The 57,671-nt window shown below is 55.6% G+C and carries 50 protein-coding genes, 4 tRNA genes and 1 other RNA gene (1 of these 55 cut by a window edge); 15 read left to right on the top strand and 40 right to left on the bottom strand.

Translation table 11 applies throughout. The features are described 5' to 3' along the window. Window positions 1-137: 137 nt before the first annotated feature. The 13 genes from gshA to pncC form a co-directional block, all read right to left on the bottom strand. Entirely contained in the window at window positions 138-1,700 is a 1,563-nt protein-coding gene (gene gshA, locus NR114_RS19750; RefSeq protein WP_041414227.1) for a glutamate--cysteine ligase, read from the bottom strand. An 82-nt stretch (window positions 1,701-1,782) separates the two neighbouring features. Continuing rightward, entirely contained in the window at window positions 1,783-2,211 is a 429-nt protein-coding gene (locus NR114_RS19745) for a YqaA family protein (RefSeq protein ID WP_041414225.1), read from the bottom strand. After that, on the bottom strand, window positions 2,208-2,774 hold the full coding sequence (gene yqaB / locus NR114_RS19740; protein WP_020825284.1) for a fructose-1-phosphate/6-phosphogluconate phosphatase: 567 nt from the start codon (window positions 2,772-2,774) through the stop codon (window positions 2,208-2,210). Before yqaB ends, NR114_RS19745 begins: the two co-directional genes overlap by 4 nt. 172 nt (window positions 2,775-2,946) lie before the next feature. Beyond that, a non-coding RNA gene (locus NR114_RS19735) (RtT sRNA) lies at window positions 2,947-3,066 on the bottom strand. 28 nt (window positions 3,067-3,094) lie between these two features. Next, a tRNA-Arg gene (locus tag NR114_RS19730) sits at window positions 3,095-3,171 on the bottom strand. A gap of 52 nt (window positions 3,172-3,223) precedes the next feature. Continuing rightward, a tRNA-Arg gene (locus NR114_RS19725) sits at window positions 3,224-3,300 on the bottom strand. Window positions 3,301-3,352: 52 nt separating this feature from the next. Next, window positions 3,353-3,429 (bottom strand) — tRNA-Arg (locus tag NR114_RS19720). Between the two features lie 3 nt (window positions 3,430-3,432). After that, window positions 3,433-3,525, bottom strand: a tRNA-Ser gene (locus tag NR114_RS19715). Between the two features lie 310 nt (window positions 3,526-3,835). Continuing rightward, window positions 3,836-4,021 (bottom strand): carbon storage regulator CsrA, encoded by a 186-nt coding sequence (gene csrA, locus NR114_RS19710; RefSeq protein ID WP_004091602.1) that lies wholly within the window; start codon window positions 4,019-4,021, stop codon window positions 3,836-3,838. A 252-nt stretch (window positions 4,022-4,273) separates the two neighbouring features. After that, on the bottom strand, window positions 4,274-6,901 hold the full coding sequence (alaS, locus tag NR114_RS19705; protein ID WP_020825283.1) for an alanine--tRNA ligase: 2,628 nt from the start codon (window positions 6,899-6,901) through the stop codon (window positions 4,274-4,276). A gap of 133 nt (window positions 6,902-7,034) precedes the next feature. After that, on the bottom strand, window positions 7,035-7,547 hold the full coding sequence (recX, locus tag NR114_RS19700) for a recombination regulator RecX (RefSeq protein WP_115060052.1): 513 nt from the start codon (window positions 7,545-7,547) through the stop codon (window positions 7,035-7,037). 64 nt (window positions 7,548-7,611) lie between these two features. Then, window positions 7,612-8,673, bottom strand: coding sequence for a recombinase RecA (recA, locus tag NR114_RS19695; protein ID WP_020825281.1), 1,062 nt, complete (start codon window positions 8,671-8,673; stop codon window positions 7,612-7,614). Between the two features lie 112 nt (window positions 8,674-8,785). Continuing rightward, window positions 8,786-9,274: a nicotinamide-nucleotide amidase gene (gene pncC, locus NR114_RS19690; protein WP_020825280.1), complete on the bottom strand. Its 489-nt coding sequence runs from the start codon at window positions 9,272-9,274 to the stop codon at window positions 8,786-8,788. Between the two features lie 250 nt (window positions 9,275-9,524). Between pncC and NR114_RS19685 the strand changes: the two genes are divergently transcribed. Then, entirely contained in the window at window positions 9,525-10,919 is a 1,395-nt protein-coding gene (locus tag NR114_RS19685) for an MFS transporter (protein ID WP_046374476.1), read from the top strand. A gap of 28 nt (window positions 10,920-10,947) precedes the next feature. Here NR114_RS19685 and chbG read toward each other — a convergent pair whose 3' ends face one another. From chbG to NR114_RS19660, 5 genes are all read right to left on the bottom strand, one after another. After that, entirely contained in the window at window positions 10,948-11,709 is a 762-nt protein-coding gene (chbG, locus tag NR114_RS19680) for a chitin disaccharide deacetylase (RefSeq protein WP_048762535.1), read from the bottom strand. 153 nt (window positions 11,710-11,862) lie between these two features. Further along, the gene (gene chbR / locus NR114_RS19675; protein WP_046374478.1) at window positions 11,863-12,711 is read right to left on the bottom strand and encodes a transcriptional regulator ChbR; all 849 of its coding nucleotides are present in this window, start codon (window positions 12,709-12,711) and stop codon (window positions 11,863-11,865) included. 14 nt (window positions 12,712-12,725) lie between these two features. Beyond that, window positions 12,726-14,111, bottom strand: a complete 1,386-nt coding sequence (locus NR114_RS19670) for a glycoside hydrolase family 1 protein (RefSeq protein WP_234529156.1) — start codon at window positions 14,109-14,111, stop codon at window positions 12,726-12,728. A 48-nt stretch (window positions 14,112-14,159) separates the two neighbouring features. Beyond that, window positions 14,160-15,521, bottom strand: coding sequence for a PTS N,N'-diacetylchitobiose transporter subunit IIC (gene chbC, locus NR114_RS19665; RefSeq protein ID WP_048762531.1), 1,362 nt, complete (start codon window positions 15,519-15,521; stop codon window positions 14,160-14,162). An 11-nt stretch (window positions 15,522-15,532) separates the two neighbouring features. Continuing rightward, window positions 15,533-15,850 carry a PTS sugar transporter subunit IIB gene (locus NR114_RS19660; RefSeq protein ID WP_020825274.1) on the bottom strand — a complete coding sequence of 106 codons (318 nt, stop codon included), beginning with the start codon at window positions 15,848-15,850 and terminating at the stop codon, window positions 15,533-15,535. Window positions 15,851-16,631: 781 nt separating this feature from the next. Between NR114_RS19660 and mutS the strand changes: the two genes are divergently transcribed. Continuing rightward, a complete protein-coding gene (gene mutS, locus NR114_RS19655) occupies window positions 16,632-19,187 on the top strand; it encodes a DNA mismatch repair protein MutS (protein ID WP_234529155.1) in 2,556 nt (851 codons plus the stop codon). 82 nt (window positions 19,188-19,269) lie between these two features. On the opposite strand, the gene rpoS is transcribed toward mutS, so the two are convergent. The 8 genes from rpoS to ftsB all read right to left on the bottom strand — a co-directional run bounded on the left by rpoS (window position 19,270) and on the right by ftsB (window position 25,814). Beyond that, a complete protein-coding gene (rpoS, locus tag NR114_RS19650; RefSeq protein WP_044554227.1) occupies window positions 19,270-20,268 on the bottom strand; it encodes an RNA polymerase sigma factor RpoS in 999 nt (332 codons plus the stop codon). A 54-nt stretch (window positions 20,269-20,322) separates the two neighbouring features. Next, window positions 20,323-21,315 (bottom strand): murein hydrolase activator NlpD, encoded by a 993-nt coding sequence (gene nlpD, locus NR114_RS19645; RefSeq protein ID WP_046374484.1) that lies wholly within the window; start codon window positions 21,313-21,315, stop codon window positions 20,323-20,325. Between the two features lie 325 nt (window positions 21,316-21,640). After that, complete coding sequence (locus NR114_RS19640; protein ID WP_020825270.1) at window positions 21,641-22,267, bottom strand: protein-L-isoaspartate(D-aspartate) O-methyltransferase; 627 nt, start codon at window positions 22,265-22,267, stop codon at window positions 21,641-21,643. Further along, entirely contained in the window at window positions 22,261-23,022 is a 762-nt protein-coding gene (surE, locus tag NR114_RS19635; RefSeq protein WP_046374485.1) for a 5'/3'-nucleotidase SurE, read from the bottom strand. The genes NR114_RS19640 and surE overlap by 7 nt, the downstream gene beginning before the upstream one ends. A 225-nt stretch (window positions 23,023-23,247) precedes the next feature. After that, a complete protein-coding gene (gene truD / locus NR114_RS19630) occupies window positions 23,248-24,294 on the bottom strand; it encodes a tRNA pseudouridine(13) synthase TruD (protein ID WP_048762528.1) in 1,047 nt (348 codons plus the stop codon). 4 nt (window positions 24,295-24,298) lie between these two features. Further along, window positions 24,299-24,772, bottom strand: coding sequence for a 2-C-methyl-D-erythritol 2,4-cyclodiphosphate synthase (gene ispF / locus NR114_RS19625; RefSeq protein ID WP_004950274.1), 474 nt, complete (start codon window positions 24,770-24,772; stop codon window positions 24,299-24,301). Window positions 24,773-24,782: 10 nt separating this feature from the next. Then, window positions 24,783-25,490, bottom strand: a complete 708-nt coding sequence (gene ispD, locus NR114_RS19620; protein ID WP_046374487.1) for a 2-C-methyl-D-erythritol 4-phosphate cytidylyltransferase — start codon at window positions 25,488-25,490, stop codon at window positions 24,783-24,785. Between the two features lie 3 nt (window positions 25,491-25,493). Next, entirely contained in the window at window positions 25,494-25,814 is a 321-nt protein-coding gene (gene ftsB / locus NR114_RS19615; protein WP_020825266.1) for a cell division protein FtsB, read from the bottom strand. Between the two features lie 405 nt (window positions 25,815-26,219). Between ftsB and NR114_RS19610 the strand changes: the two genes are divergently transcribed. From NR114_RS19610 to NR114_RS19600, 3 genes are all read left to right on the top strand, one after another. Next, window positions 26,220-26,990: a basic amino acid ABC transporter substrate-binding protein gene (locus NR114_RS19610; protein WP_048762527.1), complete on the top strand. Its 771-nt coding sequence runs from the start codon at window positions 26,220-26,222 to the stop codon at window positions 26,988-26,990. Window positions 26,991-27,090: 100 nt separating this feature from the next. Continuing rightward, on the top strand, window positions 27,091-27,810 hold the full coding sequence (locus tag NR114_RS19605) for an amino acid ABC transporter permease (RefSeq protein ID WP_044554269.1): 720 nt from the start codon (window positions 27,091-27,093) through the stop codon (window positions 27,808-27,810). After that, window positions 27,794-28,516: an amino acid ABC transporter ATP-binding protein gene (locus tag NR114_RS19600; RefSeq protein ID WP_046374489.1), complete on the top strand. Its 723-nt coding sequence runs from the start codon at window positions 27,794-27,796 to the stop codon at window positions 28,514-28,516. The genes NR114_RS19605 and NR114_RS19600 overlap by 17 nt, the downstream gene beginning before the upstream one ends. Window positions 28,517-28,568: 52 nt before the next feature. Here NR114_RS19600 and NR114_RS19595 read toward each other — a convergent pair whose 3' ends face one another. The 5 genes from NR114_RS19595 to cysG all read right to left on the bottom strand — a co-directional run bounded on the left by NR114_RS19595 (window position 28,569) and on the right by cysG (window position 33,390). Continuing rightward, entirely contained in the window at window positions 28,569-28,886 is a 318-nt protein-coding gene (locus NR114_RS19595) for a DUF3561 family protein (protein WP_020825263.1), read from the bottom strand. Window positions 28,887-28,971: 85 nt separating this feature from the next. Continuing rightward, complete coding sequence (gene cysC, locus NR114_RS19590) at window positions 28,972-29,601, bottom strand: adenylyl-sulfate kinase (protein WP_041414213.1); 630 nt, start codon at window positions 29,599-29,601, stop codon at window positions 28,972-28,974. Between the two features lies 1 nt (window position 29,602). After that, complete coding sequence (gene cysN / locus NR114_RS19585; protein WP_234529154.1) at window positions 29,603-31,030, bottom strand: sulfate adenylyltransferase subunit CysN; 1,428 nt, start codon at window positions 31,028-31,030, stop codon at window positions 29,603-29,605. 11 nt (window positions 31,031-31,041) lie between these two features. Next, window positions 31,042-31,950 carry a sulfate adenylyltransferase subunit CysD gene (gene cysD, locus NR114_RS19580; RefSeq protein WP_020825260.1) on the bottom strand — a complete coding sequence of 303 codons (909 nt, stop codon included), beginning with the start codon at window positions 31,948-31,950 and terminating at the stop codon, window positions 31,042-31,044. A 9-nt stretch (window positions 31,951-31,959) separates the two neighbouring features. Continuing rightward, window positions 31,960-33,390: a siroheme synthase CysG gene (gene cysG, locus NR114_RS19575; protein WP_046374491.1), complete on the bottom strand. Its 1,431-nt coding sequence runs from the start codon at window positions 33,388-33,390 to the stop codon at window positions 31,960-31,962. Between the two features lie 260 nt (window positions 33,391-33,650). Between cysG and NR114_RS19570 the strand changes: the two genes are divergently transcribed. Further along, window positions 33,651-34,727, top strand: a complete 1,077-nt coding sequence (locus NR114_RS19570; protein WP_115060062.1) for an aminopeptidase — start codon at window positions 33,651-33,653, stop codon at window positions 34,725-34,727. 61 nt (window positions 34,728-34,788) lie between these two features. Here the strand turns inward: NR114_RS19570 and NR114_RS19565 are convergent, their stop codons facing one another. The 3 genes from NR114_RS19565 to cysJ form a co-directional block, all read right to left on the bottom strand. Beyond that, window positions 34,789-35,523 (bottom strand): phosphoadenylyl-sulfate reductase, encoded by a 735-nt coding sequence (locus NR114_RS19565; protein ID WP_020825257.1) that lies wholly within the window; start codon window positions 35,521-35,523, stop codon window positions 34,789-34,791. 70 nt (window positions 35,524-35,593) lie between these two features. Next, on the bottom strand, window positions 35,594-37,309 hold the full coding sequence (gene cysI, locus NR114_RS19560) for an assimilatory sulfite reductase (NADPH) hemoprotein subunit (protein WP_174573751.1): 1,716 nt from the start codon (window positions 37,307-37,309) through the stop codon (window positions 35,594-35,596). Beyond that, window positions 37,309-39,108, bottom strand: a complete 1,800-nt coding sequence (gene cysJ / locus NR114_RS19555; RefSeq protein ID WP_234529153.1) for an NADPH-dependent assimilatory sulfite reductase flavoprotein subunit — start codon at window positions 39,106-39,108, stop codon at window positions 37,309-37,311. The genes cysI and cysJ overlap by 1 nt, the downstream gene beginning before the upstream one ends. Before the next feature lie 437 nt (window positions 39,109-39,545). Between cysJ and queD the strand changes: the two genes are divergently transcribed. Then, window positions 39,546-39,905: a 6-carboxytetrahydropterin synthase QueD gene (gene queD / locus NR114_RS19550; protein WP_020825254.1), complete on the top strand. Its 360-nt coding sequence runs from the start codon at window positions 39,546-39,548 to the stop codon at window positions 39,903-39,905. Between the two features lie 29 nt (window positions 39,906-39,934). Here the strand turns inward: queD and queE are convergent, their stop codons facing one another. Further along, complete coding sequence (queE, locus tag NR114_RS19545; RefSeq protein WP_234529152.1) at window positions 39,935-40,606, bottom strand: 7-carboxy-7-deazaguanine synthase QueE; 672 nt, start codon at window positions 40,604-40,606, stop codon at window positions 39,935-39,937. A 321-nt stretch (window positions 40,607-40,927) separates the two neighbouring features. Between queE and NR114_RS19540 the strand changes: the two genes are divergently transcribed. From NR114_RS19540 to hutH (NR114_RS19505), 8 genes are all read left to right on the top strand, one after another. Then, on the top strand, window positions 40,928-42,274 hold the full coding sequence (locus NR114_RS19540; protein WP_046374496.1) for an aromatic acid/H+ symport family MFS transporter: 1,347 nt from the start codon (window positions 40,928-40,930) through the stop codon (window positions 42,272-42,274). A 463-nt stretch (window positions 42,275-42,737) separates the two neighbouring features. Continuing rightward, window positions 42,738-44,429: a urocanate hydratase gene (gene hutU / locus NR114_RS19535; protein ID WP_234529151.1), complete on the top strand. Its 1,692-nt coding sequence runs from the start codon at window positions 42,738-42,740 to the stop codon at window positions 44,427-44,429. Further along, window positions 44,426-45,961, top strand: a complete 1,536-nt coding sequence (gene hutH, locus NR114_RS19530; RefSeq protein WP_116691277.1) for a histidine ammonia-lyase — start codon at window positions 44,426-44,428, stop codon at window positions 45,959-45,961. The genes hutU and hutH (NR114_RS19530) overlap by 4 nt, the downstream gene beginning before the upstream one ends. A gap of 100 nt (window positions 45,962-46,061) precedes the next feature. Further along, a complete protein-coding gene (locus NR114_RS19525; RefSeq protein WP_041414208.1) occupies window positions 46,062-47,453 on the top strand; it encodes an amino acid permease in 1,392 nt (463 codons plus the stop codon). A 52-nt stretch (window positions 47,454-47,505) separates the two neighbouring features. Then, window positions 47,506-48,471: an ABC transporter substrate-binding protein gene (locus NR114_RS19520; protein WP_048762946.1), complete on the top strand. Its 966-nt coding sequence runs from the start codon at window positions 47,506-47,508 to the stop codon at window positions 48,469-48,471. A gap of 67 nt (window positions 48,472-48,538) precedes the next feature. Beyond that, window positions 48,539-49,384 carry a proline/glycine betaine ABC transporter permease gene (locus tag NR114_RS19515; protein WP_048762945.1) on the top strand — a complete coding sequence of 282 codons (846 nt, stop codon included), beginning with the start codon at window positions 48,539-48,541 and terminating at the stop codon, window positions 49,382-49,384. A 5-nt stretch (window positions 49,385-49,389) separates the two neighbouring features. Next, a complete protein-coding gene (locus tag NR114_RS19510) occupies window positions 49,390-50,247 on the top strand; it encodes a glycine betaine/L-proline ABC transporter ATP-binding protein (protein ID WP_053090385.1) in 858 nt (285 codons plus the stop codon). 10 nt (window positions 50,248-50,257) lie between these two features. Continuing rightward, on the top strand, window positions 50,258-51,781 hold the full coding sequence (gene hutH / locus NR114_RS19505) for a histidine ammonia-lyase (protein WP_234529158.1): 1,524 nt from the start codon (window positions 50,258-50,260) through the stop codon (window positions 51,779-51,781). A gap of 35 nt (window positions 51,782-51,816) precedes the next feature. Here the strand turns inward: hutH (NR114_RS19505) and NR114_RS19500 are convergent, their stop codons facing one another. The 5 genes from NR114_RS19500 to pyrG form a co-directional block, all read right to left on the bottom strand. Beyond that, on the bottom strand, window positions 51,817-53,007 hold the full coding sequence (locus NR114_RS19500) for a methionine gamma-lyase (RefSeq protein WP_020825245.1): 1,191 nt from the start codon (window positions 53,005-53,007) through the stop codon (window positions 51,817-51,819). A 46-nt stretch (window positions 53,008-53,053) separates the two neighbouring features. Continuing rightward, window positions 53,054-53,425, bottom strand: a complete 372-nt coding sequence (locus tag NR114_RS19495; protein WP_020825244.1) for a hypothetical protein — start codon at window positions 53,423-53,425, stop codon at window positions 53,054-53,056. A gap of 10 nt (window positions 53,426-53,435) precedes the next feature. After that, entirely contained in the window at window positions 53,436-54,626 is a 1,191-nt protein-coding gene (locus tag NR114_RS19490; RefSeq protein ID WP_048762943.1) for an FAD/NAD(P)-binding oxidoreductase, read from the bottom strand. A gap of 297 nt (window positions 54,627-54,923) precedes the next feature. Further along, window positions 54,924-56,219, bottom strand: coding sequence for a phosphopyruvate hydratase (eno, locus tag NR114_RS19485; RefSeq protein ID WP_020825242.1), 1,296 nt, complete (start codon window positions 56,217-56,219; stop codon window positions 54,924-54,926). An 81-nt stretch (window positions 56,220-56,300) separates the two neighbouring features. Continuing rightward, window positions 56,301-57,671 carry the 3' portion of a glutamine hydrolyzing CTP synthase gene (gene pyrG / locus NR114_RS19480; protein ID WP_020825241.1) on the bottom strand. The gene runs 267 nt beyond the window's last position, so only the last 1,371 of its 1,638 coding nucleotides appear in the window; its start codon lies beyond the right edge, outside the window; it ends in the stop codon at window positions 56,301-56,303.

The following is a 57,671-nucleotide window of genomic DNA, read 5'->3' as shown; positions in this document are numbered from 1 at the left end:
ATTTCGAAACTTTTTTATCTAACCAGGAAACCTTTTCCAACCCAGCGAGTCTGAGTATGTGAAAGACGCGCATTTGTTATCATCATCCCTGTCATCAGAGATGCATATTTGGCCACATTGATGTGGCCTTTTCTTTTTTAGCCCCCGCCGTGTTGCTTCAGGAACTCTTCAAAGCTTAGCGTATCACTGGCTTCTATGTTGCGTTGACGCTGCCACGAGGCTTTCTGCTCTTGTGCCAACTCAGCCTCCGTCAAAATCTCTAACGGCTCTTCCGTCAGCATCTGACGATACTGCTCGGCCAGCTGCAGGCCCACACGCCCCGTCCCTTCTTCCTTCATCGCCTTCAGGATACGAGCGGAAAACGTCAAATCAGGATCGTCAAACGCCGCGACCAGTTCGTCACACACCTGCTGATACTGGCGATCGCCGGCTTCGCTATCCAACACTTCAGCCACGCGACGCAGATCGTCAAACAGTGCTTTACCTACTTTTGCCAGCGGTTCACGGCTGTCATCACACCCGATGCCGATGGTTTGGCCCGGCTTACGCCCTTCCAGGATCACCCGATTCCAGTTCTTGCGCGTACACAGCAATTCATCGCTGCTCATCTCCGGCGCATCGGCCAGCACGCACCACACCAGGAACAGGTCCAGGAAACGCGCCTGAACCGCATCCACGCCGATAGGCGAGAATGGGTTGATGTCCAGCGAGCGAACTTCAATGTATTCGATACCGCCGCGCAAAAGCGCATCTGACGGCGTCTCGCCACTTTTGGTCACACGCTTCGGCCGGATTGGCGCATAGAGTTCGTTTTCGATCTGAAGCACGTTACTGTTCAGTTGCAGATAACGATCGCCATCCTTCACGCCCAGTTTGGCAAACTCTTCGGAAGGCGTGGCAATTGCTCGCTTCAGGCCTTCGACATAGCTTTGCAGATCGTTGAAGGTGATACCCAAATTGCTCTGAGATTTATTGGTGTAGCCCAGGTCACTCAACCGCAGCGAGGTGGCATACGGCAGATAACACATGCCCTGCTCGGTTCGCTCAAACGGCAACGAGGTTTCACGCCCTTTCAGGAACGAGGAACAGATTGCCGGCGATGCACCGAACAGATACGGGATCACCCAGCCAAAACGGTAATAGTTACGGATCAGGCGGAAATAGCCCGCAGAAATCTGCTCTTTACCGCTTTCGGCATCTTTGACGCCAGCCCATGCCTGCCAGAACTCCAGCGGCAATGAGAAATTGTAGTGCACGCCTGAAATGGTCTGCATCAGCGCACCGTAGCGGTTCTTCAACCCTTCACGGTACAGCGTTTTCATGCGGCCAATGTTCGACGAACCGAACTGTGCCAGCTCAATGTCCTGCTCGGCTTCAATAAAGCACGGCATGCTGAGTGGCCACATACGCTCATCACCCAGATTGCGCGCTACGTAACGGTGAATATCACGCAAGAACGTCAGCATGTGATCGAGGTTATCGTCAACCGGCGTAATAAACTCTAACAGCGCCTCAGCAAAGTCTGTGGTTATCCAGTGGTGCGTTAATGCCGCCCCCAGTTTCTCCGGATGTCCGGTTGTTGCCAGCGTTCCGTTTTCGGTGACACGCAGCGTTTCGCGCTCAATGCCACGACGGATGCCTTTTAATGCATGGGGATGGGCTTCCAACCAAGAAAGCGCCTGGGATACGTCCGGGATCAAATTGACCTCCCGCTTCTAAAAACAATAACTCGTAAGCATACTGAATCTGCACCCGAGAGAATATTGAGTTATATTCACGTCGTTAATGCCACCAGGCCATTCCCTGTAACGTTATCATAGTCAAAATGATGTAACGCAGCGCCTTTCCGATACACAGAAACAGCGCGACAGGGCCCCAGGGCATGCGCAGCCAGCCTGCCAACACGCACAACAAATCGCCCACTACTGGTACCCAACTGAGCAACAGCGCAGCCGGGCCAAAGCGTTGCATCCACCCGAGCGCTGTATCCAGCCCTCGCTGCGGTTTCAACGCCGGTAACAGACGCCCAATAATGACATTGGTCAGCCCGCCAAGGGTATTCCCCAACGTCGCGGCCAACACCAGCAACTCTGGTGAGACACGGCTGTTGGTCAGCAAGGCAACCAAAACAATTTCTGAATTTCCCGGCAGCAACGTCGCACTGAGAAAGCTGCTACCGAATAACGACATGACGGCCAGCGTACTACTCACAGCGTACGGACGTCTACCACGGCCATATTGGCGCTTTTCGCTGCCTGAATACCGAAGTCTGCGTCTTCAAACACCACGCATTTCTCCGGCGGCACACCTATCAGTTCGGCGCAGCGCAGGAAGGTATCCGGTTCCGGCTTGTGGCGTTGCACGTCATCGGCACCCACAATCGCATCGAAGCAGTGGAACAGGCCCAGATGGCGCAGCAGGGTTTCTGCCATGCGATGCTCACTGCCGGTGCCCACCGCCATTGGACGGCGACCATGATAAGCTTTGACCACCTCGATTAACGGCAATGGGCGCACGCTGTCCAACAACATCGCTTCGACCGCGCGGGTTTTCTCTGCAGCCAACTGATGGGGATCGAGATCGGCTTGATGACTGGCAAGGATCGCCTGGGCAATGCGCCAGGTCGGAGAACCGCTCAATGCCACCATCGCCGCCTCATCAAACGTCATACCGTAACGGGACAGCACCTCGTGCCACGCCTTGCGATGCGTCGGCTCGGTATCGAGAATAGTGCCGTCCATGTCGAAAATAAGACCCTGATAGCGGTCGTACATCGTTACTCCATGATCGTTGAGGAAAGAAAACTACTTTAGCGTAAAGCCGGAAGGTTGTCGCTGATCGCGTAATAGCGGAATGTGCTGTGCGTGAGAGTGAAGGACCGGGGGTTCAATAATCTATGTTCGGGGCCAGAAAGCGAAAAACCCGCCGAAGCGGGTTTTTCTTAGATGGTGCATCCAGGAGGATGATTCGGCTGCGCCTCTCCCTGCGGGCCGTTGCTGAAGCAACGTTGTCTCGCTACGCTCGGCTCGAACCTCCAACCGCTCTCCTCGCGGTCGGAAAAGCGAAAAACCCGCCGAAGCGGGTTTTTCTTAGATGGTGCATCCAGGAGGATTCGAACCTCCGACCGCTCGGTTCGTAGCCGAGTACTCTATCCAGCTGAGCTATGGATGCATTACTAATTTTTTGGTTTGTCTGCTTGAAGAAACAAGTTCGACAGAAAGAATGGTGCATCCAGGAGGATTCGAACCTCCGACCGCTCGGTTCGTAGCCGAGTACTCTATCCAGCTGAGCTATGGATGCATTACTAATTTTTTGGTTTGTCTGCTTGAAGAAACAAGTTCGACAGAAAGAATGGTGCATCCAGGAGGATTCGAACCTCCGACCGCTCGGTTCGTAGCCGAGTACTCTATCCAGCTGAGCTATGGATGCAAATGGCGGTGAGGCGGGGATTCGAACCCCGGATGCAGCTTTTGACCGCATACTCCCTTAGCAGGGGAGCGCCTTCAGCCTCTCGGCCACCTCACCATACGCTTCTTTCGAATTGTGCCTAACTTGCTTTGGAGAAGCTCATCGGCACTGCGTGGCGCACATATTACTTTCTCCGACTTTTAAGTCAAACAATTTTTCCCAACTCATGCGCGTTTGCACAATTCACACTCAACATGGGCGATTTCACGGCAAAAAGAGTGTTTTATCAACAGGCAACCATAGCGAAATAGCAAACAAAGTCAGGGAGGCAGCAAAAAGATTTAATCGGAGAAGTCAGGAAAGGAACGGTGATAGGCACAAAAAAGCGCAGTAGCGTCTCGCTGAGCAACGAGACGCTGCTTCGAAATCAGTAAGTCGTCTGTTGAGACTTCTCTGCCTGAATGCGCTGATAGATTTCTTCGCGGTGAACTGACACCTCTTTGGGGGCATTCACACCAATACGAACCTGGTTGCCCTTGACCCCTAGCACTGTGACCGTGACCTCATCGCCAATCATGAGGGTTTCACCAACTCGACGAGTCAGAATTAACATTCTTTGCTCCTTGAAAGATTAAAAGAGTCGGGTCTCTCAGTTTCCCCGTCATTATCCATCATATGCTGTGAAAACGTAAGTCATGTAACCCACAATAAGTGTAAGCAGACTTGGTCTCACCTCAGATAATGATAAGTTTAGCCGACCTGAAAAACTTTGTTCCCGTAATTGTAACCAAATTGTGTTAGCACAGTTTAAAAACGCCATAATCAACAATGAGTTATGGCGTTTGTAAGTGCTATTTATTTATATTCACAGTTTCGAGGCCACCCAGGCTTCTACGCTGTCTAATGCCGCCGGCAGGGCACTGACGTCTGTCCCGCCTGCCTGCGCCATATCAGGGCGTCCGCCCCCTTTGCCGCCAACCTGCTGCGCCACGTTGCCGATCAACTCGCCGGCTTTAACCCGGTCGGTCAGATCTTTGGTCACGCCGGCAATCAGGCTCACCTTATCATCGGCCGTGGTAGCCAGCACGATAATTGCGGAACCCAGTTGATTTTTCAGATCATCAACCATGGTACGCAACATTTTTGGCTCGACGTTATCAAGCTTGCTGACCAACAGCGGGACGCCGTTAACCATTTTGGCCTTGCTGGATAATGAAGCGCTCTCCTGCGCCGCCTGCTGATCCTTCAACTGTTGCAGTTCTTTTTCCAACGCGCGAGTGCGATCGAGTACCGCACGCACTTTGTCCGTCAGATTGTTGCTATCCCCTTTCACCAGGTGCGCAACGTCCTGCAACAAATCATTTTGCTGATGCAGGGTAGCAATCGCACCTTCGCCGGTGACGGCTTCAATACGACGAATACCCGCAGCGGTACCTGACTCGCTCAGAATGCGGAACAGACCGATGTCACCGGTACGGCTGGCATGGGTGCCGCCGCACAGTTCGGTCGAGAAGTCGCCCATGGTCAGTACGCGCACGTTATCGTCGTACTTCTCACCGAACAGCGCCATAGCGCCCTTCTCTTTGGCATCATCCAGCGCCATGACTTCGGTTTGTACCGGCAGGTTGCGACGTATCTGCTGGTTCACCAAGTCTTCTACTATGCGGATCTGCTCCGGCTTCATCGCTTCGAAATGCGAGAAATCGAAACGCAGGTATTTATCGTTAACCAACGATCCCTTCTGCGCCACATGCTCACCCAGCGTCTGACGCAGTGCAGCGTGCAGCAGGTGGGTAGCGGAGTGATTCAGACGGATGCGATTGCGGCGAACGGTATCGATCTGCGCATCAACGCGATCGTTCACTTTCAAGGAACCTTGAGACAGCTTGCCCTGATGACCGATGGCCTGGCCGTATTTCTGGGTATCGCTCACTTCAAAATCGGCGCCAGCGGCTTTCAGCACGCCTTTATCGCCAACCTGGCCACCGGATTCACCGTAGAACGGAGTTTCATCCAGTACCACTACGGCTTCTTCACCGGCGTGGATCTCATTGACCGACTGACCGTCGCGGAACAGCGCGATCACGGTTGATTGCTGCTGCTCGTGGTCATAGCCGCAGAACTGGCTGGCGCCATCAACGCGGATCATGCTGTTGTAGTCTGCGCCGAAACCGCTGGACTCACGTGCACGACGACGCTGCGCTTCCATCGCCAGTTCAAAACCGGCTTCATCCACTTTCAGGCCACGTTCACGGCACACGTCCGCCGTCAGATCGACCGGGAAACCGTAGGTGTCGTAAAGACGGAAGGCTGTTTCGCCATCCAGGGTATCGCCCTGCAGGTTAGCCAGTTCTTCGTCCAGCAGCGTCAAACCACGCTCCAGGGTGCGAGCAAACTGATCTTCTTCAGTTTTCAGTACCTGTTCAACCAAAGACTGTTGACGCTTCAGTTCGTCAGCGGCCGGCCCCATCACTTCGATCAACGGAGCAACCAGCTTGTAGAAGAAGCTGTCTTTCGCGCCCAGCATATTGCCGTGGCGAACAGCGCGGCGAATGATGCGGCGCAGCACGTAACCACGGCCTTCGTTTGACGGCGTCACGCCATCGGACACCAGGAAAGCACAGGAGCGGATGTGGTCAGCGATAACACGCAAAGATTTGTTATTCAAATCTGCCGCGCCTGTCACCTTGGCCACTGCAGCGATCAGCGTGCTGAACAAGTCGATTTCATAGTTGGAGTTCACGTGTTGCAGGACTGCCGCAATACGCTCCAGACCCATACCGGTATCTACCGAAGGTTTTGGCAGCGGCAGCATGGTGCCGTCGGATTGACGGTTAAACTGCATGAAAACGATGTTCCAGATCTCAATGTAACGATCGCCGTCTTCTTCCGGACTGCCTGGAGGGCCACCCCAGATATGATCGCCATGATCGTAGAAAATCTCGGTGCACGGACCGCACGGACCGGTATCGCCCATCTGCCAGAAGTTGTCAGAGGCAAAAGCCGCGCCTTTATTGTCGCCAATACGGATAATGCGCTCTGCCGGCACACCAATCTGCTTCTGCCAGATGTCGAAAGCTTCGTCATCGGTTTCATAGACGGTCACCCACAGCCTTTCTTTAGGCAGGTTAAACCAGTTTTCACCGGTCAACAGTTCCCAGGCGAAGCTGATAGCGTCATGTTTGAAATAGTCGCCGAAACTGAAGTTGCCCAGCATTTCGAAGAAGGTATGGTGACGTGCGGTATAACCGACGTTCTCCAGATCGTTATGCTTACCGCCTGCACGTACGCAACGTTGTGAGGTGGTGGCTCGGGAATAGGCGCGCTTGTCCAGCCCCAGGAAAACATCTTTAAATTGGTTCATGCCGGCATTGGTAAACAGCAATGTCGGATCATTGTTAGGCACCAGGGAGCTGCTTGCTACAACCTGGTGGCCCTTACTATGAAAGAAATCGAGAAACGCTTGACGGATCTCAGCGGTGCTCTTGCTCATAATTTTCCCGGAAAGGCTAGAATAACGACACGTGAGCAAGATACGCGACATCCTGACGATGGCATCTAACTCACGAACAAAAAGTGGGGATAAGATAAATTTTCTTCAAGGGGAAGTAAAACCCCGTGTGCGTTCATTGCGCAAAATCACGGTAAATTGACTGAATTTCTTCCTGGAAGAAGCCACGATAGAGCAGATAACGCTGAACTTTGGCTTTCTCTTTCCAGTCAGTTGGTAGTTTGTCGCCAAATTTACGCTGCGCAACCTGTTTAGCCTGCTCACACCAGTCGATATCACAGTCCGACAGGGCAGTTTGCGTCAGCTCTTTGTCTACGCCCTTTTGCATCAGTTCCGAGCGGATGCGCTGCGCACCGTAACCTTTACGGCTGCGGCTACCGATATAGCTGCGGGCAAAGCGTTGATCGTCCAACCAATTATGCTGATAGCAATAGGCAATCACCTGTTCGATAACGGCAGGATCAATCGGTTCTTCGGAAGACGGAGCAGGTGTGGAGGAGGTGGGCGTTTTGGTGCCAAATCTGGCTTTCGCCATAAATGGCTGCGCCGCAAGCTTGCGGCGCAGTTCAGCTTCACTATGATCGCGTTGCGACAGCAGGCGCATGGCGCGGCTTAGCAAGTCATTCATTATTCAAGCCTGATGTAGTCGACGCCCGTAAACCCATAACGGCATTCACAGGCGTCAGCAGCGATTAAAACTCTTCGCTGGTTTCAGCTTCGTCATCGAAGCCTTCGTCAGTTGCCGCAACCAGTTCACCGTTGCTGTGCAGCAGCAGGTCACGCAGTTTCTTGTCCAACTCAGCGGCAACCGCCGGGTTTTCTTTCAGGAAGTTACAGGCATTTGCCTTACCCTGACCGATTTTATCGCCGTTGTAGCTGTACCAGGCACCGGCTTTCTCGATCATCTTGTGCTTCACGCCCAGATCGACCAGTTCGCCGCGGCTGTTGATACCTTCGCCGTACAGGATTTGGAATTCGGCCTGTTTGAACGGCGCAGCAATTTTGTTTTTGACGACTTTCACGCGGGTTTCACTGCCGACGACTTCATCGCCTTCTTTCACCGCGCCGATACGGCGGATATCCAGACGGACTGATGCGTAGAACTTCAGTGCGTTACCGCCAGTGGTGGTTTCAGGGTTACCGAACATCACACCGATTTTCATACGGATCTGGTTGATGAAGATCAGCAGGGTGTTGGCGTTTTTCAGGTTACCGGCCAGCTTACGCATCGCCTGGCTCATCATACGTGCCGCCAGGCCCATGTGTGAGTCACCGATTTCACCTTCGATTTCCGCTTTCGGCGTCAAGGCCGCCACGGAGTCAACGATGATCACGTCAACCGCGCCAGAACGGGTTAAGGCATCACAAATTTCCAACGCCTGCTCACCGGTGTCCGGCTGAGAACACAGCAGGTTGTCGATATCAACACCCAGCTTCTTCGCATAAATCGGATCCAGCGCGTGCTCGGCATCGATAAAGGCACAGGTTTTACCTTCGCGCTGCGCCGCAGCGATAACCTGCAGCGTCAGGGTGGTTTTACCGGAAGATTCCGGACCATAAATTTCAACGATACGGCCCATTGGCAGGCCGCCTGCACCCAGTGCGATATCAAGTGACAGCGAGCCGGTAGAGATCGTTTCTACGTCCATAGAACGGTCTTCACCCAGACGCATGATGGAGCCTTTGCCGAACTGTTTCTCAATCTGGCCCAGTGCCGCAGCTAGCGCCTTTTGCTTGTTCTCATCAATAGCCATTGTTGCTCCTTCGTTACGCAATGTCGGTGTTACCCCACACTGCCACTGAATGTATGTTGTGCAGGAAATGTCACTAATTATACTGTATGGTCATACAGTATCAAGCCTAATTTCACAAAAATTCGTCAAGGGCGGTTTGCAGCGCGAAAATTGTCGCCTGAAGCCGCACTGCATCACGATCGCCGGAAAATTGCATCTTTTGCGCCAGCACGCGTCCTGAGGATTCGGCAAAACCAAACCAGACCGTACCCACCGGTTTTTCCACGCTGCCACCGTCCGGTCCGGCAATGCCGCTAACCGACAGCGCCAGGTTGGCCCGAGCCGCATGCAGAGCCCCCTGAGCCATCTCGCGCACCACCTCTTCGCTTACGGCGCCATGGGCATTCAGGGTCGCTTCCGCCACGCCTAGAAGCTCATGCTTCGCCGTATTGCTGTAGGTGACAAAACCACGGTCGAAATAAGCGGAGCTGCCGGCAATATCGGTGATGGCCTTGGCGATAGCCCCCCCGGTGCAAGATTCTGCACAGGTGATCCACTGGCCATTAGCCTTCAGTTTTTCCCCTACTGCAACGCTGAGTTTACGCAGTTGCTGTTCACTCATAACCTCTCCTTAGCGAATCAGGTATATGCGCCCGATAGTAGCATTTATCAAGCTTATCTGACGCGGCGATGACAGAAATGCGCGACGCTTCGCAGGCGATGCGGTGTTAAGCCTTAACCCAAACTGCTAGTATCGAATGTAACGTTCGGGTTAATGAGCGGCGTTTTCTCACGAGGGATCTCACAGGGTTGTTTTTGCTGCCGGCATGGCCAGCCCATGGCAAACCAGGATAAAAGATTAGGATGATAGAGTGAAAAAAACGTTAGGCGTCTTCTTTCCGTTGTATACCACCACCCTGCTGATGCTGCTGGGTTCAGGGTTACTCACCACCTACATCTCCCTGCGTTTAACGTCTATTCACGTGACCGGCGCGTTGATCGGCGCGATTATTGCCGCCAACTACATCGGTTTGGTGATCGGCGGCAAGGTCGGCCATTTTCTGATTGCTCGCGTCGGCCATATCCGCGCTTACGTTTCCTGCGCCGGTATTATTACCGCGGCGGTGCTGGGACATGGCCTGACGGAATACATCCCCGTGTGGGTGGTGCTGCGGCTGATTATCGGCCTGTGCATGATGTGTCAGTTCATGGTGCTGGAAAGCTGGCTTAACGATCAGTCGGAATCCAATCAGCGCGGGATGGTGTTCGGCTTCTATATGGCAGCTACCTATTTAGGCATGTCGTTAGGCCAGGTGGTGCTGATGCTGCAGGCCAACCTCGGCATTACCACTTTGCTGGTGATCGCCCTGTGCTTTGCGCTCTGCCTGGTGCCTATCGCCCTGACTACCCGCACCAACGCACGCCATATGTCACCGGCACCAATGGAGCTACGCTATTTTATCGGCGCCATCCCCAAGGTGCTGGCGACCACGCTGGTCATCGGCATGGTAGTGGGATCTTTCTACGGGCTGGCCCCGGTCTATGCCAGCATGCAGGCACTGACCACCCAGCAGACCGGCTTGTTTATGGCGATATCGATCTTCGCCGGGCTGGTGGCGCAATTCCCGCTTAGCTGGCTGTCGGATCGCTATAACCGTACGCTGTTGATGCGCATCAACGCCATTTTATTGATCGTAGCCGCGCTGCCGCTGGCATTGGTGCCGCACATTGATTTCCCAGTGCTATTGGTGGTGGGCTTTATCGTCAGCATGCTGCAGTTTACGCTCTATCCCTTGGTGGTTGCCCTGGCAAACGATTTGATAGAGCCGGAGCGGCGCGTCTCGTTAGCCGCCTGTTTGCTGATGGCCTTCGGCGTGGGCGCCAGTGTCGGTCCCCTGGCGGTCGGCGCGCTGATAGAGCCGCTGGGTGGGAATACGCTGTATGCCTTCTTTGCACTGTGTGGTGTGCTGCTGGTGGCCTTCAGCCGGACGGTAAAACAAGACGAATCGCAGTTTGTGCAGGATGCGCCATTACCGCACATTCCCCTGCCGGACAGCCTGACCAGTTCGCCGCTCTCTCCGGCGCTGAACCCAACCTTTGATGAACAGATTATCCACGACACCATGCCGCCACCGGAGGCGGCCCCCGATCCGATAGAGCCGCAGGCCAGCGAAGCGTCGGGCGAGGAAGAAGCGGAGCCCCCTGTTCCGCAGGGAGCCGATCCTGATGAAGATACCGGGCTTAAAAAGGCCCATTCAATGCTTTAAGCGGCCATCGCTGTATACGATGGGTTGGTCACAGATCGAGGAAAGATCCCAGACGGTAACCGCGTTCCGCGATGGCGTTTTTCATGCCTGGCGAAGTCAGAACGTCCACTTCGGCAAGCCGCGGGTAGCAATATTTACTCGCCAAAATAGTGTTATCCAGGAACGCTGGGTGGCACATCATCTCCACCGACTTGGCACCACGTTGATCGGCACGATCGAGCACCTGTATAAACAGCGCTTCGGATATCGATTCGCCATAGAAACCCGCATCAAACCACTCGGTACTGCGGTCATAACGCAATGGGATATCTTGCCGTTCAACCTCCTGACGCCCAATACGCAGCGGGATGGCACGGGACTGAGCAAATGCCTCGACCAGCGGGTAAATCTGCGGCAGCATATGCACGTGATGATGGCTGTCGATATGCGTCGGCGCTTTGCCAAACACCGCCATGAACCTGTCGTATTGGCTCACCAACTCATCGTGGATTTCGTCCATGCTCAGCAGCCCAGACTCTGCCCTTTCCCATAACCACTTGCCCAGCTCTCCGCGTTCGTTAACCAGCGAAGACATGGCCGTCAATGGATGCCCGTGAGTCAGCACAAAATGCAGGCCGATCTTCAGCCCAGGATAAAGCTGGCTGAGGCTGGCGGCATGCTGTACGTCCGGGCTATTCACCATTGCCGTGGTTGAAGTGACCACCCCATAGTGAAACGCCTCAATCACCCCATAGTTCTGTCCCTTACTCAGACCAAAATCGTCGGCATTCACTATCAGTAACTTTTCCATTTTGGCATCCATTTAACAAATTTTTGGCAAGGGAATACCGTCCGTCAGGTACGGCAATTCCCCTTCACTTACGCAAAGAAATTTATTTCATCAGGCTATTGGCGGCCTGAAAGGCATTCGGAATATCGGCGTTAATGCTTATCGGGAGCGGCCCTAAACAGGGCCGTAGAACTTTTTTCGGTAATTACCCGGCGTCACTTCGGTGAGTCTCTTAAAGTTTTTAATAAACAGGCTCACGTCGCCATAGCCAGAGTCGAAGGCAATATCCGAAACCGAATAGTTGGTGACTTCAAGCTGCGTTTTGGCAAAGTTGATGCGGATTTCATTGATCACCTGCATTGGCGTTTTATGGTAATAGCGTCGCATCGCCCGGGTCAGGTACTCCTGCGTTTTTCCCGACAACTCCACCATATTGAGCAGTGCCTTTTCACCAAACATGGCTTTATCATGCATGCCGGCCAGGGTGTTTTTCAGCCACTGCGGGATATCGTCCCCCTCGCCGCTCTCTTCCTTATAGTGACGAATGCGGCTGATGATATAAAAGGTCAGCGTTTCCAGGAATTCTGCAAAATCATCCTCGCGAAACTGCGGGGAACCCACCACCGACTCGATATAAGCCAGGAATTCATTCTTCAGGCTGTAGGCCTGGGAGGCGACAAAACAGCGTGGCAACTGCTGCAAATAGTTCTCTTCGAAGAACACCTTGCCAACCGCCACGTTGAAGATTTTCGCGGCACCGAACTCATAAAAGCTCTGATGGCGCGAACCAATGGGGATGAAAACAAAATCGCCCCGTTCCAGCAGCACGCGCTTGCCGTTGATCTCCTGATAACATTTGCCGCTCAGGACGATGGTGAATTCATAGTAGTCATGCTGATGCAGCCCAGTGGCGCTTTCCACCTTGTTATAAATGAACAAATGGAAATCTTTGCAGTTAAAGAAATCCTGCTCCCGAATCAGCTTAACGTCGTTCGCATTCAGCGAAACCAGGTTCTCAGACATCGCATGCGCTCCCGTTAATCAAAGCCGTTCTGCCGGGCCGTCTCGGCAAACCAATAGCCACTCTTCTTCAGCGTGCGCTGTTGGCTCTCCCGCTCCAGCCGAACTAACCCGTAGCGATTCTTGTAGGCATTAAGCCAGGACCAGCAGTCGATAAAGGTCCACAAATGATAGCCTTTGCAGTTGGAACCCTCCGACAGCGCCTGATGCAGCCATTTCAGATGATCGCGGATAAAGTCGATTCGATAATCGTCCTCCACCCGCCCAGTAGGGCCGATAAAGGCCTCTTCACCCTCTACGCCCATGCCGTTTTCTGAAATATAGCAGGGAATGTTGCCGTAGTTTTCCTTCAGATCCATCAGGATGTCATACAGCCCTTTTTCATAGATCTCCCAGCCCCGATGCGGATTGATCTTGCGGCCAGGCATGTCGTAATAGCTGAACAGATCTTCCGGCATCGTCACGGATGCGTCGGCCCGGTAGCCTTCTTTCGCTTTAACCCTGCGCGGTTGATAGTAATTGACGCCCAGAATATCCACCACGCCGTCGGCAATCAGCTGTGCGTCCTCCGGTGCCGTTTGTGGCAACAAATCATTGGCGCGCAGTAAATCAACCAAATCTTGCGGATAACGCCCTTTGGTCACAGGATCAAGGAAGCTTTTGTTCAGCAACAGATCCGCATGATGGGCGGCCACGCCATCTTCCTGGCTGTTCGAACGCGGATAGGTCGGGCTCAGGTTCAAAATAATGCCTATCGCGCCTTGGTGGCCCAACTCCCTGAACTCCTTCACCGCTTTGGCATGGGCCAGCACGCTGTGGTAAGCCACCGCGACTGCCCTTTTAAAATCAACCACGCAAGGATAGTGCAGGTCGTTCAGATAGCCCGCTTCGACCGGCACAATCGGCTCGTTAAAAGTAAACCAATGAGTGACCCGATCGCCGAACAGGCTGAAACAGGTTTTGGCGTAGCGGGCATAGGCTTCCACCACCGCCCGGCTTTCCCAGCCGCCTTTTCGCTGCATGCACATCGGCATGTCGAAATGGTAAAGGTTGATAAATGGCGTAATGCCCTCAGCCAGCAGGCCATCGATAAGCGCGTTATAGAAAGCGACGGCTTTCGGGTTCACCTCGCCCTCCCCGTCCGGGATCAGCCGTGACCAGGAAATAGAGGTTCTGAAGGTGTTATGCCCAAGCTTTTTTAACAGTAGGATGTCTTGCTGGAAACGGTCATAAAAGGTGGATGCCTCGGACGGACCGACCTGATGATGAAAGCGTTCTGGCGCAATGTCATACCAGTAATCGAAGATGTTCTGACTTTTGCCATCCCGTGCAGAGGCCCCTTCCGACTGCGGCGCAGAGGTCGCACTTCCCCACCAGAAATCGTCAGCAAATTGATATTTCATCCAAACGCCCCTAAAACCGGGGCAGCAAAGGCTGCCCCAGACTGACAGTTAGAATTTCAGCGCCTTGGCGATGTCTTCTTCGCTTTCGGTAGCCTGATCGATCTGGCTCTGCGCCTTGTTGGATATCATCACAAACGGCAGGTAAATCAAGGTCGCCACGCCCAGGTTGAAGAAGCTCAGCAACATGGCGACGATACTGCCGTTAGTATTGAAGAACGCCCCCAGACCTACCGGCATGGTCCAGGGCGCAATGTTGGTGATCGGCGGAATCATTCCGGTGTAATAGGCCACCGTGGTGATGATCGTCAATACCGGTTGAACCAAGATGAACGGGATAAACATCACCGGGTTCATGATCACCGGCAGGCCGAACAGGATAGGTTCGTTAATCTGGAAGATGCCCGACGGGGTAGCCAGCTTGGCGACCTGGCGATAGTCTTCACGGCGCGAGGCGATAAAGATGGCGATAATCAGCCCCAGCGTAGAGCCGGTGCCGCCCAGATAGATATAAGAGTCGACGAAAGGTTTCGCCCACATATGGAACTCTTTGCCGGCGGCAACGGCGGCTTCGACCGAACCATACTTGTTGTAAAGCTCTACGTTTTCCAGCGCGAATGGCGTCATGATGCCGCTGTCTAGCGCGGCCAGTGCCATAGAGCCATGCACCCCGAAGAACCACAGCAGCGAGGAGAACATTACATACACCCAGCCGACAACGCTGCCCATTTTCGCCAGCGGAGCCGAGATGGTGTCCATGATGATTTGGTGGAAGTTGGTTCCCCACAGCGTCAGGCAATAGGCAATCACGCCCATGATCGACAGGATCAGGAACCCGGGGATCAGTGCGGAGAACGAGCGAGACACGGAAGAAGGTACGCTGTCGGGCAGGCTGATGACCCAGTTGCGGCGTACCACAAAGGTAAACATCTCCGCCACCACCAGGCCGATCACCATGCCGGAAATGATGTTGGCGCCGCCAAGCCAGTTAGCACCGACGGCATAAGCCTCACCGACACTGAACGGCGTTACCGTCATAAAGGCGGCAACCGCCAGTAGCGCGGCCGCCAGCGGGTCAACCTTACGCTCCTCCGCTAAAGCCATACTGATAAAGAAGGGCGTCATTAGGGACATAATCCCCAGGGTGCCGTTATAAACGCTGCCACCGATGGTCTTCAGGCTGTTTAGCGTTTCAATGGTGGACGCATCCAGCCGTACCCCCAATGAAAAGAAAAACGAGCCTTCGCCGAAACTGAGGAATACGTTGTTGATCAGAACGAACATCGCCCCGGTCAACGTCAGCGGCATTAATCGAATGAACCCGTTTTTGATGGCATTAACATGGGGCTGTTTACCAATTTTCACGGCAAAAGGCAGTATGACCTTTTCCAACGAGGCAATTAACGTATTCACGGCAGACCCCTTTATTGGTTAGCTTTTTTTATGGTGGCGACCGCGGCCTTCAACACCCCAAGGCCATCAAGCTTGCCGTATAAAGCGGAATCGATCACTTCGACGGGCTTATTGGGCAGCTGTTTTTGTACTTCAGCTAACGTATAGGCAATCTGTGGCCCCAGCAGGATCAAATCTGCCTCTGCGCCCTTTTCCGCTGCCAGCGCTTCGGGATAAGCGGCAATGATCACTGGCACTTCGTACTTCTCGGCCTGCGCCTTCATTTTTGAGACCAGCAGAGAAGTCGACATACCGGCAGAACAAAACAGATAGATTTTTTTCTTTTCCATACCCAATCCCTCAAGATAATCAAAAAAGCCCCGTGTCATTTGTTTGCCAGATGCAATAGCGATTGCCTCGCGCACATTCCTTATGAAAATTTCCGTTGCTCTGCCCTGGTTGCGAACAGTATACGGAGGCATCGGAGCGGACCGGTAAGCCATCGGCGTAAAGAACCGTCTCTCCTTGACCTTCCCGATTGACCCTCTTCACATTTTACATAAAAAATTAGTGTGACCGGGCTCACAAATAACCTTAAATTACCGAATTAATTCATCGAAAATAAACAAATACCAATTATAAACAATACGTTATAAACATGCAGAGTATTTATGGATTATTCTTCTCGCGGGATCGTGCAATGGGAGATAAGTGAGCAAAGAATAGTTCGCCCTTGATTAGAACTGGTCATCAAGGGAAGGCGTCGAGACCGAAGGAAAAGCGGATGGGAATGGGGTGATTTCTGAGCAGATACGCTTGGTTTTTAGAGACAGAACAGGGGTTGTAACGCGTTTCGTTCATTACAACCCCAGTTTGCGTAAAGCTCCCCATTTTTACCTGTGACAGCGGATTGCCCGCTGGGCTAGTATAGCGTCGGTATAAAAAGCTTATTGATCCCCATCGTCGGTAGCCGCAGCGCCCTCCGTTCCGTTTGGGACTGGTTTGATCAATGGCTTTACCTCGCCCTGCGACCGCCTGCAGGCGTGATTTTTGTAACACGGCGTGATACCTAATGATGAAAAACAACGTCAAAACTCATTTCAAATTCAATGGATTGGAAACAGTAATCTTATGAATAGCACCGACAAGCTCGATTCACACACGCCGATGATGCAGCAGTACCTGCGCCTCAAGGCTCAGCATCCCGAGATCCTGCTGTTCTACCGCATGGGCGACTTTTACGAGCTGTTCTATGATGATGCCAAACGCGCGTCCCAACTGCTGGATATCTCGCTGACCAAACGCGGTGCCTCAGCAGGGGAGCCTATTCCCATGGCCGGCGTTCCCCATCATGCGGTGGAAAACTATTTAGCCAAACTGGTGCAGCTAGGTGAATCCGTTGCCCTGTGCGAACAAATCGGCGATCCGGCCACCAGTAAAGGCCCGGTTGAGCGCAAAGTAGTGCGTATCGTCACGCCTGGCACCATCACCGACGAAGCCTTGTTACAGGAGCGTCAGGACAACCTGCTGGCCGCCATCTGGCAAGACGCACGTGGCTTTGGTTACGCGACGCTGGATATCAGCTCCGGCCGTTTCCGCGTTGCCGAACCAGCAGATATCGAAACCATGGCGGCCGAGCTGCAACGCACCAACCCCGCCGAGCTGCTTTATCCCGAAACCTTTGAACAGATGTCGCTGATTGAACAGCGCCATGGTCTGCGTCGTCGCCCGCTGTGGGAATTCGAACCGGAGACCGCCCGTCAGCAGCTTAACCTGCAGTTCGGCACCCGCGATCTTACCGGCTTCGGCGTTGAACAGGCCCATCAGGCACTGCGTGCCGCCGGCTGCCTGCTGCAATACGTAAAAGATACCCAGCGCACCTCATTGCCGCATATCCGTGGTATCACCATGGAGCGTCAACAGGACGGCATCATCATGGACGCCGCTACCCGGCGTAATCTCGAGCTGACCCAGAGCCTGTCCGGCGGCACTGAAAACACCCTCGCGGCGATCCTCGATCACAGCGTCACGGCCATGGGCAGCCGCATGCTTAAGCGCTGGCTGCATATGCCTACTCGTGACATCAAGGTACTGAATGATCGTCAGCAAGCCATAGGCGCACTGCAGGATCTGTATGCTGAACTGCAACCTTCTTTGCGTCAGGTCGGCGATCTGGAACGTATCCTCGCCCGTCTGGCGTTGCGCAGCGCACGTCCGCGCGATCTGGCACGCATGCGTCATGCCTTCCAGCAGCTACCGGATATCCATGCGCTGTTAAAAGGCGTAAATACTCCGCATGTGCAGCACCTGCTGTCCCAGGTGGGTCAGTTTGATGAACTGCAGGACTTGCTGGAGCGCGCCGTGGTGGAAGCCCCGCCGGTGCTGGTTCGCGACGGTGGCGTTATCGCCCCCGGCTACAACAGTGAGCTGGACGAATGGCGAGCCTTGGCCGATGGTGCCAGCGACTATCTCGACCGTCTCGAGATCCGCGAGCGCGAAAAACTGGGGCTGGATACGCTGAAGGTCGGTTTCAATGGTGTTCATGGCTATTACATTCAGGTCAGTCGCGGGCAAAGCCACCTGGTACCGATCCATTACGTACGCCGTCAGACGCTGAAAAACGCCGAACGCTACATCATTCCCGAACTGAAAGAGTACGAAGACAAGGTGCTGACCTCTAAAGGGAAAGCGCTGGCCATCGAGAAAGGTCTGTACGAAGAACTGTTCGATTTGCTGTTGCCGCATCTGGGTGAATTGCAACAAAGCGCGGCGGCATTGGCAGAACTGGACGTACTGGCCAACCTGGCAGAACGCGCCGAAACGCTGAACTACGCCTGCCCGACCATGAGCGAGCAGCCTGGCGTGCGCATCACCGAAGGTCGCCACCCGGTGGTGGAGCAGGTGTTGAGCGAACCCTTTATTTCCAACCCGCTGTCACTGTCGCCCCAACGCCGAATGTTGATCATTACCGGCCCTAACATGGGCGGTAAAAGTACCTATATGCGCCAAACGGCGCTGATCGTACTGATGGCCCATATCGGCAGCTACGTGCCGGCAAGCAAGGCAGTCATTGGCCCGGTCGATCGCATATTTACCCGCGTAGGTGCAGCGGACGATCTGGCTTCCGGCCGCTCCACCTTTATGGTTGAGATGACCGAAACGGCCAATATCCTGCATAACGCCACCGAACATAGTCTGGTGCTGATGGACGAGATTGGCCGCGGCACCTCGACCTATGATGGTTTATCCCTGGCCTGGGCCTGCGCCGAAAATCTGGCCAGCCGCATCAAGGCCATGACCTTGTTCGCCACTCATTACTTTGAGCTGACCACCCTGCCGGAAAAAATGGAAGGCGTGGTTAACGTGCATTTGGATGCGCTTGAGCACGGTGACACCATCGCCTTTATGCACAGCGTGCAGGACGGTGCCGCCAGCAAAAGTTACGGGCTGGCGGTTGCCGCATTGGCCGGGGTGCCACGTGAAGTGATCAGACGCGCACGCCAGAAATTGCGTGAACTGGAGGCTATCTCCAACCATACCGCCAGCGGTACCGTTGACGCCACTCAGATGACGCTGCTGAATGAGGAAACCTCACCGGCGGTTGAAGCACTTGAGGCTCTGGATCCGGATTCATTGTCTCCGCGCCAGGCACTGGAATGGATTTATCGCCTGAAGAATATGGTCTAGCTCGACGTATAAATAACTGGCATAAAAAAACGGTGAGCATGATGCTCACCGTTTTTATTTTGATGCGGTTCAACTGCCGACGTTACTCGCGGAACAATGCCTCGATACTCAGGCCCTGCATCTGCAGAATTTCACGCAGGCGGCGCAAACCTTCAACCTGGATCTGACGTACTCGCTCGCGAGTCAGGCCAATTTCGCGGCCCACATCTTCGAGCGTCGCCGCTTCGTAGCCCAACAGGCCAAAGCGACGCGCCAGCACTTCACGCTGTTTGGCGTTCAGTTCGAACAGCCATTTCACGATGCTCTGTTTCATGTCATCGTCTTGCGTGGTGTCTTCCGGTCCGTTGTCTTTCTCGTCTGCCAGAATGTCCAGCAACGCTTTCTCCGAATCCCCACCCAACGGCGTATCCACAGAAGTGATACGTTCGTTCAGGCGCAGCATGCGGCTGACGTCATCCACCGGCTTGTCGAGTTGCTCTGCAATCTCTTCAGCGCTCGGTTCATGATCCAGTTTATGAGAAAGCTCGCGCGCGGTGCGCAAATAGACATTCAGTTCTTTAACTATGTGGATTGGCAAGCGAATGGTACGGGTTTGGTTCATGATCGCCCGTTCAATCGTCTGCCGGATCCACCAGGTAGCATAGGTCGAGAAACGGAAACCGCGTTCTGGGTCAAACTTTTCCACTGCGCGGATCAGACCGAGGTTACCCTCTTCAATCAGATCCAGCAGCGCCAGGCCGCGGTTGCTGTAACGGCGGGCGATTTTCACCACCAACCGCAGGTTGCTTTCAATCATTCGGCGGCGGGACGGCACGTCACCGCGCAGTGCACGCCGCGCAAAATAAACTTCTTCCTCTGCGGTAAGCAGCGGAGAATAACCGATTTCGCCCAGATAGAGCTGCGTCGCATCCAATACGCGTTGGGTCACGCCTTGTGACAACAACTCTTCTTCCGCTAGATCATTCTCACTGGCCTCTTCTTCTACCAGTGCTTTTTCGTCGAATGATTCCGCTTCCGTTGCGTTCTCGTCGAAATCCGCATCATCATGTAACTCGTTAACTTTCAGCGTATTTTGGCTCATATGCTGCTCCTACCCGTGATACCGCGAGCAGAATAACAGCGTATTCTGCCCAATCTATCGCTGCGGAAGATAACGCAGCGGGTTTACGGATTTCCCCTTGTAACGAATTTCAAAATGCAAACGTACTGAACTGGTTCCGGTGCTACCCATGGTGGCTATTTTTTGACCCGCCTTCACTTCTTGTTGTTCCCGGACCAGCATTGTGTCGTTGTGAGCGTAGGCGCTCAGGTAATCATCATTGTGCTTGATGATGATTAGATTACCGTAACCCCGTAAAGCGTTGCCTGCGTACACTACACGACCATCGGCGGTAGCGAAGATAGGCTGCCCACGAGACCCGGCGATATCGACACCTTTATTCCCACCTTCTGATGAGGAAAAGTTATCAATAATCTTACCGTCAGTCGGCCATCTCCAGGTACTTACCGGAGCGCTGTTGCTGACGGTGCTGCTCACTGGTGGAGCAACGACCGGTGCGGTAACAGGGGCTGTTGCGGTAGTTGCCGCCACTGCGCCTGCTGCAGGTAACATCTTACCTACATTCTGTTTACCCGAATTATCAGAATACGCGTTAGTTGATTGAGAATCAACCGTTGCAGTTTGTATCTGGGAGGTCGATGGTGGCTTAGGTACGCCGCCGCTGGTTGCGTCTGTCGCTGCCAGCATACCGCCATTTCCGGTAGCCGAACCATTACCAAGCTGAATGTTTTGACCCACATTCAGACTGTAGGGTTCAGGAATATTGTTACGCTGAGCCAGGTCACGGTAATCATTTCCGGTGATCCAGGCGATGTAAAACAGCGTGTCTCCGCGCTTAACCGTATAGGTATTACCGCTGTAGCTCCCTTTGGGGATCGAAGTATAACTGCGGTTGTAAACAATGTGTCCCTCAGAGCCCACCTGCGCCCCAGCATTGCTGGATGCAGCGGCTCCGGCACCACCGCCGTCCACGCTACTGATAGGGGCCGATGTCGACGCATTGTTCGAACAACCCGCCAACCACAAACTTACCATCGTACACACCGCAACCCGGCGTAATGTAATCATTGGGCTTCCCGTGCTCATGCTTCCCCCATGACAGCAATATCAGCGATATATCCAAAATACCCTTTACATCGTAGCTGAGCTTTTAACATTCTCTACGTTCCTACAATGAAAGGTGCCCGCGGCCGATTTCTGAACGTCAGAAAACCTCATACCGGAGCCTCAAAACAGCGCGCCAATGCTAACCACATTAGCGCTGCTGCACCATAAGACAACTGCGCAGAAAGGCAATTGTATTGAAAATTAGTTTTATTGAAACGCTAAAACCTTAACCGGAGGTGATGAAAGTGCAACAGATTTCATATCCTGTCGAAAATTCAGACAATCGCTAGGCCAGTTCGCCTTTCACCAGTGGTACAAAGCGCACCGCTTCGACGATATCGATAGTAAATTCATTCCCCTGGCGCTGAATACGCTTGAGGATCTGAGCCTGCTCACCGACCGGCAAAACCAAAATACCGCCGTCGTCTAGCTGTTCCATCAACGCCGGGGGGATCTCCGGCGGTGCGGCGGTGACAATAATGGCATCGAACGGCCCCCGCGAAGCCCACCCCTGCCAACCGTCACCGTGACGAGTAGAAACATTGTGAAGGTCGAGTTGCTTCAGGCGACGTTTCGCCTGCCATTGCAATCCCTTGATACGCTCAACGGAGCACACATGCTGCACCAGGTGCGCCAGTATGGCGGTTTGATAACCGGAACCCGTGCCGATCTCCAATACCCTGGATGTGGGCGTCAGGTTTAAGAGTTCGGTCATCCGTGCCACCATATAAGGCTGGGAGATCGTTTGACCTGAGCCGATAGGCAGCGCCGTATTTTCATAAGCTTTGTGTTCAAGCGCTTCATCAACAAAGCGTTCACGCGGCACTGCCTCAATGGCCCGCAGTAATCGTTCGTCCTGGATCCCTTGTTGACGCAGTTGCGTCAGCAATGTTTGCATACGCTTGTTCACCATTCCCCGCCAACCCCTGCTTTGGTTAACCACGTTTTTACTACATCCTGGGCCGCATAAGCGGTCAAATCCACCTGCAAGGGTGTAATCGCGACATAACCCTGTTCTACCGCAGCGAAATCCGTGTCCGGCCCGACATCAAACTTATCACCCGGAGGCCCAATCCAGTAAAGGTTTTGCCCACGAGGATCCTGTTGGCAGAACACTTTGTCGGCCGGATGGCGACTGCCGCAGCGGGTCACGCGAATGCCTTTGATCTCGTCCAACGGCAAATCCGGTACGTTGATATTCAGAATTTTTCCGGTACGTAACGGTTCACGCAACAGGGCGCGCAGCACCCGGCAGGTGATCGCCGCCGCGGTTGCATAATGCTGATGGCCGTTCAACGATACGGCCAGCGCAGGCAAGCCCAAATGGCGCCCTTCCATAGCGGCAGCCACGGTGCCGGAGTAGATCACGTCATCGCCCAGATTGGGGCCGGCATTGATACCGGAAACCACGATATCCGGCGCAGGTTGCATAAGGGCATTCACTCCCAGGTATACGCAATCGGTCGGTGTTCCTTGCTGTACGGCGATATCCCCATTGGGCATCGTCAGGGTGCGCAATGGGGATTCCAACGTCAGCGCATTGGAAGAACCGCTGCGGTTACGATCGGGTGCCACAACCTGCACCTCAGCAAACTCTCGCAGCGCTGCCGCCAGCACCTGAATGCCTGGGGCGGTAACACCGTCGTCATTACTCAGCAATATCCGCATAAGAGGTTGTCTTCTTTTTATCTCTCAACCAGGCACCGCTCAACGCAGCCTGGGATTTAACTACTCGGTATGACCGCCCAAAAGGAGGCGCTTAATCAGCAGATATTATGTTTACTGCCCCCGCCATGTCCAGTGACCATGGGAAAAGGCAGGGAACTCAAGGCTGAACCGCCACGAGTCATTCTTCTGGCGAAAAAAAACCTGCTTGCGCAGGTTTCTTGATTATTACTCGCTAATATCCGCATCGCTACTGTCCTGCCGCATAATTTCGCGCACCACGCTGGTGGCGAAACTGCCGGCCGGCAGCCAGAAACGCAGTTCGACGGTGGCATCGTCCCACCAGTCCCACTGCATATCTTTCGGCTGTAACAGCAAGGCTCGGCGGGCCGGATCTACGCGTTCGCGCTTTAAAAGCGACATCAGCTCCGGCTGTTCCAGCAGACACTGCTGTTCAAAGCTCAACGCTTCCCCGGCGGTGCCCGGTTCGCCATCACCGGGTAAAGGAGCGGTGATCATCAGCTCACCGGCTTCCAGGCGTTGCTGCAACGCTTCCAGCTCTTCCGGTTTGGCAACAAACCAACTGCCACGACCGCTAAGCTGAAGGGCATCCCCTTCCAGCACGGTATGTTGCTGCTGATTGGCCAATCGCCGGCTGGCGATCAGGTTAAACAGCGCGCTGCGACTGGCAGAAAGATAAAAGCTACGCTTGCTGCGTTCTTTCACCCGGATCTCGTCATTCGCCCAACGTCGCGCCATCACCAGGTTGTTACCGCCGCGCCCAAAGCGCTGACTGCCGAAGTAATTCGGTACACCGCCGGCCTCAATCGCCTGCAGACGTTGTTCTACATCCTGACGATCGGAGATATGACGCAGCACCAGAGTAAAGGCATTGCCTTTCAAGGTGCCAATCCGCATTTTGCGCAGGTGGCGGGCGCTGGCCAGCACTTCACAGCCTTCCAGTGAGAACTGGGTAAAGTCCGGCGTCTCTTTCCCTGGCAGATGCAAACAGAACCACTGTTCGGTTACCGCATGACGATCTTTTAAGCCCGCGTAGCTGACGGAGCGGGCATGAATACCGGCAAAGCGCGCAAGGTAATCGGCGACGAACTGGGTGTTACAACCGTTTTTGCGGATGTTCACCAGCACGTGTTCGCCTTCGCCATCCGGCTCAAAGCCCAGGTCTTCCACCACCACGAAATCTTCCGGGTTGGCCTTCAGCACGCCGGTGCTTTGCGGCTGGCCATGCAGCCAGGTCAGGTTAGCCATATCCATGCGCTTATTCCTTGATCAACAAGGCAACCGCTTCGCAGGCAATACCCTCACCACGCCCGGTGAAACCGAGTTGTTCGGTGGTGGTAGCCTTAACGTTAACGTCGTCCATATGGCATTGCAGGTCTTCCGCCAGGAAAATGCGCATCTGCGGGATATGCGGTGCCATCTTAGGGGCCTGGGCAATAATAGTGATGTCCAGGTTGCCCAGACGATAGCCCTTGGCACGGATGCGTTTCCAGGCTTCGCGCAGCAACTCGCGGCTATCGGCACCTTTGAAGGCCGGGTCAGTATCCGGGAACAGCTTGCCGATATCCCCCAGCGCCGCCGCGCCCAGCAGGGCATCGGTCGCGGCGTGCAGTGCTACGTCGCCATCGGAATGGGCCAGCAAACCTTTTTCATAAGGAATACGAACGCCACCGATCACCAACGGGCCTTCGCCGCCAAATTTATGTACGTCAAAACCGTGGCCGATACGCATGATGCGCTCCTTAATTGTCTAACTGAGTTAAATAGAATGCCGCCAGCGCCAAATCTTCCGGCCGCGTGACCTTAATATTGTCCGAACGCCCATTGACCAGCAGCGGATGATAGCCGCAGTGCTCCAGGGCCGACGCCTCGTCGGTCACCGTCGCTCCGTCATCCAGCGCGCGCTGCAGGCACTGCTTGAGCAACGCCAGTGGGAACAGCTGCGGCGTTAACGCATGCCACAGGTCCTGACGTTCTACCGTATGAGAAATGGCCCCGTGGCCAGGCTCTGCGCGCTTCATGGTGTCACGCACCGGCGCCGCCAGAATGCCCCCTACGTCGCTATGTTCGGTAATCGCCAACAGGCGGTCGAGATCGTCGGCATGCAGACAGGGGCGCGCCGCGTCGTGCACCAGCACCCATTTAGCCTCGCCGGCCAGCTGCAAGCCGGCCATTACCGAGTCGGCGCGTTGCTGCCCGCCAATGGTAGCCTGCACGCGGGGATCCTGCGCTATCGGCAACTGGTGGAACTGCTGATCGTCGGGGCCTATCGCCACAATCACCTGCGAAATACGCGGATGGCGCAACAGCGCGTGGATCGCGTGTTCGAGAATGGTTTGATGGCCGATGGTTAGATATTGCTTTGGGCAATCAGCCTGCATGCGGCTGCCAATACCGGCAGCGGGCAGGACGGCGATCACCGATGGAAAGGTTCCTGCGGAGTGATTCATGCGTTACTTTTGTAGGTTATTTTGCGAGGCGGACGCCGCGTTGCGTCTGGATTGGTCAGGAACCAGACGATAGAAAGTCTCACCGGGCTTAATCATGCTCAGCTCATTGCGCGCACGCTCTTCGATCGCTTCCTGACCGCCGTTCAAATCGTCGATTTCGGCGAACAGCTGATCGTTACGCGCTTTCAATTTAGCATTGCTGCCCTGTTGGAGCGCAACATCCTCATTGACCCGCACGTAATCGTGAATACCATTTTTGCCCAGCCACAGTGAATACTGTAACCAACCGAGCAATGCCAGCAATAGCAGCGTAAGTTTTCCCATCTCCGCCCCCTGAAAAACCGACCAATCATCCCACAACTTTTCGTTGGACTCCACACAGAGAACGGCATTTCGCCGCCAAATTCAGAGTAGGATGAGAATTTCCTGAGTTTATAACCTAAATTCACTTCGAAAGCGGCAAAAAAAACCACTTTCATCACAGAAAAACCACCCTGGGCCGCAACATTTTCCCCTTCAACGTTTTTTACGGTTATGCAGTAAGAAAAACTGGCTACCCGCTGATTTCACCAAAGCATTCGCCAGCGACAAGCAAAAACTGCATATTTAACACCATTAAAAATTTCATCATCAGGTAGGAGTTGTGTTTTTATTCATTAAAGATTATTTTTATGCACTCATAGTGCATAAATAAATCCAATGAATCATTTTTAATTACCGGGGATAGCGATGTTTAAATCTTTAGTTGTGATTGGCGCCTGTCTGGCTGCCACCCTGTCGGCCTCCGTCCTGGCGGCTGAACCTACCTACGTCGTCGGCTCTGGCGGCACCTACCGTCCGTTCGAATTCGAAAACAGCAGCAAACAGCTGGAAGGCTTTGATATCGATATCATCAAGGCGGTAGCCAAGGCCGAGAACTTTCAGGTCAAACTGGTGAATACGCCGTGGGAAGGTATTTTCGCCACGCTGAACTCCGGCGATCGCGACATCATTATTTCCGGCATCACCATTACCGATAAACGCAAACAAATGGTTGATTTCTCTGCACCTTACTTCCCGGCAGAGCAGGCTATCGTGGTCCCCAAAGACTCTGGCGTAGACTCGATTGCCGCCTTGAAAGCGCTGAAGGTCGGCGTAGTCAACTCCAGCACCGGCGACATCGTGGTGTCCGACGTGTTAGGCAAAAACAACACCGCCATCAAACGTTTCGACAATACCCCGTTAATGCTGCAAGAGCTGTATGAAGACGGTATCGGCGCGGCCGTGGGCGACGTCGGCGTGGCCAAGTTCTATATCAAAACCCATCCGGAAAAAGAGTTCAAACTGGTGTCCGATGCCAAATTCGAACGTCAGTATTTCGGTATCGCCGTGGCCAAAGGCAATGACGAACTGCGCGGCAAAATCAACGCCGGCCTGAAGAAAATCATCGCCGACGGCACCTACGCCAAAATCTACCAGACCTGGTTTGACAGCAACGTCCCCACGCTGCCCGCCGAATAATCGATCGTCGTTCGTCAACACAGCAGTCTGAAGACTTTTTAAGAAGGATCCGACCTTGAATTTCCGTTGGGAGATAATCCAGGAGTACGCCCCGCTGTTTATGGAAGGCGCCTGGATGACCATCAAATGCACCATTATCTGCGTGATACTGGGCACCACCTGGGGGCTGCTCCTCGGGCTCGGCCGTCTGGCGCAGGCACCACACGGCATCTGGAAACCGATACTGCATTATGGCGTTCAGTGGCCGGTGCGCATCTACATCAGCGCCTTCCGCGGTACGCCGCTGTTTGTCCAGATTATGGTGGTGCATTTCGCGCTGGTACCGCTGTTTATCAACCCACGTGACGGTCTGCTGGTCACCAGCGGCCTGATGAGCACCGATTTCGCCCGCGCGTTGCGCTCCGATTACGGCGCATTTCTCTCCTGCGTGGTGGCGATTACGCTGAACGCGGGTGCATACGTCTCGGAAATTTTCCGCGCCGGCATTCAGTCTATCGATCGCGGTCAGATGGAAGCTTCGCGTTCGCTGGGCATGAGCTACGGCAAAACCATGCGCAAAGTGATCCTGCCGCAGGCGTTTCGCCGCATGCTGCCGCCGCTGGGCAACAATGCCATTGCCATCGTCAAAGACTCTTCGCTGGCCTCCGCCATCGGTCTTGCCGATCTGGCCTATGCCGCCCGCACGGTTTCCGGCGCCTATGCCACCTATTGGGAGCCCTACCTGACCATTTCGCTGGTCTATTGGGTCCTCACCTTCCTGCTTTCGCTGATGGTGCAACACATGGAAAAGAGGTTCGGGAAAAGTGATTCGCGTACATAACCTGCAAAAACAATTCGGCGAAAGCCACGTGCTGCGTGGTATTTCCTGCGAAATCGCAGCCAACGAAGTGGTCTGCGTCATCGGCCCGTCCGGCTCCGGTAAAAGTACCTTCCTGCGCTGTATCAATGCGCTGGAAACGCTGTCCGGCGGTGAGATCCTGGTGAACGGTTTTGCCATACACAGCCAGAAAACCGATCTCAATAAAATGCGTGAGAGCGTCGGCATGGTGTTTCAACGCTTTAACCTGTTCCCGCACATGACGGTGCTGGAAAACATCATCATGGCGCCGATGGGCGTGAAAAAGCTGTCGCGCGCAGAGGCCATACTGCGGGCAGAGGCGCTGCTGCAAAAGGTGGGCCTGCTGGACAAAATCGACGCTTATCCCAACAGCCTGTCCGGCGGTCAGCAACAGCGGGTCGCCATTGCTCGCGCGCTGGCGATGGAACCGAAAATCATGCTGTTCGACGAACCGACCTCCGCACTGGATCCCGAGCTGGTCGGCGAAGTGCTGGCGGTGATGAAGTCATTGGCGCACGAAGGCATGACGATGGTGGTGGTGACGCATGAGATGGGCTTTGCCCGGGAAGTGGCCGATCGGGTGCTGTTTATCGATCAAGGGATCATTCAGGAAGAAGGTTCGCCACAGCAGATTTTCAGCCAGCCGGCCAATCCGCGCACTCAGGCTTTTCTGAGCAAAGTTTTGTAACCTTCGGCACGGCTTTGCAATGCTTCGGGCGCAGGCGACTGCGCCCTTTCCCTCACCAACCAGTCAAAAAGCTGAACACCAGCCAGAACAGGCACAGAACGATGGTCCCGGTCAGCAACAGCGTAAAAATCAACCGGCCACGCAGCAGCATGCTGAGCGTGATGCCAATCAACACCGAAACCGGCATCAGCGCCAGGAAGAACGGCCAGGTGTAGAGCAGGAAGAAAAGGGTGTTGGAGCCGTAAACCAAAAACGGCACTGCGAAGGCCAGCCAGTAGAAAACAAAGCCGCAGACACCGCCCAGGAAAGAATAAGAGGGCTCCTCTTTCTCCTGGTTTGCGTCAATCAAGATAGGCGAGACATTTTGCATAGCGATCCCTGGTTATTCGGCGCGCTCTCCGGCGGGCTTAGCGTAAAAAGCGTATGACGCAAAAACGCCACACGCTTTTCTGAATTCAGGGTTTGATAATAGCCCGACCACGCAGCACGTCTAACAATTGCGCAATCAAATTTGTTACCAATTGTTGGCCATCAAGGTGAATATCCGGCCGTTGCGGCGCCTCGTAAACCGAGTCGATGCCGGTGAAATTACGCAGCTCGCCGGCACGGGCTTTTTTATACAATCCTTTCGGATCGCGCACTTCACAAACCGCCAAAGGCGTGTCGACAAACACCTCGATAAAACGATCTTCATCCAGCAGTTCACGCACCATCTGCCGTTCGGCGCGATGTGGGGAAATGAAAGCGGTCAACACCACCAGGCCGGCGTCCACCATCAGTTTCGCCACTTCGCCCACGCGACGAATATTCTCGCGTCGGTCGTCGTCGGAAAAACCCAGGTCGCGGCACAGGCCGTGACGCACGTTGTCGCCATCCAGCAGATAGGTGCTGACACCGTGGGCGTGCAGTGCCTGTTCCAGCGCGCCGGCGACGGTAGATTTGCCCGAACCGGACAGCCCGGTAAACCACAGCACCACGCCTTTGTGGCCGTTGCGGACTTCGCGATCCGCACGCGTTACCGCATGCGGATGCCAGACCACGTTGTCATCATCCGGCCCTGTCGGCCGCAGTTGAGCGTCGGTCACGTTATTTTCCCCCAATCAGGTCGCGCGCGCCCCAATGTGGGAAGTGTTTACGCACCAGAGCATTCAGTTCCATTTCAAATGCGCTGAAGTCGCCGGCTGATGCCTGAGCGTCCTGCAAGGTTTCGCGGATCAAGCCAGCCCCCACGGTGACGTTGCTCAGGCGATCGATAAAGATCAGCCCACCGGTATCGTGGTTGCGTTGATAGCTGTCCAGCACCAGCGGTTCATCGAAGGTCAGTTCGACCAGACCGATACCATTGAGCGGTAAAGTGTCCGACTGATGCTGCGCCAGCGAGTTGATTTCCACCTGGTGGCGTATGCCTTCTACCCGCGCACGGGTCTTTTTGCCGGCCACTTTGATGTCATAGCTTTGGCCCGGCAACAGTGGTTTTTCAGCCATCCACACCACGTCCACCAGCGCGCTTTGTGCCGCTTTCAGGGTTTCCCCAGCATCGACCAGCAGATCGCCGCGGCTAATATCCACTTCATCTGCCAGCACCAGCGTGATCGCCTCGCCCGGCACCGCTTCCTGCAGATCGCCATCAAAGGTCACAATACGCGCTACGGTAGATTCCACGCCGGAAGGCAATACCTTCACGCGTTGTCCTACGCGCACTACACCGGCGGACAGCGTGCCCGCATAGCCCCGGAAATCCAGGTTAGGACGGTTGACATACTGCACCGGGAAACGCAGCGGTTGCGTCTCGCGTTCGCTGATCACATCCACGCTCTCCAGCACCTGCAGCAGCGTCGGGCCGCTGTACCAAGGCATCTGGGCGCTTTCACTGGCCACGTTGTCGCCATCCAGCGCCGACAAAGGCACAAACTTGATGTCCAGATCGTTCGGCAACTGCTGGGCGAAGGTCAGATAGTCCTGTTTAAACTGTTCGAACACCGACTCTTGGTAATCTACCAGGTCCATTTTATTGACCGCCACCACCAGATGGCGAATGCCCAACAGCGTGGCGATAAAACTGTGCCTGCGGGTTTGATCCAGAACCCCTTTGCGTGCGTCGATCAACAGGATCGCCAGATCGCAGGTCGAGGCCCCGGTCGCCATATTTCGGGTGTACTGCTCATGCCCCGGCGTATCGGCAATAATAAATTTGCGCTTTTCGGTCGAGAAATAGCGATAGGCCACGTCGATGGTAATGCCCTGCTCGCGCTCGGCCTGCAGGCCATCGACCAGCAGCGCCAAATCCAGTTTCTCGCCCTGGGTGCCGATGCGTTTGCTGTCGCTGTGCAGCGTAGACAGCTGATCTTCGTAGATCTGACGGGTATCATGCAGCAAGCGACCGATCAGGGTGCTTTTGCCGTCATCGACGCTGCCGCAGGTCAGGAACCGTAACAGGCTTTTGTGTTGCTGCGCATGCAGGTAAGATTCGACCCCACCCTGCTCAGCGATTTGTTGTGCAATTGCATTGTTCATCCGGCGGCTCCTTAGAAATACCCTTGACGCTTTTTCAGCTCCATCGAGCCGGACTGATCGCGGTCGATCATCCGCCCCTGGCGCTCACTGGTGGTGGACACCAACATCTCTTCGATGATCTCCGGCAGCGTCTCCGCTTCGGAATCCACCGCACCGGTCAGCGGCCAGCAGCCCAGCGTGCGGAAACGCACCATGCGCTGGCTGATCACTTCGCCAGGCTGCAGATCGATACGATCGTCGTCCACCATCAGCAACATGCCGTCGCGCTCTACCACCGGACGCGGTTTTGCCAGATACAGCGGCACGATGTCGATTTTTTCCAGGAAGATGTATTGCCAGATATCCAGCTCGGTCCAGTTCGACAGCGGGAACACGCGAATGCTCTCGCCCTTGTTGATTTGGCCGTTGTAGTTGTGCCACAGCTCCGGACGCTGGTTTTTTGGGTCCCAACGGTGGAAGCGGTCACGGAATGAATAGATACGCTCTTTGGCGCGTGACTTCTCTTCGTCACGGCGGGCACCGCCAAAGGCGGCATCAAAACCGTATTTGTTAAGCGCCTGCTTCAGGCCTTCGGTTTTCATGATATCGGTATGCTTGGCGCTGCCGTGAACGAACGGGTTGATGCCCATCGCCACGCCTTCCGGGTTCTTGTGGATCAGCAGTTCAAAACCGTACTCTTTTGCAGTGCGATCGCGGAATTCGTACATTTCACGGAATTTCCAACCGGTATCCACATGCAGCAACGGGAACGGCAGCGTACCCGGGAAAAAGGCTTTACGCGCCAGATGCAGCATCACGGAAGAGTCTTTACCGATGGAGTAGAGCATCACCGGGTTGCCGAATTCAGCGGCGACTTCACGGATGATATGGATACTCTCCGCCTCCAATTGCCGCAAATGAGTGAGTCGTTTTTCGTCCATAACAGATCCTTAAGCCAAATTCACGACGGCGGGCCGCGATGCCCCTTCCGTCTGCGGTTGATGCCCAAACCAGGCAATTTGATGATGCAGCTCTACCACTTCGCCGATCACCAGCAGCGCCGGCAAAGGTGCCTGTTGAGCCAATTTTTCAAGCTGTTGCAGCGTGCCGGTTTGCACCAGCTGATCCGCACGCGTGCCGCGGCTGATCACCGCCACCGGCGTGGTGGCCGCGCGTCCGTGGGCTATCAGGCGCTGGCTGATGTCCGCCGCCTTCATGGTGCCCATGTAGATAGCCAGAGTCTGACGCGCTCGCGCCAAGTCTGCCCAATCCAGCCCGTCACCGTCGGGACGACAGTGGCCGGTAATAAAAGTCACGCTCTGCGCATGATCGCGGTGCGTCAGCGGAATGCCGGCATAGGCCGTTGCGCCGGCCGCCGCGGTAACGCCCGGCACCACCTGGAACGGAATGCCCGCAGCGGCGGCCACCTGCAGCTCTTCGCCGCCGCGGCCAAAGATAAAGGGATCTCCGCCTTTCAAACGCACCACGCGCTTGCCCTGCTGCGCCAGTTCCACCAACAGGCGGTTGGTTTCTTCCTGGATCACCGAGTGTGCTCCGGCACGTTTGCCCACGCAGATGCGCTCGGCATCGCGACGCACCAGATCCAGAATCTCATCGCTGACCAGATGGTCGTAGAGCACCACATCGGCCTGCTGCATCACCTGTAGCCCGCGCAGGGTCAATAACCCCACGTCGCCCGGCCCTGCGCCCACCAGCGCAATTTCGCCCTGGGTGCCTTCGCCGCCCTGGGCAAACTGCTGTAAATCCTGCTCCAACTGCCGCTCGGCCTGTGCGGACTGGCCATTGGCCACCAGCGTGGCAAAACGTCCGCCGAATGTTTTTTCCCAGAAGCGACGACGTTCGCCGATCGCATTCAGTCGCTGTTTTACCTGGCCGCGCCAACGCCCGGCCACCTCCGCCATCTGCCCCAGACTGGCGGGCAACAAAGCTTCGAGTTTTTCACGCAGCATACGTGCCAGCACCGGCGCCTGGCCGCTGGAAGAGACGGCAACCACCAGCGGTGAACGATCGATAATCGACGGAAAGATGAACGAGCAGCGCGGCTGATCGTCGACCACGTTAGCCAGCACCCGGCGTTTATCCGCTTCGGCAAACACCTCGGCATTCAGCGCGCTGTCGTCGGTTGCGGCAATCACCAGGAACACCTCATCCAATTGCTGAGCGGCAAAAGCCTGCCCCTGCCAGCGGATACGCCCCTGCTGATGCAGTTCTTCGAGTATGGGTGAGAGTGACTGCGCAACTATCCGTATTTCAGCCCCGGCGCGCAGGAGAAGATCCACTTTGCGCGCAGCCACTTCGCCGCCGCCAACGACCAACACCGGGCGTTGTTTCAGGTCGGCAAATATAGGTAGATAGTCCACAACAGCCTTTTCATATATGCAGAATGATAGTGTGACTATACGGGCTGAGATTTGGCCTCTGAAATGACGAAAAGGAATGACTAGTTACTTTATGGAATATAGGCCGCAGCACACGGCTTAACCGGCGATAATTGCGACTAAGGTTTGCGCATTTACGCCAAATTTAAGAGCGGGAGAAATTGTTTAATCTTGCCGACCGTCTCATACTGGACACCGCAAAAATAATCGGTCTTGTCGATATCAAAGAAGGATTTTTCGGTATGTTTTCCCGTTTTTACCTGAAGACCGGCCTGCTGGTGGCAGCGCTCGGCGGTGTTTTCAGCGTTTCGGCCGCCACTCAGCCCGCAAAAGAGGCCCCGATGGGCAAATTCGCCGCCGAGCAGACTCGCCACATCGCCACTTATTTTCCTGGCCGCATGGCCGGTAGCCCGGCAGAATTGCTCACCGCAGACTATCTGAAACAGCAGTTCAGCAAGATGGGGTATCAGAGCGATATCCGCAGTTTCAACACCCGCTATCTGTACACCAGTAAAGACGGCAAGAAGAACTGGAATAACATCACCGCCAGCTCGGTGATCGCCGCTAAAAATGGCAGCCTTCCTCAGCAGATTCTGATCGTGGCGCATTTCGATACCTACACGCCGCGAAGTGACGCCGATCTGGACAACAATCTCGGCGGCTTGACGCTGCAGGGCGTCGACGACAATGCCTCTGGCGTCGGCGTTATGCTGGAACTGGCGGAACGCCTTAAGAACATCCCCACCGCTTACGGCCTGCGCTTTGTCGCCACCAGCGCCGAAGAACTGGGTTCACTGGGCGCGCAGAACTACCTGCAGCGCATGAGCGACGAAGAGAAACGCAATACCCTACTGGTGATTAACCTCGACAGCCTGATTACCGGCGATCGTCTGTATTTCAACGCCGGTCTCAATACGCCGCCAAAGCTGGCGAAACAGAGCCGCGATCGCGCACTGGATATTGCCCACCGCTACGGCATCGCTGCCGCCACCAACCCGGGCAGCAAAGCACACCCGAAAGGCACCGGCTGCTGTTCCGATCAGGAAGTGTTTGATAAAGCAGGTATCCCGGTGCTGTCGGTCGAAGCCACCAACTGGTCACTGGGCGATAAAGACGGTTATCAGCAACGTGCCGTGAGTCCGCACTTTCCGCAGGGCATCACCTGGCATCGCCCGCAGTACGATAACCTGCAATATCTGGAACGCAATCTGCCAGGGCGCATCGACAAGCGCAGCCGCGAGAGCGTGCAGATTTTGCTGCCGCTGATTAAAGAACTGGCTCAGGCGCACCCACCCAAAGCACAAAAACAGAAAAAGTAGTCTCTCTGAAAACGCCAAGGGCCCAGCGAATGCTGAGCCCTTTGACGATGTTGATACGTGATTAGCCTTCGTGCAGGCCACACTCACGTTTCAGGCCAAAGAAACGAGTTTCTTCTTCGCTCATGCCTGGTTCCCACTTCTGCGTGGTGTGAGTGTCACCCACTGACAGATAGCCTTGTTCCCACAGCGGGTGATAACTGAGGCCGTGCTCGGTCAGGTATTGATAAATCTTGCGGTTGTCCCAGTCGATAATCGGCAGGATCTTGAACACCCCACGTTGCACCGCCAGTACCGGCAGATTGGCGCGGCTGCCGGATTGTTCGCGGCGCAGGCCAGCGAACCAGGTTTGCCCGCCCAGAGTTTCCAATGCGCGGTTCATCGGCTCAACCTTGTTGATCAGGTTATATTTTTCAATACCTTCAACGCCCTGCTCCCACAGTTTACCGTAGCGAGCCTCCTGCCAGGCGGGCGACTGCTCGGCACGAAACACCTGCAGGTTTAACTTCAGTTTGTCGACCAGTTGATCGATAAACTGATAGGTTTCCGGGAACAGATAGCCGGTATCGGTGAGGATCACCGGAATGTCCGGTTTGATCCGCGTAACCAAATGCAGACATACCGCTGCCTGAATGCCGAAACTTGAAGAGAGCACAAACTCGCCGGGCAGATGTTCCAGCGCCCATTCCACACGTTGCTCGGCGGAAAGCGTTTCCAACTGGCCATTAACTACCGCCAGTGCCAACGCCTGCCCAGACTTGGGCAGCGCATTCAGCGCCGCCAGATCGAATTCAGCCATGTTGCCAGCCTCCTGATGCTTGAATCATACCGCGCGGATCGGCCCCCGGTGAAAGCGGGGCCAAACGGCGTCAGTCCCAGAAATCCTGCGCCGAATCAATTACCGGCTTGACCACCCCGGCGCGAATAGTGAAATCACCAAAGCCTTCGCCCGCGTTACGCTCTGTGGCCCAGCGGCCCACCAGTTGGTCAATCTCTCGCAGAATTTCTTCTTCGTTGATATTTTCACGGTACATGCGCGGAATACGCGTACCTTCCCGGTTGCCACCCAAATGCAGGTTATAGCGGCCAACCGCTTTACCCACCAGGCCAATCTCCGCCAACAGCGCGCGGCCACAGCCGTTCGGACAACCAGTAATGCGCAATACGATGTGCTCGTCACCCACACCGTGGCTATGCAGAATCCCTTCCACTTTAGTGACGAACGCCGGCAGAAAACGCTCGGCTTCCGCCATCGCCAATGGGCAGGTCGGGAAGGATACGCAGGCCATCGAGTTTTGACGCTGCACGCTGACCCCGTCGTCGATCAATCCGTGTTCACGAGCGATCGTTTCGATCTTCGCCTTCTCGCTTTCCGGTACGCCGGCAACGATCAGGTTCTGGTTGGCCGTCAGACGGAAATCCCCTTTGTGGATCCTGGCGATCTCGGCAACGCCGGTTTTCAACGGGCGTCCCGGATAGTCCAGAAGACGACCATTCTCGATAAACAGCGTCAGGTGCCACTGGTTATCAATGCCTTTAACCCAGCCAATGCGATCGCCGCGGCCGGTAAATTCGTACGGGCGGATCGGTTCAAAGGTGATACCGGCCCGTTTTTCCACTTCGGCACGGAAGGTATCAACCCCAACGCGTTCCAGCGTGTATTTGGTTTTGGCGTTCTTGCGATCGGTACGGTTACCCCAGTCGCGCTGGGTAGTTACCACCGCTTCGGCGACCGCCAGCGTATGTTCCAGCGGGATATAGCCAAATTCGCTGGCCTTGCGCGCATAGGTTTTCTTGTTGCCGTGTTCAATCGACAGGCCGCCACCTACCAGCAGGTTAAAGCCCACCAGCTTGCCGTTTTTGGCAATAGCGACAAAGTTCATGTCGTTGGCGTGCAGATCGACGTCGTTTTGCGGTGGGATCACCACCGTGGTTTTGAACTTGCGCGGCAGATAAGTCGCCCCGAGGATCGGTTCTTCGTCGGTGGTCGCCACTTTTTCCTGATCCAGCCACACTTCAGCATAGGCGCGGGTACGCGGCAGCAGATGTTCGGAGATCTTTTTCGCCCACTCGTAGGCTTCCTGGTGCAGCTCGGACTCCACCGGGTTAGAGGTGCAAAGCACGTTGCGGTTGACGTCGTTAGCCGTAGCCAGCGCGTCCAATCCCAGACGACCCAACAGCTGGTGAACCGGCTTAACGTTGCCCTTCACAATGCCATGGAACTGGAAAGTCTGACGGTTGGTGATGCGGATGCTGCCGTACAGCGTGCTTTCCTGCGCGAATTTATCAATGCCCAGCCACTGCTGTGGGGAAATAATCCCCCCCGGCAGACGGCAACGCAGCATCATGGCGTGGCGCGGTTCCAGCTTCTGTTCGGCGCGTTCGGCGCGGATATCACGGTCGTCCTGCTGGTACATTCCGTGGAAGCGGATCAGCAGGAAGTTGTCACCGTTAAAACCGCCGGTCAGGCCATCCTTCAAGTCTTCGGCGATGGTGCCGCGCAGGAAGTTGCTTTCTTTCTTCAAACGCTCGGCATCGGCCAATTTGCCTTCGACCACCAGAGGCCCCGGGTGTTTATCACTCATCAGTAGACATCTCGCTGATAACGGCGCTCAAGGCGCAGCTCACTTAAAAATTCATCCGCCAGCTCGGTATCCATGCCACCGTGCTCGGCCACCAGTTCCAGTAATGTGTTTTCCACGTCTTTTGCCATGCGGTTCGCATCGCCACAGACGTAAATGTGCGCGCCTTCCTGGATCCAACGCCACACTTCCGCGCCCTGTTCGCGCAATTTGTCCTGGACATAGACTTTATACTGCTGGTCACGTGACCAGGCCAGATCGATGCGGGTCAGCAGGCCATCTTTCACATAGCGCTGCCATTCGACCTGATACAAAAAGTCTTCAGTAAAGTGCGGGTTGCCGAAGAACAACCAGTTCTTGCCGCCGGCACCGTCAGCATCACGCTGTTGCATAAAGGCGCGGAACGGCGCAATGCCCGTGCCTGGTCCAATCATGATCACCGGAGTTTCCGGGTTGGCCGGCAGGCGGAAATTGTCGTTATGTTCGATGAACACCCGCACGTCACCATCTTCTTCCAGCCGATCGGCCAGGAAACTAGAGGCACCGCCTGCGCGGGCGCGCCCTTCGATGTCGTAACGCACCACGCCGACGGTCACGTGTACTTCGTTTTCGGTCTCGGCTTGCGACGAGGCAATGGAATACAGGCGCGGCGTCAACGGACGCAGCAGGCCAATCAACTGCTCGGCGTTAAGATCGGCTGGCGCCTGTCGCACCATGTCGACAATTGGCGTGTTGTGCGCGTAATGCTGCAGCGCGGCTTTATCCGCTAACAAACCAATCAGCTTCTCGTCGCGCGACAGAGCCGCGTATTTATCGACGATTAGCGTGGTGTTCTGCGTCAGTTCAAAATGGCTGCGTAACGCTTGCGAAAGCGGCAAGGTTTTTCCTTCCACTTCCACCGGTTCGTCGCCCTTCAGCCACAGCAGTTGCACCAGTTCATCCACCAGCGCCGGGTCGTTATCGAACCACACGCCCAGCGCATCGCCCGGTTGGTAACGCAGACCGGAATCACCCAGGTCGATTTCAATATGGCGCACGTCTTTGTCTGAGGCGCGGCCGGTAATTTTTTGCTTCACTGCCAGTTGTGCGGTCAGCGGCTGTTCTTTGCTGTACGGGCTGCTGTCGATCAGGTCAATCGCACCGCTGGCCAGCACGCCCGGTGCGGCATTTTCAGCCGGGGCGCGCGCTTTCAACACCTCCACCACCTGTTTACGCCAGGCGGTAGCCAGCTCCTGATATTCCACGTCGGCATCTACCCGCTCGACCAGACGCTCAGCGCCCAGTTCGGCCAGTTTGCCGTCGAAATCTTTACCCGACTGACAGAAGTTTTCGTAGGAAGTGTCCCCCAGGCCAAAGACCGCAAACGCGGTTTCGTTAAGCTTCGGCGCTTTCTTGGAGAACAGGAATTTATGCAGGGCAACCGCCTCTTCCGCCGGCTCACCTTCCCCTTGGGTGGAGGCGACGATCACCAGCAGACGTTCCTGGGCAATTTGCTTGAATTTGTAGTCGCCGGCGTTAACCAGCGTGACGCTCAGCTTGGCGGCCAACAGATCGTCGCGCAATTGTTCCGCCAGGCGGCGAGCATTGCCGGTCTGCGAGGCGGAAATCAGCGTGATGCTGGCGGCAGCGGCGGCAGGCGGCGCAATGGCTACCGCACCAGGCTGTTGATTAACCATTCCCCAGAAATAACCTGACAGCCACGCCAGCTGCGTCGGTGAATATTCACCAATCGCCGCCTGCAGGCGCGCCAGCTGTTCGGGTGTCAGCGGGAGCATCGATGTTGGAGGAGCCTGAGTCGTCATTGCAGTACTTATTTCCTATACTTGGCACCTATCCAGCCAGGTGCTCGCCAGTGTCAGTCGCTGTCTTTTCGTTCAGTCTGCGGTCCTGAAAAGATCAGGAGAGTTTGTAAGGTTACCGAGCACAATAGCAACGATTAAATAAGGGATAGAAATAATTAATAACCAAAATGACTAAGCTGTTTTTCTGGTAACGGATAGTGCTTAAAGCGCTAAGCAGAGATTTTTATCGCACTGAAAATAAAGCTGTTTTTTTAACGTTATTTGAATGAATCGCATTTACCACTCATTACCCCAACCGATAGGTCCAGTCGGTAGCAAACAAAAAAAGTGTTAACCGTGCATTGACCACAGCAGCGGTAGACCATAGCGGTATAAATGGCAAGCAGGCTCCGTTTCCGGTAAACTTCGGCGGTTTTTGAGTCAATGAGGCCGTAATAATGGCAACCACGCTGTTTAAAGATTTTCAGTTTGAAGCCGCACACCGTTTGCCGCACGTACCTGAGGGCCATAAATGTGGCCGTCTGCACGGGCATTCGTTTATGGTGCGTCTGGAAGTAACCGGTGAAGTGGATGCACATACCGGTTGGGTGATGGATTTCGCCGAGCTTAAAGCCGTGTTCTCCCCTATTTGGGAGCGCCTGGATCACCATTATCTGAACGATATTCCAGGATTGGAAAATCCCACCAGCGAAGTGCTTGCCGCCTGGATCTGGCAACAGCTCAAACCCCAGTTGCCGGAGCTGACTGCGGTGATGGTGAAAGAAACCTGTACCGCGGGATGCGTGTATAAAGGTTAAAGAAAGGGCGCCCAATGGCGCCCTGAATTTTATGCGATGTTCAGATATTTATGGGTCTGCATCGACAGCCGCCAGTTGCGCGCAATGCAGGTTTCGATGCATAGGCGAGTTGCCTCTTCCTTCTGGCTGATCGGCTGCAGCGCGATAATACGCGGCTTCTCATCATGCAGCGTCGCCAGCAGCACATCCAATGCTTCGATATCGCGCTCACGCCCAACCGGGTGCTTCACTTCATCAGCGCGCTGCAAAGTCTGATCCAACACCTTCATGCCGCCGCGCATATTCACCTTGGGGGATACCGTCACCCAGGTTTTCGCCGAACACCGGATTTCGTGGGTGCCGCTGGTCTCAATCTGGCAGCCGTAGCCGTTGTCTTCCAGCAACTGGGTCAGCGGAGTCAGATCATAGATGCAGGGCTCGCCGCCGGTGATTACCACGTGGCGTGCGGTATAACCCTGTTGACGCATCACCGCCAACAGCTGCTCGGCGTTGGCGCTGCCCCAGGCGTCGCTCTCTTCGGTTTTCACCAGGATCCGCTGCATATCGACTTCCCGATTGGCTTCCTTTTCCCAGGTATGTTTGGTGTCGCACCAGCTGCATCCTACCGGGCAGCCCTGCAAGCGAATAAAGATGGCTGGAACGCCGGTGAAAAAGCCTTCGCCCTGCAAGGTTTGGAACATTTCATTAATCGGGTACTGCATCGGTTTCTCAATCTGGAAAGGTAAAAAGGGATTATCGCAGATTCCAGCCCGGCGACCAAACGGGCGAAATTGTATTAAATTTTATCCTACCCGCCTTCGCCAGCGTATCTCACCGGCTATCCGCTTCATTTTATTTGCTTACTGAGCAATCCCCTTGTGTTTACGATGTAATCTGCTTCGCAAAAACAACATTTATTTAACGCATAAGATAAATATATTTGACATAAAGCGCCTGCGCGCAGATGTATATACAGGCAAGCACAAGCCGGGCATCAGTTCCGGCGATTTATCCACACAATCACATCTGCGTTAGAGGTTGCCATGGCTCATTCCACCGAGTTGAATATTCAGCAGGCCATCGATGACAGCAAATTTTCGCTGTTTCACTGGACCTTGATCATTTTGGGATTCCTGATCCTGGCCATTGATGGCTTTGACACGGCGGCCATGGGGTATATCGCTCCTTCGGTCGCCAAAGACTGGGGCATTGTTAAACAGGATCTGGGCCCGGTGCTGAGCGCCGCGCTGCTGGGCCTGTCCCTTGGCGCTCTGGTCGCCGGACCGATTTCCGATCGTATCGGCCGCAAACGGGTGCTGGTGTTTTCTTGTCTGTTCTTCGGCCTGTCGAGCCTGGCTACCGCCTACGCCGGCTCGCTCAATAGCCTGACGCTGTGGCGCTTCCTCACCGGCCTGGGATTAGGGGCGGCGATGCCGAATGCCATCACGCTGATTTCCGAATATGCGCCACAACGCTGTCGTTCGTTGGCTATTAACACCATGTACTGCGGCTTCCCGCTGGGTGCGGCCGGCGGTGGTGCGATTTCGTCTTGGCTGATCCCGGCGTATGGCTGGCATAGCGTGCTGTTGCTGGGGGCGATCGCTCCGTTGGCGCTGACGGTATTGTTGATCCTGTTCCTGCCTGAATCGGTGAAATACATGGTAAACCGCGGCAAAGATGCGGCAAAAATCAAACGTATTGCCCAGCGTTTTGTCAGCCAGAATCTCGATAACGTGACGCGCTTTTATCTGTATGAAGAGAAATTGGCACAGTCCAAAACCAGCGTCGGCCTGTTGTTCACCCGCCCTTATCTGACCGGCACGCTGATGCTGTGGCTGACGTACTTTATGGGCCTGGTAATTTATTACGTGCTGCTGAGCTGGATGCCGATCCTGATGCAGGGGCTGGGCTATCAACTGGAGCAGTCGGCCATTTTGACCTCGCTGTTCACCTTCGGCGGCACGCTTGGCATTCTGGTGGCCGGCTGGCTGATGGACCGCTGGAACGCCCATAAGGTGGTGTCGAGCGGCTTTGTCATTACCGCCCTGCTGATTGTGGCAATGGCGACCGAGGACAGCCATATCGTGCTGCTGGGTACGTTTATCTTCCTGATGGGCATCACCATGAACGGTGCGCAATCCGGTCTGCAAACGCTGGCGGCCACTTTCTACCCGACCCACAGTCGCGCAACCGGCATAGCCTGGATGCAGGGCATCGGCCGCTTTGGCGGCGTGGCGGGCACCATGATGGGGGCACAGTTGCTGGCCATGCAATGGGAAGTGCAGAGCATTTTGATGTTCCTGTGCGTGCCGGCGCTGATCGCCGCCATCGCTACAGTTTTCAAAATGACCCGAAGAGCGACGCTGCAACCGGCTGACAAACCCGTATAAGGGTTAAACCGGTAGGGGTCGAACATGTTCGACCCGATTTAACCCATTGATTATGCTATTGGGCGCAGCATGCGGCGCCCCTACCTCAAAACAACACAGCACTCTGTCAACGTCTTCCCCCCCTCCAGCGATAGGACTTTTTTATCGCTCGCCCTAACTTGTAATGGGTATGTAAATTTATTGTGATTTGCCGCTCAAAAATGACCCATTTTTAATTCATTTTTGTTGAATAGCTCACTGTTCTTCAGTGCGAGCCTAATAGCTCAGGCGTCAAAACAGAAACTATCACATTGATTTAAAACAAAAATAACTTTCTCTTATGCCTTTTTAGCCGCCCACTGGTCGGTGTTGCATATGCTTGTACATACAAGTATATGTTAATAAACCCTACGCATTGTTATGGCGTGGTGATTCACCCCACCGCACCATGGGATCTGCACCGATACTGTTTGAGGAAAATGCTGTGACTGCAAATAACAAAGTTCGCAATGTCGATGTACGCGCGCCACGCGGCACAAAATTAAATGCAAAAAGCTGGCTGACCGAAGCGCCGTTGCGCATGCTGATGAACAACCTCGATCCGGAAGTGGCGGAAAACCCGCATGAGCTGGTGGTGTACGGCGGTATTGGCCGCGCCGCGCGTGACTGGGACTGCTACGACAAAATTGTCGCCACCCTGAAAACGTTGGAAGAAGACGAAACGCTGCTGGTTCAGTCCGGCAAACCGGTCGGGGTATTCAAAACCCACAGCAACGCGCCACGCGTACTGATTGCCAACTCTAACCTGGTGCCACATTGGGCCACCTGGGAACACTTTAACGAACTGGACGCCAAAGGCCTGGCCATGTACGGCCAGATGACCGCCGGCAGCTGGATCTACATCGGCAGCCAGGGCATCGTCCAGGGCACCTACGAGACCTTCGTGGAAGCGGGCCGCCAGCATTACGACGGCAGCCTGCAGGGCCGCTGGGTGCTGACCGCCGGTTTGGGCGGTATGGGCGGCGCGCAACCGCTGGCCGCTACGCTGGCAGGCGCCTGTTCACTGAACATCGAATGCCAACAAAGCCGTATCGATTTCCGTCTGAAGACCCGTTACGTCGATGAACAAGCGACGGATCTGGACGACGCGCTGGTCCGCATTAAAAAATACACTGCCGAAGGCAAAGCCATCTCCATCGCCCTGTGCGCCAATGCGGCAGACATTCTGCCAGAACTGGTGCGCCGCGGCGTGCGCCCGGACATGGTCACCGACCAGACCAGCGCCCACGATCCGCTGAACGGCTATCTGCCAAAAGGCTGGAGCTGGGAAGAGTACCGCGAACGTGCACAAACCGAACCTGCGCAGGTGGTGACCGCCGCCAAGCAGTCGATGGCTGAACACGTAGAAGCCATGCTGGCCTTCCAGAAGATGGGCGTACCGACCTTCGACTACGGCAACAACATTCGTCAGATGGCGAAAGAAATGGGCGTCAACAACGCCTTCGATTTCCCAGGCTTCGTGCCTGCCTATATCCGCCCGCTGTTCTGTCGCGGCATCGGCCCGTTCCGCTGGGCTGCACTGTCCGGCGATCCGCAAGATATCTACAAAACCGACGCCATGGTTAAAGAGCTGATCCCGGATGACGAGCATTTGCATCGCTGGCTGGATATGGCACGCGAACGCATCAGCTTCCAGGGTCTGCCGGCACGTATCTGTTGGGTCGGTCTGGGCCAGCGCGCCAAGCTGGGCCTGGCTTTCAACGAAATGGTACGCAGTGGCGAACTGTCCGCACCGATCGTTATCGGCCGTGACCATCTGGACTCCGGCTCGGTCGCCAGCCCAAACCGTGAAACCGAATCCATGCAGGACGGTTCGGACGCCGTTTCCGACTGGCCGCTGCTTAACGCCCTGCTCAATACCGCCAGCGGTGCGACCTGGGTTTCCCTGCACCACGGCGGTGGCGTCGGCATGGGCTTCTCGCAGCATTCCGGTATGGTTATCGTTTGTGACGGCACCGACGAAGCCGCCGAACGTATCGCCCGCGTATTGCATAATGACCCTGCCACTGGCGTGATGCGTCATGCCGATGCCGGTTACGACATTGCGATTGAATGCGCCCGTGAGCAAGGTTTGAACCTGCCGATGGTGGCCGCGACTCAAGGAGACAAAGCATGAAAGCGCTGACTATCCGCCCAGGCCAACTGACTCTGACTCAACTGCGCGACGTTTATCAACACCCGGTGACCCTGACGTTGGACGACAATGCCTACGCCGCTATCCAGCAGAGCGTGGCCTGCGTTGAACGCATTGTCGAAGAAAACCGCACCACCTACGGCATCAATACCGGTTTCGGCCTGCTGGCGTCTACCCGCATTGCACCTGAAGACCTGGAAAATCTGCAACGTTCGATCGTGTTGTCACATGCTGCTGGCGTTGGCGCGCCGACCGACGACAACCTGGTTCGCCTGATTATGGTGTTGAAGATCAACAGCCTGTCGCGCGGTTTCTCCGGCATCCGTCTGGAAGTGATCCAGGCGCTGATGGCCTTGGTCAACGCCGAAGTCTATCCGCATATCCCGCTGAAGGGCTCCGTGGGCGCCTCCGGCGATTTGGCTCCGCTGGCACACATGAGTCTGGTGCTGCTGGGCGAAGGCAAGGCCCGCTATCAAGGCGAATGGCTGCCTGCCACCGAGGCACTGGCCAAAGCAGGCCTGAAGCCGCTCACGCTGGCGGCCAAAGAAGGCCTGGCGCTGCTGAACGGCACCCAGGTTTCCGCCGCCTTCGCGCTGCGCGGCCTGTTTGACGCAGAAGACCTGTACGCCGCAGCCACGGTCACCGGCAGCCTGACGGTGGAAGCCGCTCTGGGTTCTCGCAGCCCGTTTGACGCACGTATTCACGCCGTACGCGGCCAACGTGGCCAGATCGACGCCGCCGCCGCTTACCGCCATCTGCTGGGCGAACGCAGCGAAGTGTCCGACTCGCATCGCAACTGCGAAAAGGTACAAGATCCCTACTCCCTGCGCTGCCAACCGCAGGTGATGGGTGCCTGCCTGACGCAGATCCGCCAGGCCAGCGAAGTGCTGGAGGTCGAAGCCAACGCGGTGTCCGACAACCCATTGGTATTCGCAGAACAGGGCGATGTCCTGTCCGGCGGTAACTTCCACGCCGAACCGGTCGCAATGGCCGCCGACAATCTGGCGCTGGCATTTGCTGAAATCGGCTCGCTGTCCGAGCGTCGTATCTCGCTGATGATGGATAAACACATGTCGCAGTTGCCGCCATTCCTGGTGGACAACGGCGGCGTGAACTCCGGCTTTATGATTGCCCAGGTTACCGCCGCGGCACTGACCAGTGAAAACAAAGCGCTGGCGCATCCGGCCAGCGTCGACAGCATCCCGACCTCCGCCAACCAGGAAGACCATGTTTCCATGGCACCGGCTGCAGGACGCCGTCTGTGGGAAATGGCGGATAACGTGCGCGGTATTCTGGCCGTCGAATGGCTGGCGGCCTGCCAGGGGTTGGATTTGCGCAAGGGCCTGAAAACCACCGAAAGTCTGGAGCAGGCACGCCGCATACTGCGCGAGCAAGTCAGTTATTACGACAAGGATCGTTTCTTCGCCCCCGACATTGAAGCCGCCAGCCTGCTGTTGGCGGCCGGTCATCTGAACTCGCTGATGCCTTCGGCGCTGCTGCCTAGTCAGGCATAAATAAAACCTACCACGCAGTTTGTTCTGTCCCACCGGGTGCGTTCCACCCGGTGCGGATAGCGCGTGCCTGTTCTGCCGTAAAAACTCGACGGGAAGCAACATGCGTAACGAAACGACACAACTCAGACGCGGACTAAACGCGCGACATATCCGCTTTATGGCGCTCGGCTCAGCCATCGGCACCGGTCTGTTCTACGGCTCCGCGGGAGCCATCCAATTGGCTGGCCCTGCGGTGCTGCTGGCTTATCTGGTCGGCGGCGCGGCGGTCTTTATGGTAATGCGCGCGCTGGGTGAAATGGCGGTGCATCAGCCGGTCTCCGGCTCCTTCGGTCATTATGCCAGCCACTACCTTGGCCCCTTGGCCGGTTTCCTCACCGGCTGGACCTATACCTTCGAAATGGTGATTGTTGCCCTGGCGGACGTTACCGCCTTCGGCATCTATATGGGGCTGTGGTTCCCGGACGTTGCCCAATGGGTGTGGGTACTCAGCATCATCATGTTCATCGGCGCGCTCAACCTGTGCAGCGTGAAGGTGTTCGGCGAAATGGAGTTCTGGCTGTCGTTGATCAAGGTGGCGGCAATCGTCGCGATGATCATCGGCGGCGCGGCGGTGATGCTGTTTGGCTTCGGTCAGACTCAGCACGCCACCGGCCTCAGCAACCTGTGGCAGCACGGTGGCTTTATGCCTAACGGCATCGGCGGCGTGGTTGCTTCGCTGGCGGTGGTGATGTTCGCCTTCGGCGGCATTGAGATCATCGGCATTACCGCCAGCGAGGCAAAAGACCCCGCGAAGGTGTTGCCGAAAGCGATCAATGCGGTACCGATTCGCATTCTGCTGTTCTACGTGCTGACGCTGCTGGTGCTGATGGCAATCTATCCCTGGAACAGCATCGGCCAAAACGGCAGCCCGTTTGTTGAGATCTTCAGCAATCTGGGCATCAGTTCCGCCGCCAACGTGCTGAATGTGGTGGTGATCACCGCCGCCATTTCCGCCATCAACAGCGATATCTTCGGTGCCGGCCGCATGATGTATGGCATGGCGCAGGAAGGTCAGGCACCCAAAAGCTTCACTCGCCTGACCGGTAACGGCGTGCCCTGGATGACGGTGCTGGTGATGTCCATTGCCCTGCTGTTGGGGGTGGTGCTCAATTACCTGATCCCAAAACAGGTGTTTATGATTATCGCCTCCATCGCCACCTTCGCCACCGTTTGGGTTTGGCTGATGATCCTGCTGTCACAAATTGCCATGCGCCGCACGCTGACGCCGCAAGAGGTCAGCAAGCTGAGCTTCCCGGTTCCCTGGTGGCCGGTCGCACCGGCACTGGCGACGATATTTATGCTGTTCGTCATCGGCCTGCTCGGTTACTTCGAAGACAGCCGCATTGCCCTGTACGTAGGGTTGGTGTGGGTAGCCTTCCTTACCCTGGCTTACTGGTTGTGGGTACGTAAAAAAGGCGGGGGTTCACCCGTCACGTCCTCACCACAGTATTAGTCTCACGAGCCCGCCGTTCCCGGGCTCTTCGTCATTAACGTGGAGTATCACCATGCAAACACGACACAAATTATGGATACCGCTGATCGCGCTCGGGCTGATGACAGGCAGCCTCTCCGCACGCGCAGCAGGCTGGTGCGAATCCGGCAAACCGGTCAAGTTCGCCGGACTGAACTGGGAAAGCGGCATGCTGCTGACCGACGTGATGCAATACGTACTGCAAAAGGGTTACGACTGCAAAACCGACGCCCTGCCGGGCAACTCCATCACCATGGAGCAGGCGGTCGGCACCAACGACATTCAGATTTTCGCCGAAGAGTGGATCGGCCGCAGTGAGGTCTGGAACAAGGCCGAGAAAGCGGGTAAAGCGGTCAGCGTCGGCGCCCCCATTGTCGGCGCAGTTGAAGGCTGGTACGTGCCACGTTATGTGATTGAAGGCGATGCCAAGCGTAAGTTGAAACCGCTGGCGCCGGATCTGAAAAGCATCCCGGACCTCGCCAAATACGTTCAAGTGTTTCGCGATCAGGAAGAGCCGGACAAAGGCCGCTTTTACAACTGCCCCGCCGGCTGGACCTGCGAACTGGACAACAGCGCGATCCTGAAAAAATTCAAGTTGGACGACAAATTCACCAACTTCCGCCCAGGCACCGGCCCGGCGCTGGATACCGCTATTCTTTCCAGCTACCGTCGCGGCGAACCTATCCTCTTCTACTATTGGTCCCCTACCCCAATCATGGGCCAGCTCGATCTGGTGAAACTGGAAGAACCGGGCGTGGACAAGAATATCCACATCAAGGTCGGCATTTCCAGCGTGTTTAACCAGCAGGCACCTGAGCTGGTGCAAGTGTTGTCAAAAGTGAATCTGCCGCTCAGTCTGATTAACCAGAATCTGGCGCGCATGAGCAAGGAACGCATCAGCTCCCAGAAGCTGGCGCTGGAGTTCTTCAAGCAGCACCCGGATATCTGGAAACAGTGGGTCAGCGAAGACGCAGCGAAAAAAATTGAGGCTTCCTTGTAAGCGCTTTGGCATTCCGTGAACACCCACCCGTAATCGGATAGGTTACGGGCCAGACAGGGGAAAATTTATGTTTCCAGAACGCTTTACCTTTTCCATCGCCGATTGGATCAACCGCTGGGTCGACGTGTTGGTCACCAACTATGGCGATATGTTCCGCAAGATCTCCGACACCCTGCTGTGGGCGGTGATCCACCTCGAAAGCCTGCTGCGCGCCACCCCATGGTGGGTGATGCTGGCCGTGGTCGGGCTACTGGCCTGGCACGCCACCCGCCGTTGGCTGCCAACCCTGGTGATCGTCGGCCTGTTGCTGCTGGTCGGTACCGCCGGGATGTGGGACAAATTGATGCAAACCCTGGCGCTGGTGCTGGTCGCCACGCTGCTGGCGGTGATTATCGGCATTCCGCAAGGCATATTGGCGGCGCGTAGCGATCGCGTACGGGCGGTAATGATGCCGCTGATGGACGTGATGCAAACCATGCCGAGCTTCGTCTACCTGATCCCGGTATTGATGCTGTTCGGCCTGGGCAAGGTGCCGGCCATTCTGGCGACGGTGATCTATGCCACACCACCGCTGATCCGCCTGACCGATTTGGGCATCCGCCAGGTGGACAAGGAAGTGATGGAGTCCGTCACCGCCTTTGGCGCCAACCGCTGGCAGAAGCTGTTCGGCGTCCAGTTGCCGCTGGCGCTGCCGAGCATCATGGCCGGTATCAACCAGACCACCATGATGTCGTTGTCGATGGTAGTGGTCGCGTCAATGATCGGCGCTCGTGGGCTGGGCGAAGACGTGTTGGTGGGCATTCAGACGCTGAACGTCGGGCTGGGACTGGAAGCCGGGCTGGCTATCGTCATTCTGGCCGTGGTCATTGATCGCATCACTCAGGCTTACGGCCACACCGCCGTTGCGAGGTAACCCCGATGAACAAAATAGAAATCAAAAACGTCTACAAGATCTTCGGCCATAAAACGGCGGCGGCGCTGGCACTGAGCCAACAAGGAAAAACCAAGCAGGAAGTGCAGGCCGCGACGGACTGCGTGATCGGCGTGCACGATCTGTCGATGTCGATCGAAGCCGGTGAGATCTTCGTGATCATGGGCCTGTCCGGATCGGGAAAATCCACCTTGGTACGTCATTTCAACCGTCTGATCGATCCCACCAGCGGCCAGATCCTGGTAGACGGTGAAGATATCCTGCGCTACGACGAAAAGCAGCTTGAGCACTTCCGTCGCCACAAGATCAGCATGGTGTTTCAGAGCTTTGGCCTGCTGCCGCACAAAACGGTGCTGGACAACGTGGGCTATGGCCTGAAAGTGCGGGGGGAGAATAAAGAGGTGTATCAGGAGCGTGCGCTGCACTGGATCAACACCGTAGGGCTGAAGGGCTATGAGAAATCCTATCCGCATCAACTCTCCGGCGGCATGCGCCAACGCGTCGGGCTGGCGCGTGCGCTGGCCACCGATACCGACATCATTTTGCTGGACGAAGCCTTCAGCGCACTGGATCCGTTGATTCGCGCCGAGATGCAGGATCAACTGCTGGCGCTGCAAAAAGAGCTGCACAAAACGCTGGTGTTTATCACCCACGATCTCGATGAGGCGGTTCGCATCGGCAACCGGATCGCGATCCTCAAGGACGGCAAACTGATCCAGGTCGGCACGCCGCAGGACATTCTTAACAACCCGGCCGACGAATACGTTAACCGCTTCGTGCAACGCCGTCTGGCGCTGGATGAAAATGTGCAAAAGCCCCGCCCGAGGAGGGTAGCCCATGCCTGAGGAAACCCAAATGCACTATCCTTCGTCAGTAGAGATCGACCGCCAGCCGCTGCGCTGGCAGGACGTGGTGGCGGTGGCGCGCCATAGGGTGCCGCTCAGCCTGTCTGACGCGGCCTGGGCACGTATTGAGAACGCGCAGGCTATCGTTCAGCAAATCGTCACCAGTGAACAACGCGCCTACGGCGTCAATACCGGCCTGGGTGCGCTCTGTAACCAGGCGCTGCACGGTGAACAGTTGGCACAGCTTTCGCGCAATACCTTGATGAGCCACGCCTGTGGGGTAGGTACACCGCTGAGCGACGAACAGACCCGCGCCATTATTTGCTGCGCTATCGTGAACTACAGCCATGGCAAATCCGGCATCCACCGGTCGGTGGTTGAGACGCTGCTGGCGCTGCTTAACCACGGCGTCACGCCTCAGGTGCCGTCGCAGGGATCGGTCGGCTATCTGACCCATATGGCGCACGTCGGCGTTGCCCTGCTCGGGCTCGGCGAGGTCAGCTATCGTGGGCAAATCGTCGCCGCCGCTCAGGCGCTGGCGGAAGAAGGTATAGCGCTGCCACCGCTCGGGGCCAAAGATGGCCTGTGTCTGGTCAATGGTACGCCCTGCATGACCGGACTGAGCTGCCTGGCGTTGGCCGACGCCTGGCGACTGGCGCGTTGGGCAGACGTGCTGGGTGCCATGAGCTTTGAAGCTTTACGCGGACAAATTGCCGCCTTCGACGAGGAAATACTGGCGTTGAAACCGCACCCAGGCATGCAACGGGTGGGTGCCAATCTGCGGGCGCTACTGCACGGCAGCGAGGTGATTGCCGCCAGCAAAGGTATTCGCACTCAGGATGCGCTGAGCATCCGCTCGATTCCACAGGTGCACGGTGCCTGCCGCGATCAGATGGCTCATGCCGAACGACAGATTGAAACCGAGCTGAATGGCACCACCGATAACCCGTTGCTGCTTGGCACGCCGGATAACTTCCGCGTCATGTCACAGGCCAATCCGCACGGCGAATCGGTCGCGATGGCCGCCGATATGCTGGCGATCGCTATCGCCGAACTCGGCGGTATTGCGGAACGGCGCGTCGATCGTCTGATTAACCCGCTGGTCAGCGGTTTGCCGCCATTTTTGGTCAGTGAGCCGGGCGTCAACTCCGGCATGATGATCGCTCAATACGTGGCGGCATCGCTGTGCGCAGAGAACCGCCAGCTGGCCCAGCCTTGCGTAGTGGATAACTATGTCACTTCGGCGCTGCAGGAAGATCACCTCAGTCTGGGGACCGGTGCGGCATTGCGGCTGCATAAGCTGTTGGCCAACGTTAACCAGATCCTGGCGATTGAATATCTGTTGGCGGCGCAGGCCTTCGAGTTTTTGCAACCGCAACGCGTCGGCGAAGGTACCGGGCGCGCCTGGCGACTGCTGCGTCAAAGGGTAGAACCTTACCATCAGGATCGCTGGTTGGCGCCCGACATTGCCAGCAGCGCCGCGCTATTGCAGGACGAACAGGCGCTGGCGGAAATTGCCCCTGCGCTAGGTTAACGCTTGCCCCTCCCCACTGGGCGGGGGCATCAAGGCTAGCTTTGCGCCAAGGCCTGGCGGATATCGGCCTGCAGGTCGCCAAGATCTTCCAGGCCGGCGGACAAGCGTATCAGCCCGTCGCTGATATGGTGACGCTGCCGCTCTTCGGGGCTGTAGGCCGAGTGGGTCATGCTGGCGGGATGCTGCGCCAGCGATTCGCAATCCCCCAGGCTGACCGCGCGCAAGATCAAACGCAGCGCATTGAGGAAGCGAATGCCCGCCGCCATGCCGCCTTTGAGTTCAAACGCCAGCATGCCGCCCGGCCGCGCCATTTGCCGCTGCGCCAACTCATACTGGGGAAAATCCTCCAGCCCGGGATAATAGACACGTTCTACCGCCGAGTGCTGAGCCAGCATTTCCGCCAAACGCTGGGCGTTGTCGCAATGGCGTTCCATACGCAACGGCAGGGTTTTCAGCCCGCGCAGCAGCAATGCCGCATCCTGGGCAGACAGCACCGCACCGTTCATGTCTTTCAGCCCAACTAAACGGATGTCCTGCGCCAAATCCTGCCGCGTCACCACCAGTCCAGCCAACAGATCACCATGTCCCCCGATGTATTTGGTAGCGGAGTGCACCACTATATCGGCCCCCTGTTCCAGCGGCCGTTGCAGATACGGGGTGCAATAGGTGTTATCCACCAGCAACAGCGCCTGTTGGCGGTGAGCAATTTCGGCGACTGCGGCAATATCGACCAAACGCATATTCGGGTTGGCCGGCGTTTCGCAATACACCATGCGGGTCCGGGGGCCGATCGCCGCTGCCAGACGCTCCGGGCGGGTCAGGTCGACATGAGTGATTTTCACGCCGTAGCGCGCCAATCCGTGATGAAAATAACTGAAGGTGCAGCCGTAAATCGTCTCGTCAACGATCAGCTCGTCGCCCGGATTGAGCAGTGTCCAGCAGCAGGCGGTAATCGCGCCCATACCGGAGGAAAACGCCACCGCAGCTTCGCCCCCCTCCAGATTGGCTATCCGCTGTTCCAGCAGGTTGAGGGTCGGGTTGGCAATGCGTGAATAAAAATACCCCGGCTCAGTGCCTTCAAAGCAGGCACCGCCATATTCCGCCGTCGGGAACGTAAAGGTCGAGCTCATAAACACCGGGGGACAGAGCGCTCCCAGATACTGCTGGGGATCGTAACCGTGATGGATCGCGCGTGTTGCAAAGGCTTGCCTGAAGATGGCAGACATGACAACTCCTTAACTGAGTGAGTGAAAACAATGATGCTTAGTTCGTTCAAACATCCGTGGGCAGTGCGCTGCTGCGCATACGCTGACCAACGATTTGCAAAGTACGCAGCACCAGCATCAGGCCCAGTAAGGTATCCGGCTGCCGCAACAAGGCGTACAGCGCACGAAAATTGACGGGTGAGGGATCCAACTGCAACTCGGTATGCGCCATTTTCAGCGCCATTCCGCCCTCCCATCCCGCAGCCACCAGGCCCTCAAAGACGCCGGAGAGTTTTTCCACCAGCGCGTTATCGGCGATATCCACCAGGTCAGACAGCAGCGACAACAGATCGACCACGTTATCGAGCCGACCGCCGGCCAGCAGCGGCTGTAGCTTCTCCAGCAAAGCCGCCAGGGGTTCATGTTCAGATGCGTTCATAGGCCCTCCGTTAAATCAGCCCGCGTACCGTCGCCCAGTAGAGTCCGCGATTAAAACCGTTGCGCAACATGCCGCCGACTTTGGTTGAAGGCGTCGGCAACACATCGTTGCGGTAGTCGTAAACCAGCGGCATCCCGGCTTGCAGCCCCATTTGAGCAATGGCCTGCACCTTGCCGTCGTAGTGGCTAACGGTCTGGCCCAGCCTCAGTTCCGCCACGATATTGTCGGCAATCACCGGCGCCTGATTGTGGCAGGAGCCACCGGCCTTACTGACCGGCAAATCCACCGTATCGCCGATGACATAGACCCCTTGTTGGCCGTAGACCTGCAGCGTCTGATGGTCGGTCGGCAACCAGCCTTCGCCGTTATGCCCCTCGCTCAGCCCCGTGTTCCGCACTGCCTCTACCGCACGGATAGGTGGGGTAGCCATCAAAATATCGAACGGCTGCTGCTCACCTTCGGCGGAAAAAGCGATTTTCTGCTGCTCATCCACCCGGCTGAGAGTAAACCCGCGCTGATGGCGAATATCCCGCGCGGCGAAAATACCGGGCAAGGCCTCTGCGGTTGGACGCTGTAAAAACAGGCAGTTACGCAGCAACTGCGAAACACTGGGGTAGGTATAAACAATTTCAACCGCTTTACGCACTCCGCGTCGACGCAGGTAATCATCGAGCATCAGGGTGGTTTCTATCGGGGCAATACCGCACTGGTGCGGCACATTGGGCGTTTCGGGGAAGGAGACGGTGATAAAAATTCGGCCTTTTTCGATGCTCGACAGCTTTTGTGCCAGCTGGCGGGCGGCCTGATATTGGTAAAAATGATCGCCTGCCTGCGCCAACCCTTCGATACGCTCCGGCCAGGGCACGCAGCCGGTGGCAAACACCAGAAAATCATACGGGTACTGTTTGCCACTGCGGGTATGGATCACTCGCTGAGTTAAATCAAAGCGCTCCGCTTTATCGACAATAAACTGAATTTCCGGACGCAGCAGGCTTTGCTGTGAGCGGGTTAATTCCTGTTTGAAAAAAGCGTTAAAGGCAACGTACATAAAAGCGGGTTTATAATAATGAATCGGAGAATCCGAAATCATCAATAACTCAACTTTATTATTCAATATTTCCCGATGTAATTTCGTGGCCAGTAAATTGGCCAATATGGTCCCTCCGGTACCCCCACCGACTATCACAATCCTGTTTCGCATCAAGCCCTCACCCAGCCGAGTCACGGCTCGGCAATTTTTAGGGAAACGAATGGAGGCAGGAATACAGGCTTAATTCTTCTGCCTTACTGGCAGTCTAGTAACGAAAAAATATAAAGCAATAGAAAAGAGAATATATAAAATAGGAATTTTATTATTATAATTAATACATCAAGTTAAAAAACAGATAATACGATATTAGTTCAATAATAATAAATAACTCACTATCACTTATGTAAATAACCAGTGATAAAAAAACCCGCCGGAGCGGGTTTCATTTAGCAACGAACCAAACCGTTATTACTGACCTTTAACTTCTTTCAGGCCATTGAACGGAGCGCGTGCACCCAGCGCTTCTTCGATACGGATCAGTTGGTTGTATTTAGCAACGCGGTCAGAACGGCTCATAGAACCGGTTTTGATCTGGCCAGCCGCAGTACCCACAGCCAGGTCGGCGATGGTTGCGTCTTCGGTTTCACCTGAACGGTGAGAGATCACCGCGGTGTAGCCTGCGTCTTTCGCCATCTTGATAGCAGCCAGAGTTTCGGTCAGAGAACCGATCTGGTTGAATTTGATCAGGATGGAGTTAGCGATGCCTTTCTCGATACCTTCTTTCAGGATCTTGGTGTTGGTAACGAACAGGTCGTCGCCCACCAGCTGGATTTTGTCGCCCAGCACTTTGGTCTGGTATGCGAAACCATCCCAGTCAGATTCGTCCAGGCCGTCTTCGATAGACACGATTGGATATTGTTTGGTCAGCTCTTCCAGGAAGTGAGTGAACTCTTCGGAAGTGAAGGCTTTGTTGCCTTCGCCGGCCAGGACGTATTTACCGTCTTTGTAGAACTCGGAAGCCGCACAGTCCATCGCCAGGGTCACGTCTTTGCCCAGCTCGTAGCCTGCTGCTTTTACCGCTTCAGCGATAACAGCCAGGGCTTCGGCGTTGGAACCCAGGTTTGGTGCGTAGCCGCCTTCGTCACCTACAGCGGTGTTCAGGCCTTTGGCCTTCAGCACTTTCGCCAGGTGATGGAAAACTTCAGAACCGATGCGAACGGCTTCTTTCAGGGTTTTCGCGCCAACCGGCTGAATCATGAATTCCTGAATGTCGACGTTGTTGTCAGCGTGCTCGCCGCCGTTGATGATGTTCATCATAGGCAGTGGCATAGAGAATTTGCCTGGAGTGCCGTTCAGCTCAGCGATGTGCTCATACAGCGGCATACCTTTGGAAGCTGCAGCCGCTTTAGCCGCTGCCAGGGAAACCGCCAGAATGGCGTTAGCGCCGAACTGGGATTTGTTCTCAGTACCGTCCAGGTCGATCATGATCTTGTCGATGTTAGCCTGGTCTTTGGCATCTTTGCCCAATACTGCCTGAGCGATCGGGCCGTTTACTGCAGCAACGGCTTTCAGTACGCCTTTACCCAGGAAACGAGACTTGTCACCGTCACGCAGTTCCAGTGCTTCACGGGAACCGGTAGAAGCACCTGACGGCGCAGCAGCCAGACCTACGAAACCGCCTTCCAGATGCACTTCGGCTTCAACAGTCGGGTTACCGCGGGAGTCGATGATTTCACGACCGATGACTTTAACGATTTTGGACATTAGGTTTTCCTCAGTACAAGTTAAACTAAAACTCCAGACAAACAGCGCGCGGTTCTCACCGCGCGCCGTCTACCAAATATTTTATTTCACCTGGCGCTTCTGATACTCACCAGCGGCCTTCACAAAGCCGGCGAACAACGGATGACCATCACGCGGCGTCGAAGTAAATTCCGGGTGGAACTGACAAGCTACAAACCACGGGTGATTCGGCAGTTCGATAATCTCAACCAGCTTGTTGTCTGCGGAACGGCCGGCAACCAACAGCCCGGCGGCTTCAATTTGCTTCAACAGCATGTTGTTAACTTCATAACGGTGACGATGACGTTCAACAATGGTCGGTTCGCCGTACATCTGACGCACCAGGCTATTGTCGGTCAGGTGACATTGCTGGCCACCGACACGCATCGTGCCACCCAAATCGCTTTCTTCGGTACGGACTTCGACGTTGCCGTCTTCGTCACGCCATTCGGTGATCAATGCCACCACCGGGTACTTACAGTCTGGCACAAACTCGGTTGAGTTGGCGTTCTCCATACCCACAACGTTGCGGGCGAACTCCATCAGCGCCACCTGCATACCCAGGCAGATACCCAGATAAGGGATGTTGTTTTCACGCGCATAACGCGCGGTCATCACCTTGCCTTCTACGCCACGGTAGCCGAAGCCGCCTGGGATCAGGATCGCATCCAGACCTTTCAGCACTTCTACGCCGCGGGTTTCAACATCCTGCGAGTCGATCAGCTTGATGTTCACGGTCAGACGATTTTTCAGGCCGCCGTGTTTCAGCGCTTCAATTACCGACTTATAAGCATCCGGCAGTTCGACATATTTGCCGACCATACCGATAGTCACTTCGCCGCCCGGATTGGCTTCTTCGTAAATAACCTGCTCCCACTCGGCCAGGTTGGCTTCCGGCGCGTTGAGGCTGAATCGTTTACAAATATAATCATCAAGCCCCTGAGATTTCAATAGGCCTGGGATTTTATAAATAGAATCAACGTCTTTCAGGGAGATAACGGCTTTTTCCGGCACGTTACAGAAAAGTGCGATTTTCGCGCGTTCGTTAGCAGGAACTGTGCGATCGGAACGGCAAATCAGCACATCTGGCTGAATACCGATGGAAAGCAGTTCTTTTACGGAATGCTGAGTAGGTTTGGTTTTCACTTCACCGGCAGCGGCCATGTATGGCACCAGAGTCAGGTGCATGTACAGGGTGTGCTCGCGGCCCACTTCCACGGCCATCTGGCGGATGGCTTCCAGGAACGGCAGCGATTCGATATCGCCGACGGTACCGCCGATCTCAACCAACACCACGTCGTGGCCTTCGCCGCCTTCGAGGATGCGCTCTTTGATCGCGTTGGTGATGTGCGGGATGACCTGTACGGTTGCGCCCAGATAGTCGCCACGGCGTTCTTTACGCAGAACGTCGGAGTAAATGCGACCGGTGGTGAA

This window comes from Serratia sp. Ser99 (assembly GCF_024519545.1).
In the GTDB taxonomy this organism is placed as follows: Bacteria; Pseudomonadota; Gammaproteobacteria; order Enterobacterales; family Enterobacteriaceae; genus Serratia; species Serratia liquefaciens.
Note: the sequence above shows the minus strand (reverse complement) of the source record. Positions and strands in the feature narration are given on the sequence as shown.

Excerpts from the sequence above, each read along its gene's own strand:
- NR114_RS19640 (WP_020825270.1), bottom strand. The coding sequence starts at position 22,267 with ATGGTGAACAAGCGTATGCAAACATTGCTGACGCAACTGCGTCAACAA.
- chbR (WP_046374478.1), bottom strand. The coding sequence starts at position 12,711 with ATGTCTGAGAACCTGGTTTCGCTGAATGCGAACGACGTTAAGCTGATT.
- NR114_RS19595 (WP_020825263.1), bottom strand. The coding sequence starts at position 28,886 with ATGCAAAATGTCTCGCCTATCTTGATTGACGCAAACCAGGAGAAAGAG.
- NR114_RS19525 (WP_041414208.1), top strand. The coding sequence starts at position 46,062 with ATGCGTAACGAAACGACACAACTCAGACGCGGACTAAACGCGCGACAT.
- chbG (WP_048762535.1), bottom strand. The coding sequence starts at position 11,709 with ATGGAAAAGTTACTGATAGTGAATGCCGACGATTTTGGTCTGAGTAAG.
- surE (WP_046374485.1), bottom strand. The coding sequence starts at position 23,022 with ATGCGGATATTGCTGAGTAATGACGACGGTGTTACCGCCCCAGGCATT.
- cysI (WP_174573751.1), bottom strand. The coding sequence starts at position 37,309 with ATGAGTGATAAACACCCGGGGCCTCTGGTGGTCGAAGGCAAATTGGCC.
- eno (WP_020825242.1), bottom strand. The coding sequence starts at position 56,219 with ATGTCCAAAATCGTTAAAGTCATCGGTCGTGAAATCATCGACTCCCGC.
- hutH (WP_234529158.1), top strand. The coding sequence starts at position 50,258 with ATGCACTATCCTTCGTCAGTAGAGATCGACCGCCAGCCGCTGCGCTGG.
- NR114_RS19520 (WP_048762946.1), top strand. The coding sequence starts at position 47,506 with ATGCAAACACGACACAAATTATGGATACCGCTGATCGCGCTCGGGCTG.
- ispF (WP_004950274.1), bottom strand. The coding sequence starts at position 24,772 with ATGCGTATCGGCCACGGTTTTGACGTACATAAATTTGGCGGCGAAGGC.
- alaS (WP_020825283.1), bottom strand. The coding sequence starts at position 6,901 with ATGAGCAAGAGCACCGCTGAGATCCGTCAAGCGTTTCTCGATTTCTTT.
- cysJ (WP_234529153.1), bottom strand. The coding sequence starts at position 39,108 with ATGACGACTCAGGCTCCTCCAACATCGATGCTCCCGCTGACACCCGAA.
- NR114_RS19540 (WP_046374496.1), top strand. The coding sequence starts at position 40,928 with ATGGCTCATTCCACCGAGTTGAATATTCAGCAGGCCATCGATGACAGC.
- NR114_RS19570 (WP_115060062.1), top strand. The coding sequence starts at position 33,651 with ATGTTTTCCCGTTTTTACCTGAAGACCGGCCTGCTGGTGGCAGCGCTC.
- NR114_RS19500 (WP_020825245.1), bottom strand. The coding sequence starts at position 53,007 with ATGTCTGCCATCTTCAGGCAAGCCTTTGCAACACGCGCGATCCATCAC.
- cysD (WP_020825260.1), bottom strand. The coding sequence starts at position 31,950 with ATGGACGAAAAACGACTCACTCATTTGCGGCAATTGGAGGCGGAGAGT.
- nlpD (WP_046374484.1), bottom strand. The coding sequence starts at position 21,315 with ATGATTACATTACGCCGGGTTGCGGTGTGTACGATGGTAAGTTTGTGG.
- NR114_RS19490 (WP_048762943.1), bottom strand. The coding sequence starts at position 54,626 with ATGCGAAACAGGATTGTGATAGTCGGTGGGGGTACCGGAGGGACCATA.
- NR114_RS19510 (WP_053090385.1), top strand. The coding sequence starts at position 49,390 with ATGAACAAAATAGAAATCAAAAACGTCTACAAGATCTTCGGCCATAAA.
- csrA (WP_004091602.1), bottom strand. The coding sequence starts at position 4,021 with ATGTTAATTCTGACTCGTCGAGTTGGTGAAACCCTCATGATTGGCGAT.
- NR114_RS19610 (WP_048762527.1), top strand. The coding sequence starts at position 26,220 with ATGTTTAAATCTTTAGTTGTGATTGGCGCCTGTCTGGCTGCCACCCTG.
- recX (WP_115060052.1), bottom strand. The coding sequence starts at position 7,547 with ATGAATGACTTGCTAAGCCGCGCCATGCGCCTGCTGTCGCAACGCGAT.
- rpoS (WP_044554227.1), bottom strand. The coding sequence starts at position 20,268 with ATGAGCCAAAATACGCTGAAAGTTAACGAGTTACATGATGATGCGGAT.
- NR114_RS19515 (WP_048762945.1), top strand. The coding sequence starts at position 48,539 with ATGTTTCCAGAACGCTTTACCTTTTCCATCGCCGATTGGATCAACCGC.
- NR114_RS19565 (WP_020825257.1), bottom strand. The coding sequence starts at position 35,523 with ATGGCTGAATTCGATCTGGCGGCGCTGAATGCGCTGCCCAAGTCTGGG.
- recA (WP_020825281.1), bottom strand. The coding sequence starts at position 8,673 with ATGGCTATTGATGAGAACAAGCAAAAGGCGCTAGCTGCGGCACTGGGC.
- yqaB (WP_020825284.1), bottom strand. The coding sequence starts at position 2,774 with ATGTACGACCGCTATCAGGGTCTTATTTTCGACATGGACGGCACTATT.
- NR114_RS19495 (WP_020825244.1), bottom strand. The coding sequence starts at position 53,425 with ATGAACGCATCTGAACATGAACCCCTGGCGGCTTTGCTGGAGAAGCTA.
- NR114_RS19605 (WP_044554269.1), top strand. The coding sequence starts at position 27,091 with ATGGAAGGCGCCTGGATGACCATCAAATGCACCATTATCTGCGTGATA.
- queD (WP_020825254.1), top strand. The coding sequence starts at position 39,546 with ATGGCAACCACGCTGTTTAAAGATTTTCAGTTTGAAGCCGCACACCGT.
- queE (WP_234529152.1), bottom strand. The coding sequence starts at position 40,606 with ATGCAGTACCCGATTAATGAAATGTTCCAAACCTTGCAGGGCGAAGGC.
- NR114_RS19670 (WP_234529156.1), bottom strand. The coding sequence starts at position 14,111 with ATGAAATATCAATTTGCTGACGATTTCTGGTGGGGAAGTGCGACCTCT.
- ftsB (WP_020825266.1), bottom strand. The coding sequence starts at position 25,814 with ATGGGAAAACTTACGCTGCTATTGCTGGCATTGCTCGGTTGGTTACAG.
- truD (WP_048762528.1), bottom strand. The coding sequence starts at position 24,294 with ATGGATATGGCTAACCTGACCTGGCTGCATGGCCAGCCGCAAAGCACC.
- NR114_RS19660 (WP_020825274.1), bottom strand. The coding sequence starts at position 15,850 with ATGGAAAAGAAAAAAATCTATCTGTTTTGTTCTGCCGGTATGTCGACT.
- ispD (WP_046374487.1), bottom strand. The coding sequence starts at position 25,490 with ATGAATCACTCCGCAGGAACCTTTCCATCGGTGATCGCCGTCCTGCCC.
- mutS (WP_234529155.1), top strand. The coding sequence starts at position 16,632 with ATGAATAGCACCGACAAGCTCGATTCACACACGCCGATGATGCAGCAG.
- hutH (WP_116691277.1), top strand. The coding sequence starts at position 44,426 with ATGAAAGCGCTGACTATCCGCCCAGGCCAACTGACTCTGACTCAACTG.
- pncC (WP_020825280.1), bottom strand. The coding sequence starts at position 9,274 with ATGAGTGAACAGCAACTGCGTAAACTCAGCGTTGCAGTAGGGGAAAAA.
- cysN (WP_234529154.1), bottom strand. The coding sequence starts at position 31,030 with ATGAACAATGCAATTGCACAACAAATCGCTGAGCAGGGTGGGGTCGAA.